Origin of the sequence: Paenimyroides marinum, from assembly GCF_900108395.1 — a bacterium.
In the GTDB taxonomy this organism is placed as follows: Bacteria; Bacteroidota; Bacteroidia; order Flavobacteriales; family Flavobacteriaceae; genus Flavobacterium; species Flavobacterium marinum.
On record NZ_FNXE01000007.1, the window covers coordinates 1 to 57671 of the forward strand.

Consider the following 57671-nt stretch of genomic DNA (forward strand, 5'->3'; position numbering starts at 1 on the left):
AAAAAAAAATCCCGAAAATTTTCGGGATTTTTGCGTTTTGTGACTTTTTAGACAGCCTCTTTCATATTTTATTTTTGTGATAAGTTAGTGTATTCTGCAATTAAAAAACTTAAATGCTCCCATTTAATTGAATTATATGGATATTTCTCCATAAACTCTTCATTGTCTCCGAAAAGAAAATTATATTGTTCTTTGAAATCACTCTTTGTAAGCCACATTACCTGATCGTTTTTCTTTATATAGTACGATTTAGTAACACCGCCACCTATTGCCGGGCTACCTCCAAAACTTACCGAAGTTGACTCTTTAGCTGCCGGATCCGCATAAACTTCTATAATATGACTAAATTCAGGATTGATTAATTGCATTAAGAATTCTTGTTCGTCTTTTTTGTTTTTTAAGGAAGCTTTTACATTTCTCACATAAACTTCATCTGGATTGGTTGTTTTAGTAAGATTTTTTCTACCCCAGTTTTTAGTATTACTAAAATAGCTATTCATTTTAGATGCTTTTGCCATACCCGAAATAGGCAGATACATTTCTGCAATATCATCAGCTTTGTATTCCGTTTTTTTTCCTGAACCATCTTTAATATCAATAGAATAGATTTGTCCTTTTTTGCGATTAATACCAGATGCTGACCCTTGAATTTTTGATCCGTTTTTTAAAACAATAGTTGATGTTTTTTTAGATGAAACGCCTATGAACATTTCATCAAAAAGATCGTCATCCATCATTTTTAGTTGTTCTTTGGTGTATTTTACTTTTTCTTGTGCCTGCATTTGTGCAGTTGATAATGTAATTGCAGCCAAAAAGCTGTACATAATTATTTTTTTCATGTTATAAAATTATTTTGTTAAAAATAGATAATCTGTTTATACTGACCATAACATTTTTTCAAAAAAAAACAATTACTTTTCTAAACGTATTGTTTTATTAAATCTATTCATAAAAAAACCTCAAAGATTTTCTTTGAGGTTTAAATATAGTAAGGATAACTTTTTATAAGTGAATCACTTCATCGTAAGCAGCTGCAACAGCTTCCATAACCGCTTCACTCATAGTAGGGTGTGGGTGAACAGCTTTTAAAATTTCGTGACCTGTAGTTTCTAATTTACGGGCAACAACAGCTTCTGCAATCATATCGGTAACGCCGGCACCAATCATGTGGCAACCTAACCATTCACCATATTTAGCATCGAAAATTACTTTTACGAAACCATCTGGAGTTCCGGCTGCTTTTGCTTTTCCTGATGCAGAGAACGGGAATTTACCCACTTTAATCTCATAACCGGCTTCTTTTGCTTTTTTCTCTGTCATACCAACAGATGCAATTTCCGGGGTTGCATACGTACAACCAGGAATGTTTCCGTAATCTAATGGTTCAACGTGCAAACCTGCGATTTTTTCCACACATAGGATTCCTTCAGCCGAAGCAACGTGTGCCAAAGCTTGTCCCGGAACTACATCGCCAATAGCGTAATAACCCGGAATGTTTGTCTGGTAGAAATCATTTACCAAGATCTTATCGCGATCGGTAGCAATTCCTGTTTCTTCTAATCCAATATTTTCAATGTTTGATTTGATACCAACTGCAGAAAGTAAAATATCAGCCTCTAAAATTTCTTCTCCTTTAGCTGTTTTCACGGTTGCTTTTACGCCTTCACCTGAAGTATCTACTTTTTCAACAGATGAATTCGTCATAATGTTAATTCCTGCTTTTTTCAAAGAACGTTCAAACTGTTTTGACACATCTTCGTCTTCCACCGGAACAATATTCGGCATAAATTCAACAATAGTAACTTCGGTTCCCATTGAATTATAGAAATGAGCAAACTCAACACCAATCGCTCCCGAACCAACAACAATCATTTTTTTAGGTTGTGTAGGTAAGGTCATTGCCTGGCGGTAACCAATTACTTTTTTGCCGTCTTGTGGCAAGTTTGGCAATTCGCGAGAACGAGCACCTGTTGCAATAATGATGTGATCTGCAGAAATTTCGGTTACTTTTCCGTCTTTATCGGTTACATCAACTTTTTTCCCCGGTTTTACTTTCCCAAAACCATCAATTACGTCGATTTTATTTTTCTTCATCAAGAACTGAACACCTTTGCTCATTCCGTCTGCAACACCGCGCGAACGTGCAATAACCGCATTGAAATCTTTATCTACTTCACCATTGATTGTTAAACCATAATCAGAGGCATGTTTTAAATAATCGAAAACCTGAGCAGATTTCAATAAAGCTTTTGTTGGGATACAACCCCAGTTTAAGCAGATGCCACCTAAATTTTCTTTCTCTACAACGGCAACTTTAAAGCCTAATTGCGATGCTCTAATGGCAGTTACATATCCACCCGGACCACTTCCTAAAATAATAATATCGTATTTCATTCTCTTTGTTTTTGGCTTTTAGCTGATTAGCGTTAGCACATTATCGTTATGTTTAGTTTTTGAAACAAATTCAATCAGTTGCGAATTTAAGAATTTATTTTGAAAACCATTTTAAACCTATTTAAAATTATCAATTCACTGAAGCACTTGCGTATTGCGATTCGTACAAGTTTTTGTATGCACCGTTTTCTTTGGCAAGTAATTCTGTGTGGGTTCCGGTTTCAACAATAGTTCCCTGATCCATTACCACAATTAAGTCAGCGTTTACAATGGTTGCCAAACGGTGGGCAATGATGATTGACGTACGGTCTTTTGAAAGAATTTCTACGGCATTTTGCAACAATTCTTCTGAATAGGTATCGATAGATGAAGTGGCTTCATCTAAAATCAAAATACTGGGATTGTTCATATACGCACGTAAAAAAGCAATGAGCTGGCGTTGCCCTGATGAAAGCATTACACCGCGTTCTTTGACATTGTAATCATATCCGCCGGGTAATTTCTCGATAAAATCGTTAATCCCAATTTTTTTTGCCGCTGTAATTACCTCTTCTTTGGTAATGTGTTGATTGTCTAAAATAATATTATTTAAAATAGAGTCGGAAAACAAGAAAACATCCTGTAACACCACAGCAATCTGGTCGCGCAGACTGCTTAACGTAAAATCGTTAATATCCATACCATCAATTAAAATTTTTCCTGACTGAATATCGTAAAAACGACTTAACAAATTGATGATCGTTGTTTTTCCTGCACCCGATGCACCCACAAAAGCTACAGTTTGTCCGGGTTTAATATCTAAATTGATTCCGTTGATTACTTTTTTGTCGTTGTCGTAACCGAATTCTACATTTTTAAATTGTATGTCGCCTTTAAAATCGGGAGCGGTCAATTTGCCTTCGTTTTGAATCAAATCATCGCGGTCTAAAATCTCAAAAACACGGTCGGCAGCTACAATTCCCATTTGCATCACATTGAATTTATCTGCAATTTGACGCAACGGGTTAAACAACATCGAAATCATCATGGTATAACCAAATAAATCCCCGGTTGTGGTTAAATTATCGCCCTGAACAATCGTAAATCCTCCATAAATAATTACACAACCTAAAGTAACCGATGAAACAATATCGGCGATAGGGAAGAAGATAGAGTTGTACAAAATGTTTTTTTGCCAGGCATCGTTGTGTTTTTGGTTGATTTTTTTAAAGTTTTGGTATTCTATTTCTTCACGGTTAAACAACTGTACAATTTTCATTCCGGTTAAGCGTTCCTGAACAAAAGTATTTAAATTGGCAACCTGCAAACGCACTTCTTCAAAGGCAACTTTCATGTGTTTTTGAAAAACACGCGTGGCATATAAAAGCACGGGCATTGCAACCAAAACAATAAGGGTCAGTTTCCAGTTCATCCATATCATGATTCCTAAAACCACCAGCATTTTTAATACGTCGCCCACAATCATAAACAATCCCTGACTAAAAATACTTGCAATGTTTTCTATGTCTGAAACGTTTCTTGTAATAAGTTTTCCCACAGGTTCATTGTCAAAATAACTCAGCCTGAATTTCAGCATCTTGTTAAACAGGTTGCTTCGTATATCTTTAATAATGTTTTGCCCCAACCAACTGGCGGTATAGGTAAACAAAAATTGCGATGACACTTCTAAAATCAATACCAGAGCCATTAGTAAAACGTAGATGTTTAAACCGTTTAAGTCTTTAGTTTCAATATATACATCTACCACGTTTTTAACCATATACGGGCGTAACGCCCCAAAAACAGAAAGCGTTATTACCGTAAGCACCACCCAAAACATTTTGCTTTTGTAGGGTTTTGCAAATTGCATGACTTTTTTTAATGTAGAAGTTTTAGTTTGTTTCATTTATATAAGGATAAACTACTTTTGTTAAATACAATCCGTGTGCCGGCACCGAAAATCCTGCTTTGCCACGATTTTTACTTTTGATGATTTCATGAACATCGTTGATCTGAATTTTTCCCAAGCCAACATTGATAAGTGTTCCCACAATTGCCCGAACCATATTCCGTAAAAAGCGGTTTGCCGAAATGTGAAAAATCAATTGTGAATCTTTTTGTTCCCAATAAGCTTGTGTAATGTTACAGTTAAATGTGAACACATCGGTATGCGTTTTACTGAAACATTCAAAATCTTCATATTGCAGAAGAATTTCTGCCGCTTCGTTCATTTTTTGTACATCTAATTGTTTAAAATGATAATAGCTTAAATCCTTTAAAAAGCTGTTTTTGAACGTGTGAATACGGTATTCATACGAACGGGAAACTGCATCAAAACGGGCGTGTGCTTCTTTATCAACTTCAAAAAAATGGTGTACAGAAATAGCTTCCGGCAAAAATGAATTCAGTTTTTGAACCATTGTTTCTTTGTCAAAAACCGCATCGGTATCAAAATGGGCATACATTTGTTTTGCGTGAACTCCGGCATCTGTACGTCCGGCACCAACTATTTCAAAATCATCCCGAAACAAAGTATTTAATGCTTTAGTTAATACTTCCTGTACACTAATGGCATTGGGTTGCAATTGCCAGCCGTGATAATTTGTTCCGTTATAAGAAAATTGAATAAAGTACCTCAAGTATTAAAATTTTAAACATACAAATATACTTTATTTTGATGGAATGCCGGTATTAACAAAAAACTAAATATTTTTGTAGAAACGATTTTTATGAGAACTTTTTACCTTTTCTTTATTTTTATGTGGAGTGTTGTGGTGCATGCACAGCAATTCGACGATTATTTTATTGATAAAACCCTTAGGTTAGATTATATTTTTGCAGGAAATGCCAACGAACAAAATGCCTATTTAAGCGAAATGATTGCATTAAATAAATGGCACGGACGTGTTGATAATCTTTCGGTTACACCTGTTCAGGGTAACGGACAAATTAAGGTTTTTGACAAATCTACCAATCGGCTTATTTACATTTTACCTTTTGGCAGTTTGTTTCAGGAATGGTTAACGTTAGATGCTGCTGAAAAGCAGTCAAAGAGTTTTGAAAATTCTTTTTTGATTCCGTTTCCTAAAAAAGAAATCAATGTTCAAATTTCGTTTTTCAATTCAAAGAACGAAGAAAAAGTGGTGTTCAACCAATTAATTGATCCCAACGATATTTTAATTAGAAAAAGTTCTGAAATTAAAAATGAATATGAAGTTATTCACAAAGCAACCGTCAAAAATCCAATAAAAATTGCCTTGGTTGCCGAAGGATTTACTGTTGAAGAATTAAACGTTTTTATGGATTTTGCCCACCAAACAGTTCAAAATTTATTTAAGCACCAAATTTTTAAAAAATATGAAAATTCATTTGAAATAATTGCTGTTAAAACCATTTCTAAAGAGTCGGGTATAAGCGTTCCTTCAAGAAATATCTGGTTAGATACAGCTGTACAATCTAATTTTGATACCTTTTATTCTGAAAGGTATTTAACCACTTTACACACCAAATTACTGCATGCTCAATTAGAAAATATTCCGTACCAGCACATTATCATTTTAGCGAATACCAATGTTTACGGCGGTGGCGGGATATTGAATTCATACAGTTTAACAACGACAAAAAACAAAGAATTTGCACCCGTTGTAGTACATGAATTCGGGCATAGTTTTGCCGGATTGGCAGATGAATATTTTTATGAAGAAGACGTTTTTGAAAACAAAGCAAGTTTAAACACCGAACCCTGGGAAAAAAATATAACTTCTCTGGTGGATTTTTCATCAAAATGGAAAAATATGATGAATAAAAGTACGCCGATTCCTACGCCTAAAACAATGAGTAATGAAGTTAAAATAGGTGTTTTTGAAGGTTTAAAAGGCAACGGATTGTACATTCCCACGTTAACTTGTAGAATGAAAATCAATAATACTCCAGATTTTTGTCCTGTTTGCAGCAATGCCATCGAGGAAATGATTTTGTTTTACACTCAAGATTTAACTAAATGAAAAAGATTTTATTGCTTTCAGATACACACAGTTACATTGACGACCGCATTTTGCATTATGCCGATGGCTGTGATGAAATTTGGCATGCCGGTGATATTGGCGATTTAAAGGTTACCGATGCACTGAAACAAAAGAAACCATTGCGGGCAGTTTATGGAAATATTGATGATGATAAAGCCCGAATGGAATTTCCGTTAGATGCCGTTTTTGACTGCGAAGGAATGAAAATCTGGATGACGCATATTGGCGGGTATCCCGTGAAATATTCCTCACGAATCAAAGAAGGATTATTGACCAATCGTCCGGATATTTTTATCTGTGGACACTCGCATATTTTAAAAGTTCAATACGATAAACAGTTCAATTGTTTAACATTAAACCCGGGAGCAGCAGGTATTTATGGGTTTCATCAAACAAGAACAATGCTTCGGTTTGAAATTCACAAAGGAAAAATTCAGAATTTAGAAGTTATAGAATTAGGTAAAAGATAAAACATGCAAGTATATAACGCAAAAGACTGGTTGGCATTTATTTTTAAAACTCATAAATCGGATACCGTTCGTAAATTATGGCCATCAATTCTTTTTATGGGATTGCTGTCTTGGCTGGTAGCTTATTTAGAGCTTGATTATTTTGGTCTGGCACAAAGTTCTGCCTTAAAAAACACATCGATATTACATACGGTAATCGGCTTTGTATTGTCGTTATTATTGGTTTTTAGAACAAATACGGCGTATGATCGTTGGTGGGAAGGCCGCAAAATGTGGGGCAAATTAGTAAACGATTCCAGAAATTTATCTGTAAAACTCCATGCGCTTTTACCCGAAGAAGACAGAGCTTCACGCATTTATTTTACTAATAAAATTAAACTGTTTGCCAAAGTATTGCACACGCATCTTACAAGTGAATCAACAAAATATATGCTTGATGAAGATGAACATCCGGAATACGAAGAATACTTGAAGGCACAGCACCCACCAACAAAAATTGTTGGCAAAATGTATGTTGCCTTGCAGAAATTAGAGCGGGCAAATGTAATAACTAAATACGACAAAATAATTTTAGATGAAAATTTAAACGGTTTGTTAGATGTTGCCGGTGCGTGCGAACGTATTAAAAACACGCCAATTCCTATTGCTTATGCCGTTTTTATCAAAAAATTCATCTTTGTTTATGTACTTACACTGCCCATTGGTTATGTGTTTACAACAGGATATTTTATTGTTCCGTTGGTAATGATCATTTTCTATGTTTTGCTGAGTATTGAGTTAATAGCCGAAGAAATTGAAGATCCTTTTAATGGCGGAACCGATGATTTACCTACAGCAAAAATTGCCGAAAATATAGGCAAATATGTATCCAATGTTTTATTGGGAACCAATTAAATACTATCTTTAAATAAAAAAATAATGCAGAACGTTTTAGATTATATAAAAAAATTGCAGCAAAATAATAATCGAGAGTGGTTTGTCAACAACAAAAAGAGTTTTGAAGAAGCTAAAGAAAGCGCAAACCAATTGTTTAATGCTGTTTATAACGAATTAAATTTAAGTGACAGTTTAGAACCTTTAAAAATATACAGAATTTATCGCGATGTTCGTTTTTCGGCTGATAAAACGCCCTACAAAACACATTTTTCTATGTATATGGGCAGATTAAAGCCCGATTATCGTGGTGGATATTATTTGCATATTGAGCCTGGAAATTCGTTTTTAGGTGTTGGTTTTTTTGATCCGAATAAAGAAGATTTACTAAGAATAAGAAAGGAAATTGAACTGGATAACGAATTAGAAGACATTTTAAATGCTAAAGAAATCAAAAATACTTTTGGACATTTGGTAGGTGATGAAGTGAAAACAGCTCCTAAAGGCTTCGATAAAAATCACGAACGAATTGCATTACTCAAGAAAAAACAATTTTTACTGATTCATAAATTTACAGATAACGAAGTTTTAAAACCTGATTTTTTCAAAGAAGCTGCAAAAGTTTTTAAAAAATCAAGACCTTTTGTAGATTACATGACCGATGTGTTACTGACTAATTTAAACGGTGAAGAAATGTAAAATAAATTGGTAAGATATCCGTTTCTATAAGCATTAAACTTATAAACATGGAAAAACAACCAAGCAAACAATTATTGTCACGAAGTAATTTTTTACAGTTTTTTACAGCGGTATATTTTTTCTTATATATTTTTCCGTTTCCCCTTAATTATATCCCTTTTGTGGGCAAAATTTTTAATTGGTACCATCAAACCATTGAAATATTGACCTTTGGACAGGAAAAACCATTCTGGGTTTAGAATCTTTAGAAAAAATACAATTTACAGGCAGCGGAGATACCACTTTTGATTATGTGAAAATTTTTACATTGCTTATTCTTTCTCTTTGTGTTACACTTTTAGTTTTCTTTTTAAGAATAAGATTAAATACTGGTAAAATCATTGTTTTTGTTAGAACTTATGGTCGGTACTTTTTAGTATTGATGTTGTTGAGCTATGGTTTTTCAAAGTTTTTTGAAGGACAATTTTCTTATCCCAGTCTTGAAAGATTAGATCGAAAAATAGGAGATTCATCACCAATGGGACTTTTGTGGACATTTATGGGATATTCTAAAATATACACTGTTTTTGGTGGATTTTGTCAGGTGTTAGCAGGTTGTCTGCTTATTTTTAGAAGAACAATGATAACAGGCAGTCTGCTGGCACTTATGGTAATGACAAATATTGTTATCTTAAATTTTTCGTATGATGTACCGGTAAAACTGTTTTCAACACACTTGGCTGTGATTGCATTGTTGCTACTTATACCAAATGTGGTAAATCTGTTTCAGCTGTTTTTTATGCAAAAATCTGTTCAGCTTATTCCTGAAAGATCTTTATTTGAAAATAAGAATAAACAATTGGTTGCCTTTCTGTTAAAACTAATGGCTATTTCCGGATTACAGTTGATAGTGATCATAATGACTGTTAGATCATTTTTCGATAAACCTCTTAACGGTCATAATTTAAAAGCAATTTATTATCCGGAGCAATTTACTATTGAAAGTACTTCTGTTAATCGTTGGCAAAAATTCATTATAAACGATCGGTATGCTACTGTTTTTTATGACGAAAAAAGATATGAAGACTTTGATGTTAAAGTTGATACGCTCAAACATTTAATCCAACTAAAATCAAAAAAAGACACATTGAATATTAGTACGTTAAATTATCGATTTTCAGACAAAAACACCAAGATGTCTTTAACGGGATTTTTTCAAAAAGATACGGTTTCCATAACATTTAATATAAAACGAAAAGAAGATTTTGAGCTGGTTAACCGCAAATTCAATTGGATAAACGAATATCCTTATAATAAATAGAAAAATTTACTCCAACAGAGTTTTAAACTCTGTTGGAGTAAATTTAGAAAAAAACTAAAGATTATTTATTTCTATTAGCGGTAATTTCTGCAATTTTAACGATAACTTCTGTAGCTTTAAGGATACTTTCAACCGGAACGTATTCATATTTTCCATGGAAATTATGTCCGCCTGCAAAAATGTTCGGACAAGGAAGCCCCATATATGATAATTGTGAACCATCGGTTCCGCCTCTAATTGGTTTAATAATCGGCTTAATATCCAGTTCTTTCATTGCTTGCTCGGCAATATCAACAATATGCATTACAGGTTCAACCTTTTCTTTCATATTGTAATATTGGTCTTTAATTTCGCATTCAACAATTTTATCGCCAAATTTAGCCGCATATTTTTTATTTATTTTAGAAACCAATTTGCGAATTAACTTTTTACGCTTTTTGAATTTCTTCATACTATGATCACGGATAATTAATTGAACTTCTGTTTCTTCAATCGATCCTGAAATGTCGTGCAAGTGAAAAAATCCTTCGTAACCCGTAGTTTTTTCCGGAACTTCTTTAGATGGTAATTTAGAAATAAACTTGTTTGCCAGAAGCATTGAATTAATCATTTTTCCTTTAGCATATCCGGGGTGAACGCTTTTTCCTTTAAAAATTAATTTAACGCCTGCAGCATTAAAATTTTCGTACTCTAATTCACCAATCTGGCTTCCGTCCATCGTGTAAGCCCAGTCGGCAGCAAATTTTTCTACATCAAATTTATGTGCACCACGACCAATTTCTTCATCAGGTGTAAAGCCGATTCTGATTTTTCCGTGTTTAATTTCAGGATGCTGAACTAAATATTCCATTGCTGAAACAATTTCGCAGATTCCCGCTTTGTCATCAGCACCCAATAACGTGGTTCCGTCTGTAGTAATTAATGTTTGTCCTTTATATTGCAATAAATCGTCAAAGTAACTTGGCGACAAGATTATATTTTGTTCTTCATTTAAAACAATATCTCCACCGTCATAATTTTCAACAAGTTGTGGTTTTACATTCGCACCTGAAAAATCGGGCGATGTGTCAAAGTGTGAAACAAAGCCAATGGTTGGAACTTCAAAATCTACATTGCTTGGCAAAGTTGCCATAATGTAAGCGTTTTCGTCAATGGTAACCTCTGTTAGACCAATTTGTTTTAATTCTTCAACCAGTTTATTGGCTAAATCCCATTGTTTTTTTGTTGATGGAGTGGTGTCAGAGTTTGGATCTGATTCTGTGTCAACAGTTACATAACTGATAAATCTGTCGATAATATGTTGTTTGTTTTCCATTTTTTAATTGTACTTTATCTTACAAAATTATTAAAAACAGCTTACTTTATAAAGTGTTAGGTGTTTTATTTTTGTAAAGTTGCAGAAATAAAAAAAGCTCAACAAATGTTGAGCTTTTTGTGGGAAGAGCAGGATTCGAACCTGCGAAGGTTTCCCAACGGATTTACAGTCCGTCCTCGTTGGCCGCTTGAGTATCTTCCCTACACTAATCATTGTAATAGTTAAATAAATTATTCTCGCTATTACTATTAAATTTTAATCTTATAATTAAGATTAATATAAAATTCTTTTACTTTTTGTTGATTTTTAAGTTGTGGCTTTTCTTATTTTCAACGGTGCAAATATAAGAGGCTTTTTTAATACTGACAAAGTTTTTTTAGTGTTTTTTACACAAAAAAAGATGTTTTTTTTGTGTGTATTTAATAATCAGTTAGTTGGTTCAATAAATTTTTTTAGCAGAATATAAAAATCTATCTTTTTAACAAGCTGTTTTGTTATTGTGCTAAATTTTTCAGGTTTTGAATATTGTTTATTTTAATTCTTTTTCCTTTTAGATCTATAATTCCTGCTTTTTTTAATTCGGAGAGCAAACGGATACAGCTTTCGGTGGCAGTACCTACCATACTGGCTATTTCTTCGCGACTTAACTGTAAGTTTAAATATCCTTCATGATCGGTTCCTGCGGAGTCTAAAATACTTAATAAAGCCAAAGCTAAACGTTCTTTAACAGTTTTGTGGGTGTGGTTTATGGCAAAATCGGTAGCGTAATTAAGGTTTTGGCACACGTCTTTTGTGACTTCTAAAGAAAAATTTCTGTTATTATCAATAAACGATAGAATTTCTGTTTTGGGAATAAAACACACATGCATATCTTCAACGGCAATGGCGCTTAAAGTAGCTTTTTCTTGTGTTAAAATAGATGTTTGTCCTAACAATTCTCCTTTTGTAATTAGTTTTAAAATGGTGTCTTTTCCGTTAGAATTCATTTTAACAAGCTTACAAATTCCTTCTTTTATACAATAAACACCATTTATTACATCGCCTTCATTAAAGATTACTTCACCTTTTTTTATAAGGTGTGTATCCTTACAGTCCGCAAGATGTACTAATTCATTTTTAGACAAAGCCTTTAACGAACTTAATTCTCTAACGATACATTGCTCACATTTGCCCATAATGTAGAATTTTATGCAAAGATACTATTATATATGATAATTATCATTTTTTTTAAATTCTCAACATCAGAATTTTGCATCAGGTATAAAGCAAATAGTGGGTATGTTAAATTGTTATCATTGCGGAAATGAAATCATTGAAAATGAAATGCTTGTTTTTGATGATAAAAAATTTTGTTGCAAAGGTTGTCAAACGGTTTATGAACTTTTTTCAGATAACGGATTGACTAATTATTATGATTTTGAAAAAAATCCGGGGGCAAAACCAAAAGATGCCGATGCAAAGTTTAATTATCTTGAGAATGCCGATATTGTATCGAAACTTTTAGATTTTCAAGAAGGATCAACACAAATTGTCCGACTTTACATTCCGCATATTCACTGTAGTTCGTGTATCTGGATTTTAGAAAATTTAAATACGCTTAATTCAGGCATCAGTCAATCGCAGGTAGTATTTTCGCAAAAAAAGATTACGATTGTTTTTAACAGCGAGACGGTTTCTTTGAAAGAAATCGTGTTATTACTGGCGTCTATCGGGTATGAACCTTACATTAGTTTAGAGAATTTTGACAACAAACCCAAATTGATAGACCGTAATTTACTTTATAAAATTGGTGTGGCTTTCTTTGGTTTTGGAAATATCATGTTGTTGTCTTTTCCCGAATATTTTAATGTAAACGATTATTGGATCCATCAATACAAAGATTTTTTCAGATACCTGAACATATTTCTGGCACTTCCTGTTTTTTTATATTCGGCAACACCTTACTATATTTCGGCCTATCACAGCATAAAAGCAAAAGCATTTAATATCGATATTCCAATGGCTTTAGGAATTATTGTGATGTTTCTTCGCAGTTTGGTTGATATTTTTTTTCAAGACGGAGCCGGATTTTTAGACAGCATGTGTGGCTTGGTCTTTTTTATGCTTTCAGGAAAATTAATCCAGCAAACTACGTATAATTTTTTGTCGTTTGAACGTGATTACAAATCTTATTTCCCCATTGCGGTTACTAAAATTGAGAATAAAGCCGAAGTTCCTATTCAGGTTTATGAAATTGAAAAAGGCACTCATTTAATGATTCGCAATGAAGAATTGATTCCTGTTGATGCTGTTTTATTGTCTGATACGGCTTATATCGATTACAGCTTTGTAACAGGCGAGGCGGTTCCGGTAGAAAAAAAATCGGGCGATAAAATTTTTGCTGGCGGAAAACAAGTAGGAAATGCCATTGTTATTGAAGCAGTAAACAGCGTTTCTCAAAGTTATTTAACACAATTATGGAGTAACGAAGTTTTCCAGAAAAGAACCTCACAAAAACTAAAAACCATTACCGACAGAGCCAGCCGTATTTTTACGCCTGCTTTGTTAAGCATAGCCTTTATTGGGTTTATTGGTTGGAGCTTTGTAAGTTTTAATGATGCGTTTAATGTTTTAACAGCGGTTTTAATTGTTGCATGCCCGTGTGCTTTGGCGTTAACGGCTCCTTATACTTGGGGAAACGTCATTCGGTTAATGGGAAAACGAAAATTATATCTTAAAAATACGGCTGTTATTGAGCAACTTTCTAAGGCGGATGCATTGGTTTTCGATAAAACGGGAACGTTGACATCAAATAAAAATCAACAGATTAAATATGTGGGTGAACATCTGACCAAAGAAGAATTAATGGCAGTAAAAAATATTGTTCGTGGATCAAATCATCCGTTAAGCAGAAGGCTTTATATGTTTTTACCCGAATGTAATATTAAAAAGCCCTTATTGTTTAACGAAATTGCCGGAAAAGGAATTGAAGGTGTTTTTGAAGAATATCACTTGAGAATTGGTTCAGCAAATTGGTTGGAAATTTCTGATCAACTGGTTGTGCACGATACCAAAGTTTATATAGAGATAGATCACAAGGTAAAAGGATATTTTGTTTTTGAAAACGAATATCGAAAAGGTATTAAAAAATTGTTTGAAACGCTTAAAGATAGAAATTACCAGCTTTATGTGCTTTCGGGCGACAATAATGGGGAAGAAAAGACACTACGACAATTGGTATCGGTCGATACGCAATTGGTTTTTAACCAAAAGCCGGAAGATAAGCTCCGTTTTATTGAAAATCTGCAATCTCACGGAAAAAATGTACTGATGATTGGCGATGGTTTAAACGATGCGGGAGCTTTAGCACAGAGTAATATCGGTATTTCTATTTCAGAAAATGTAAATGTTTTTACACCTGCCAGCGATGCAATTTTAGATGCCGGTGCGTTTACAAAAATACCTTATTTTTTAGCGTTTGCCAAAAACGCAATGAAAACCATAAAAATGAGTTATTGCCTTGCCATTAGTTACAATATTGTAGGCTTGTCTTTTGCATTGTCTAATCAGTTATCACCTTTGGTAGCAGCGATCATCATGCCTGTAAGTACAGCAACAATTATAAGTTTTGTTACATTGATGAGTGGTATTTATGCGAAAAAATCAAAAGGATAGTTTTCTTAAAAAAATATTAAAGGAACTGACATTTGTCATGTTTTAAGAAAACTAACAGCACTAATTTTGAGTAAAGATTTAAGGTATGGGCGTAATTTATATTCTAATATGCATAAGCGTATTTGTAGCTGCAGTTTTTTTATATCTCTTTATAAAATCTGTAAAAAGCGGGCAGTTTGACGATCAATACACACCTTCGGTAAGGATGCTGTTTGACGACGAATTAAAAAAGAAAAAAAACAATAAATCACAAAAACAATCAAATTAATTTAGTATGGAAGTACAACAGTTTTACTACGACAACAAAATTGTTAAAAAATTCCTTTATGCTTCTATATTCTTCGGAGTAGTAGGTATGCTGGTAGGTTTGCTTTTAGCAGTAATGTTTATCTTTCCTAATATAACCGATAATATTCCATGGTTAAGTTTTGGGCGGTTGCGTCCGTTACACACAAACGCCGTTATTTTTGCGTTTGTGGTAAATGCTATTTTTGGTGGCGTTTATTATTCTTTGCAACGGTTGTTAAAAACCCGTATGTACAGTGACCTTTTAAGTAACATTAACTTCTGGGGTTGGCAGCTTATCATTGTAGCAGCAGCTATAACGCTTCCGTTAGGTTACACTTCATCAAAAGAATATGCCGAATTAGAATGGCCTATTGATATTGCCATTGCCGTTGTATGGGTGGTATTTGGTATCAATATGATTATGACCATTTTAAACCGAAGAGAACGCCATTTATACGTAGCTATCTGGTTTTATTTGGGAACTTTCGTAACGGTAGCGGTTCTGCATATTTTTAACAATTTGGAACTACCTGTAAGCGCCTGGAAATCATATTCGATCTATGCAGGTGTTCAGGATGCTTTGGTACAATGGTGGTATGGGCACAATGCAGTAGCGTTTGTTTTAACCACACCGTTTTTAGGATTGATGTATTACTATTTGCCTAAAATAGCCAACCGTCCGGTGTATTCTTATCGTTTATCGATTATTCATTTTTGGTCGTTAATCTTTTTATACATCTGGGCAGGACCTCACCATTTATTATATACAGCACTTCCGGAATGGGCTCAAAATTTAGGGGTTGTTTTCTCTGTAATGTTAATTGCCCCGTCTTGGGGTGGTATGATTAATGGTTTGTTAACACTTCGCGGTGCTTGGGATAAAGTAAGAACCGAACCCACATTGAAATTCTTTGTAGTAGCAATTACAGCTTATGGTATGGCTACTTTTGAAGGTCCCATGTTGTCGTTAAAAAACGTAAATGCGATTGCACATTACACCGACTGGATTGTTGCACACGTACACGTTGGTGCATTAGCATGGAACGGATTTATGGTCTTTGCTATTGTGTATTGGTTAATACCGCGTTTAACAAAAACAGTGCTTTATTCTAAAAAACTGGCAAATTTCCACTTCTGGATAGGTACTTTAGGTGTGATTCTTTACACCATTCCATTATATGTTGCAGGCTTTCAGCAACACATGATGTGGAAACAATTTAATCCGGACGGAACGTTAAAATACGGTAACTTTTTAGAAACAGTTACAGCCATTATGCCAATGTATGCCATGCGTGCAATTGGTGGATCGTTATATGTAATTGGGGTTTTTGTATTGGTTTACAATGTTTACAAAACGGTAAAGGCAGGCTCTAAAGTTGAAGACGAACTGGCAGAAGCTCCTGAATTACCTCGTATTGTATCACACCGTATGAAAGGTGAAGGTTTCCACACCTGGTTAGAACGCAAGCCCATCCAGTTAACCATTTTGGCAACAATAGCCATATTAATTGGTGGCATTGTGCAGATCATTCCAACTCTGGTAGTCGATTCAAACATTCCAACCATTGCCAGCGTAAAACCATATACGCCGTTAGAATTAGAAGGTCGCGATTTATATGTGCGTGAAGGTTGTGTGGGATGTCACTCTCAAATGGTCCGTCCGTTCAGGAGTGAGGTTGAGCGTTATGGCGAATATTCAAAATCCGGAGAATACGTGTACGATCATCCTTTCTTATGGGGATCAAAACGTACTGGTCCCGATTTACACAGATTAGGTGCAAAATATTCAGACAACTGGCATTTTAACCACATGTACGATCCGCAAAGTACTTCTCCCGGATCTATTATGCCGGGTTACAAATGGTTGTTTGCAAACAAAGCGTTAGATCTTTCAGACGTAGAAAACAAAATGCGTGCAATGCAGAAATTGGGCGTACCATATACCAATGAAGACATTGCAAATGCAAAAGTCGCCATAAAGGCGCAGGCACAGCAAATAGAAGAGAACTTAAAAAATGATCCCGATTTTGTAAAATCGTACGAAGCAAGTAAAGAAGCAGCTAAAGCAAGCGGAGAAAATTTTGTTCCAATGAGCGAAAGAGAAATTACGGCTTTAATAGCTTACTTACAACGTTTGGGAACCGATGTGAAGGTAAAAGAAGAAAATTAAAAAATTATGCTAAAGTTCATTAAACACAATATGGAAACTATTTCAGGTATTGAAATTTATCCTGTTATAGCCTTACTTATTTTCTTTCTGTTTTTTGTTGGATTGGTTTTATGGGTATTTACCTATAAGAAACAAACATTGAACGAATTAAGTAACCTGCCATTAAACGATGGCAAAAACAATGAAGAAACAAATTCAAATAGGTCGTTATGAAAAGATTTTTTCCTGTATATGTCCGCGTTCCGCTTATATTCTTTCTGTCATTTGGTTTAATAGAATATCTGATAGATTCTGGAGACAAGCCTGCATTTATAGAATATCCTTCGGTATTATTGCTTTTAGGTTTGATATTATTGGTTTTGATTGCTATTGAAATTGTAGTCAATGCATCGAATAACATCTTAAATCAGTTAATGACACCTGAAGAGCGTGCAGAAAAAGAACGATTAGAAAACATGCCTTTTTCGCAACTTCCGGCAATAAAGAAATTGTTGCAAAAACTAACGAAATCTAAATCTATTAAAGAAGAAAAAGAGATAGAATTAGAACACGAATACGACGGAATCAAAGAATTAGATAATGTTTTGCCGCCATGGTGGGTTTACCTGTTTTATTCAACGGTAATTTTCGGCGTGATTTACTTAGGAAAATACCATTTGTTTGGTGGCGAAAATCAATATCAAGAGCTTGATAAAGAATTGGCAATTGCCCAAAAAGAAATCGAAGAATATAAAAAGACCGCACCCGATTTATTAACGGCTGACCAAGTGGTATTGTTAACAGAACCGGCTGATATTGCTGCAGGTAAAGCCTTGTTCGACTCTAACTGCGTGGCGTGTCACCGTGCCGATGGAGGTGGAGGTATCGGTCCCAACCTTACCGATGAATATTGGATTTTGGGTGGCGATGTAAAAGATATTTTCAATACCATTATGGAAGGCGGTAGAGACGGTAAAGGTATGGTAGCGTGGAAACAACAAATTAAACCTACCGATATTCAAAAAATAGCGAGTTTTATTTTAACGCTTCAAGGTACAAACCCTGCCGATGCCAAAGCACCTGAAGGCGATAAAGTTGCTCCTGTTGCAACAAATTAAATTTTAATTATAAAAGATAGTATTTCTGTTAAAAGTAAAGACTGTTTTTTCAATGATTAGTTTTATTTTTTTCCGCAGCCTTTTGTAAAAAGGAAGGCTGTGGTTTTTCAAAAGGAAACTAATAAAATACAAAAAAATGAGTAAGGTAGCCGACGATAGTTTTAGAGACAGTATCGGAACAATTGATAAAGAGGGAAAAAGAGCCTGGGTATATCCTAAAAAGCCCGAAGGTAAATATTACAACAAGCGTAAAATGGTCAGTTATTTACTGTTAATCGTTTTATTTGCTGCACCGTTTATCAAAATAAACAACAATCAATTGTTTTTGTTTAATGTGCTGGAACGAAAGTTTTCTATTCTCGGATTTACGTTTTGGCCGCAAGACTTTTACATTGTTGTAATTGCAATGATTATAGGTATTGTATTTGTTGCATTGTTTACCGTTGCTTTTGGTCGCATTTTTTGCGGATGGATCTGTCCTCAGACTATTTTTATGGAAATGGTTTTCAGAAGGATAGAATATTGGATAGAAGGTGACCGCGGAGCACAAATCAGGTTAAACAAACAACCTTGGAATAAAGAAAAAGTTCGAAAAAAAGGCATTAAATGGTTCTTGTTTTTTATCATTTCATTTCTAATTGCAAATGTGTTTCTTGCTTACGTTATTGGTTCAGACCAAGTGTTGCTGATGATAAAACACGGTCCGCAAAAACATCTTTCTACATTAATAGCATTATTGATATTTACCGGGGTATTTTACTTTGTATTTGCATGGTTTAGAGAACAGGTTTGTATCATTGCTTGTCCGTACGGACGTTTACAAGGTGTTTTGTTAGATGAAAAATCAATCGTTGTGGCGTATGATTATGTACGGGGAGAATCAACAAACGGACGGGCAAAATTCAGAAAAAACGAAGATCGCACCGAAAAAGGAGTAGGAGATTGTATCGATTGTTTCCAATGTGTACATGTTTGCCCCACAGGAATCGATATCAGAAACGGAACGCAGTTAGAATGTGTAAACTGTACTGCTTGTATTGATGCGTGTGATCATATAATGGAATCGGTAAATATGCCAAAAGGATTGATCAGATACGCATCGGAATCTGAAATTTCAAAAAAAGAAAAATTTCAGTTTACCGCCCGCATGAAAGGATACAGTGCCGTATTGCTTATTTTGATAGGTATTTTAACCGGCTTATTGTTTTTACGCAGTAATGTTGAAACCAAAATTCTGCGATTACCCGGACAGCTGTTTGAACACAAAGGCGAAAATATCAGCAATGTTTACACGTATAAAATAGCCAATAAAACCGCCCGTGATTTTGATGAGGTTACCATTAAGCTGATCCAACCCGAAGGAAAAATAATTTTGGTAGGTAACAAAATGATAAAAATACCAAAAGAAGGAATGGTTCAGGGAACGTTGTTTATAGAAATTCCGCAAAAGCTTTTACAAAGTGATAAAACCGAAGTACAGCTCGAAATTTATAACAACGAAGAATTAATAGATCAAACAAAAACCAATTTTTTGGGACCAAGAAGTTTTAATTAAAAATTTATACAAGATGAAATTCAATTGGGGAACCGGTATTGTAATAGGTATTATATCTTTTATGGTATTTATCTTACAATATGTTATTCGTGTACAGGTTGATCCACAATACGATAACGAATTAGTTACTGAAAATTATTATCAGAAAGAACTGGAAGTAAACAGCAACTTTGTTCAAAAACAAAACGCTTTAAGCTTAACCGGTTTAGATATTAAAACCACACAAAAGGGCATTGAAATATATTTCCCTGAAGCTTTTAAGGCACAGGATATAAAAGGAAATATATCCCTATACAGACCATCGAACCAGGCTCTTGACCAGACATTTCCATTAAATTTGTCGTCAAATTATTTGCTTATACCTAAATCCCGCCTGGTCGATGGTCGTTGGGATATCTCATTAAACTTCAGTTATAAAGATACAACATATTTAAAAGAACAAACATTGGTTTTATAATGATTATTCCGTTGCTATTGGGCTTATTCAGCAGTCTGCATTGCGTAGGTATGTGCGGACCCATAGTACTGGCATTGCCTGTACATAACCTAACCATTGAGCAAAGAACACTGCGTATTATTGCTTATCATTTAGGAAGAATAGGTATGTATGCTTTGCTGGGAGCTTTTTTTGGAACCGTAGGTAAAGGGTTGTTCATAGCCGGATTTCAACAAAATATCTCTATTTTATTAGGAGTTTTATTGATTCTTTTTGTACTCTTTTTTAAAGAACGATATTTACAAAACACATTGATTTTTAATTCTAAATGGTACTTTAAATTTAAATCGCTTTTTAATATCGTCATTAAAAAAAGAACCTTAGGTTCATTTGTCGTATTAGGGTTACTCAACGGATTATTACCTTGTGCCATGATTTACACTGCCTTGTTTGGAGCTACTGCTACACAAGGCACATTGCAAGGATCCCTGTTTATGTTTTGGTACGGTTTGGGCACGATACCTTTGTTAACTGTAATAGCCTGGGCAGGTCAATGGGCAACCGCCACACACAAGAAAACCTTTAAAAAGCTAACATCTGTATTTTTAGTATTAACAGGTATCTTGTTAATTATCCGCGGATCAGGAATAGAGATTCCTTACATTGCGCCATCTACCTTGCAATTATTTATCTCAGGCAACCCACAGTGTTTTTAGAGTAATTAGAAATGTTTATTGAGTATTACTGATTTCTATCTTTTCAAATAAAAATTTCCTGGAACCCGCTTGTACATTATTATCTACATCGGTAGTAATATTCTGGAAACTTTCAAAAAGTTTATATCCGTTAAAAGCAAGGAAATTAAGTGCTTCTATTTCAGAGTTAAATCTTTTTTCTTCATTATTTTCCTTTACGACAGCCAGATCTTTTAATTTTTTTCCGAATGTTAAAGCAGGAATCTGACCATAATCAATCAAAAGATATGATGAAGTAAATAGTGTTTTTGGTTGAAATTCAACAACAATATATTTAGCAGGAAGATCCTTTAACGAAATTTGATTAACTTCTTGAGCCTGGATTAATTGAGAAGAGATAAGGAATGTGAGAATGTATATAAAATGTTTCATAAAATTTAATTTTTATGACCTAATACAAACTTCATTCCAAAAAAAATCAACCCAAAAGGTTGATAAAAATGGCAAGCGACCTACATCGCACCGCTACAACCACATACCTTTGCTGCGTTCCCACCCTGGAGGAGTCTGCAGGAGCTGGTCGTGTAGGACTTGCCGTTGCAAATATACAAACAAATTATATTTAAGCAAGCCTTTTGTTAAATAAAAAAAGCGTTGTATTATTGTATTATTAATTAAAAGCAATAATGAAAAAATATAAATACTTAGCATTCTTTGCGTTATCAGTACTTATTGTAGCTTGTGAAAAGGAGAAAAAAAATGTAACTATCGATTCGTCAAAATTAAAGCAAACGTATGCTTTAAGCGAAGATGTTGTTTTACAGTTAGATAGTAATTCTGCAAGCGGGATTGACTCTGTTCAATATTTTGTAAACGATCGTAAAATAGGATCAGTTAAAGAAAATAATGCTTTAACGTATAATTTATCTAATGTAAAATATGGCGTACAAAATATTAAGGCAATTGCTTTCGAGAACGGAAACCCTTATGAAGCATTGATTGAAATCGACGTTTTGTCTCACGTTCAACCTGCCGTATATTCATACACCGTTGTAAATACCTATCCGCACGATATAAAAGCCTATACGCAGGGGTTAGAATTTTATGGAGATATTTTAATTGAAAGTACCGGAAACGGAGAAGGCATAGGAACGCGTACCAAAGGAAAATCGAGTGTGCGTAAGGTAAATCCTAAAACCGGTGAGGTGATTAAGATGAATGAATTAGATGATACAATTTTTGGGGAAGGAGCTACTGTTCTGAATGATAAAATATATCAGCTGACATATAAAAACAATGAAGGATATGTTTACAACATAGAAACTTTAGAGAAAGAAAAAACGTTGCCCTATTTTCAAAAAATGGAAGGTTGGGGATTAACAAACGATGGAACGTATTTATACATGACCGATGGAACGGATAAGGTTTATAAATTAGATCCTGAAACTTTTAAAATGATTGATTATTTTGTGGTTTCAACAAATCGTGGTACTGTACCGGCGGTAAATGAATTAGAATGGGTAAATGGTGAAATTTTTGCAAACTTTTATGGTCAGGATGCGTTAGGAATTTTTAGTCCGGTTGATGGGGCTGTAAGTGCGGTAGTAGATCTAAGCGAATTAAAAAGCAAAGTTACACCACACCCCGATTTAGATGTTTTAAACGGAATTGCCTACAATAAAAAAACCGATACGTTTTTTGTAACAGGAAAAAACTGGGATAAAATGTTCGAAATTAAAATAAACAGATAACAAAAACCGTCCAATTCTGGACGTTTTTTTGTTTTAAGAACACAAAATTTACCTTAAGGAGAAAGATTATGTGTTTAAAATGAAAGTGTAAAAATCAAATAAAATTAATACCCCTTATTACTAATAACTTCGTAATTTTGCATAAACAACAAACAATAGTAATATGCTGAATATTCCAGACTCTAATAACCCCAGAGTTGTAATTATAGGTGGCGGATTTGCCGGTGTTTCATTAGCACGAAAGTTAAAAAATAAAAATTTTCAGGTTGTTTTGTTAGATAAGCATAATTATCACAATTTTCAACCCTTGATGTATCAGGTAGCAACCGGCGGATTAGAATCGGGAACGATTGCTTATCCGATTCGTAAAATTGTTAAAGAGCATAAAGAAGCATTCTTTAGGATGGCTTTGGTTGAAGAAATAGATACGGAAAATAAAAAAGTATTAACCGATATTGGTACGATTTATTACGATTATGTAGTCATAGCAACAGGTTCTACCAATAATTATTTCGGAAATAAAGAAATTGAAAAGAACAGTATGGTAATGAAAACCATACCCGAAGCTTTAAATATACGGAGTTTGATTCTTGAAAATTTTGAACTGGCTTTGCAAACCAATAATATGGAAGAGCGTAAGACCCTGATGAATTTTGTTATTGTTGGAGCTGGACCAACGGGAGTGGAGTTGGCAGGTGCATTGGCAGAAATGAAAAATGCCGTTTTTCCTAAAGATTATCCCGATTTAGATCTTTCAATGATGGAAATCAATCTGATTCAGGGCGGAGAACGGATTTTAGATGCAATGACCAAAAAATCGTCAAAAGCAGCAGAGAAATTTTTGAAAGAATTAGGTGTAAAAATCCATTTAAATACCATTGTTACCAATTATGATGGTGTAACTATTGAGACGAAAGGTGGCTTATCTATTAAAACACAGGCTGTTATTTGGTCGGCAGGGGTAAAAGGAGCACCGGTTGACGGTATTTCGCAGACTTTAGATCGTGCTACCCGAATCAAAGTAAATGAATTTAATCAGGTAGAAGGTTTTACAGATATTTTCGCATTGGGCGATGTAGCGGCAATGTACGGAGAAAAATATCAGTACGGACATCCAATGATGGCACAACCTGCTATTCAGCAAGGAGCATTGTTGGCAGAAAATTTAGAACGTTTAGAGAAAAAGCAATCGCTTAAAAAATTTGTATATAACGATAAAGGTTCCATGGCAACAATCGGTAGAAACAAAGCTGTTGTAGATTTGCCTAAACTGCATTTTAACGGAGTTTTTGCATGGTTTGTATGGATGTTTGTCCACTTATTCTCATTAATCGGATTTAAAAATAAAGCATTGGTATTCTGGAGCTGGGTGTACAATTATTTTGTTTTTGATCGCGAATCGCGTGTAATCATTCGTCCGTATCGTAAAAACAGAGATATTAAAACAGATGACAATTAATGGTGTGGATATTTTTTATTGTAATTAATCAACAATCCCACAAATTTATTATATGACTGAATGCCGTCTTTTTGGTTGTTAATCTTTAAAAACCGACCGTAAAGATGTTTAAAAAAATACGAAGAAATGTTTCGCTTACTTTGCCAAAATAGTTCGCTTTCCAAAATATTTTGTTGAACGCCTACATTTAAACGGTTAAAAAGTAACTGATACGTTTCTTCGTTTTCATTTCGGTACTGTTTCAAACAATATTTTAAAGCATATAAATTAGCGGCATATTTAAATTTTACGTTTTCGCTTTGCAGCAGTACCTGATAACCAAAGAAATTAGCTTCGGTTTCACTCGATATTCCCAATTGATGTGCCATTTCGTGGGCCACTGTTACCGGCATTCCTATTGTCGGAATTTGAATATTTACCTGATTTTCGTGTGTAAACGGATTAAAATATCCGCTAAATCCGGTATATGATTGTAAAGCCGAATAAAACGATGGCTTTACATTGTTAATTTTATTAGTTGTAAGAATCTTTTTTAAATGATCGGGCAGTTTGGCGTAATTTAATTTTGCATTTTTATTGAACAATTCCAAATCTTTTTCAATCACCACTTTTTGAAGAGAACCTCCGGTAATTAACAAATGTTGATGGTTTACGATCATAGTCAGCTTGTTGGTCAGCGTTTTTAAATCTTCCATGTCGTAATCGCGATCTAATTCTAATTGATAGGCAATCGAGTATTTATAGTTGTTAAAACCCCAAAACAACTGAAAAATTCCGAAAAATGATGCAATCGCAATCATTAAAAAAAAAGACAATTTCCGAAATAATCCCTTTTTAATCAGCATAACGATTTTATAAATAACAAAAACAATAATTACGGCATAAAACACGTCGCCTAAAGAAAAAGAAAACAGATTTGTTACTGTGTGCAACAATTGATCTAAAAATGTATAAAATCGCTGATTGTAATATGTTGTGAAAAATTCCGGAAAACCGGGAGCTAATAAATAAGCTATACACACAACAATAATCAATCCGATTAAAAAAAAATATTTTTTTTTCATTTAGGGCATTTATTTAGAATAAATAAAAATTAATAATTATATTTGTACTCGTTAAAGATAAGAATAATGAGTAAATGTAAATCTTTTGATGAAGTAATTTATTTTTGCGATGGAAAGAAATGCTGCAGATACAATGAAGAAGCAAAATCATGTTTAAAAGAATTACTAAATGACACAGGTTTAAACAAAAATGTTTTGTTAGAAAAAATGAAATGCCAGGGAATGTGTAAAAGCGCACCGGTTTTTTACATTAATTCAGAAAAAAAATATAAGAAAGAAGTTACCAAGAAAAAAGCAAAAAAATTATTTGATAAATATATAGTTGCTTAACTTAAAATTAATTATTGTTTTATTTTGTATGTAGCCATTTTAAACTTGTTTTAAAGTGGCTTTTTTGTTTGATAATAACTAACTTTGATTAAAATTTAAAAGATATGAGTCAAGATATTCGCAATTTAGAGCCACTGCCACTGTGGAATCACTTTGCAGATTTAAACGCAGTTCCGCGTCCGTCTAAAAAAGAAGAACGTGTCATTGCCTTTATGAAACAATTTGGAGAAAATTTAGGATTACAGACCTTGGTAGATGAAGTAGGTAACGTGATCATTAAAAAACCGGCTACTCTGGGTATGGAAAACCGTAAACCAATCGTTTTGCAATCGCATTTGGATATGGTTCACCAAAAAAACAACGATACCGTTTTTGATTTCGACACCCAAGGAATCGAAATGTATGTAGATGGAGATTGGGTACGTGCTAACGGAACCACATTAGGTGCCGATAACGGAATTGGTGTTGCAACCATTATGGCAATTTTGGCATCGAATGAAATTCAACACCCTGCCATTGAAGCATTGTTTACCATTGATGAAGAAACCGGAATGACGGGTGCTATGGGCTTAAAAGGCGGATTGTTAGAAGGTGAAATCCTATTGAATTTAGACACTGAGGAAGATGATGAAATTGATATAGGTTGTGCCGGAGGGGTAGATGTTACCGCTCATGCTGAATACGATGAAGAAGACACGCCTGATGGATCTGTTGCTTACAACATAACCGTAAAAGGGTTAAAAGGCGGGCATTCAGGAATGGATATCCACAAAGGTTTGGGCAATGCCAACAAAATTATGAATCGCTTGTTATTTAATGGTTTTGACAGTTTTGGCTTACAAATTTCAACTATTAACGGCGGAAGTTTACGCAATGCCATTCCACGCGAAAGTGTAGCAGAAGTAATCATTGCCAAAGTGTATGACGAAGCTTTTGTATTTGATATGCAGCAGATTGTCAATGAAATAAAAACCGAATTGGCAACAATGGAACCTAATCTGGAAATTATTTTTGAGAAAAAAGACAGTTTACCAGCAAAAGTAATGCCTCCGGTGGCACAGTATTATTTGGTTCGGGCTTTATATACAGCACATAACGGTGTATATAGAATGAGTGCTGATTTTGAAGATTTGGTAGAAACATCTAATAATATCGCAAAAGTAACGGTAGGAAACGGCAAATTGCAAGTACAATGTTTAACAAGATCATCAGTAGAATCATCAAAATTTGATTTAGCGAATGCCTTGCGTTCTGCTTTTGAATTAATGGGTTGCGAAGTAGAATTCTCAGGTTCTTATCCGGGATGGACACCAAATCCTAACTCCTCAATTCTTAAAGTTTTAGATGAATTATATGAAAAACAAAACGGAAAAAAAGCAAATGTCGTTGCTTGTCACGCCGGATTAGAATGCGGAATTTTAGGAACTAATTATCCTGATATGGAAATGATTTCGTTTGGACCAACCATTCGCGGAGCGCATTCACCAGAAGAACGGGTTTCTATTTCATCAGTTCAAAAATACTGGAATTTTGTGTTGGAAATTCTTAAAAATATTCCGGTTAAATAATAAAGTACTTTAATTAAACATCCCCAAAAACACCCATATTTGGGGATGTTTTATATATTGAAAATTTTATATATTAAACTCAATTAAAACGTATGAAGTTTTTGAGTCATTTGTTTGGGTAGTGTGATAAACTTCGGCGATAACGGCATTGTTTGAAATCCAATAGACAGATTCTTTTTTTACTTTAAAATTGGTAAAGTTTACTAGGAATTGCTCTGTAAAATCAAAATCGTTATTTAAGCTTTGTACGATAAATAAGCTTCCCACATCATTATCGTTATAGAGTTGGACAAAATGCCGATTGTTTTTGTTGTAAACAGGCAAACTTTTTGTGTATAACGGAATAATGTTTGATCGACGCTTGCTATAATATGCATAATACGTATCTCCTTCTTCTTGTACTTCAAAAACGTATCGTTGTAAAGCGGCGCTGAATCCTTTTAATAGATTAAATGCCGTACCTTCTTCAGTATCATTTTGCTGTGGAATTTCTATTTGTTCCCCACTGTTTGTTTGAAAAGAATACGTTTTGGTTTCATTATTAAAAGAGATATCATTGGCATGTGTTATAAAATTTGATACCAATTTGTTCTTTTGTTTTTTGTAGAAATCGTATGATACCAATTTGATTGTTCCGTATTTTGAAAAAGATTTGTCTTGATCGTTATAAACACCTTTTAAATTACTATATCTGATTTCATCTAAATTTACAAGATCTAACGAGTAAGGATCTTTCTTCTCGAAAAACTCTTTTTTAACATACCCCTGATAGCTTACCGGATTATTTCCGTATTGAAAGTAGTTTACTTCGTAAAAATCATCATCTTCAGCAACTACAAACAACCTTTGATCAGGAGATTTTTCTATGCGTTTAATCTGGCTGTTTACCGTGTCTTTAGAAGCAAACATAACAACCGTTTGGTTTGTAGCAAACAGCAATTCTTTTTCTAAAGAATCAAGCTCAAAAGGAATTTTTTTAAAAGGAGTCAGGGTTTCGATGGTATTTTGTGGCGTTTGCTCTTTCTTACAAGCAATGAAACTGCCTAAAACCGAACATAATAATAAAAGAAATCCTACTTTTTTCATAACATAGTTTTTAAAAGTTAAAAGCACCCGTTAAGGTGCTTCTACTTATTTTTTATTTTCTTCGCACCATTTACGGGCATTTACAAAAGCTTCCACCCACGGAGAAACTTCGTCTTTTCTTCCTGCTGGGTAATTTGCCCAGTTCCAAGGGAAAACAGAACGTTCTATGTGTGGCATCGTAACCAAATGTCTTCCTGTTTTATCGCACATCATTGCGGTGTTGTAAGCGGAGCCATTTGGATTGGCAGGATATGCACTGTAAGCATATTTAGCCACAATATTGTATTGATCTTCGTTGTTTGGCAATACAAATTTTCCTTCTCCGTGCGAAATCCAAACACCTAACGTACTTCCGGCTAAAGAAGACAACATAACAGAGCTATTAGGCTGTACTTTTACCGAAATAAAGTTTGATTCGTGTTTTTGTGAAGTATTGTATGTCATTTTTCCATGAACTTCGTGTTCCGGATTGATCAATTCCAATTCCATAAATAACTGACAGCCGTTACAAATTCCTACAGATAAAGTATCAGGACGTGCAAAGAAGTTTTTCAATGCGGTATTGGCTTTTTCATTGTACATAAATGCACCCGCCCAACCTTTGGCAGAACCTAAAACGTCAGAATTTGAAAATCCGCCCACAGCACCAATAAACTGGATATCTTCTAAGGTTTCACGACCCGAAATTAAATCGGTCATGTGAACATCTTTTACGTCAAAACCAGCCAAGAACATGGCGTTTGCCATTTCGCGTTCAGAATTTGAACCTTTTTCACGGATAATTGCTGCTTTAGGTTTTGGTTTTGAACTATCAATTGTAGGTTTGCTTCCGTTGAAATGGAACGGAAAACTAAACTGCAAAGGTTGTTTTTTGTAGTTCATTAAACGCTCGCGCGCCATTCCGTTTTTAGACTGTTTTTTGTCTAAATAATACGAAGTTATAAACCAGGTGTCGCGCAATTCGTTAATGTTGAAATTGTATAAATCGCCATTAAAGAACAATTTTAATTCGTGTCCTTCAGATGGAACGCCAATTTTTACGAATTCAACTCCGTTTGCAGATAGTTTATTTTCAAAAGTACTATCGTTTTGTGCTTGTAAAACCACTGCGATGTTTTCGTTGAACAATGCTTTAATGATGTCCGGTTCGTTTAATCCTGTTAAATCAATATCTGCATCTAAATTATAACCTGCAAAACACATTTCAAGCAATGTCGTAATCAATCCACCAGAACCCACATCGTGTCCGGCTGCAATTTGATGATCATTTATTAATTCCTGAATGGTATTGAACGCCTTTTTGAAATAAGCGGCATCAGTTATGGTAGGAACTTCGTTTCCAACTTTATTTAAAATCTGTGCAAAAGACGAACCACCAAGTTTAAGTTTGTCTTTAGATAAATTGATGTAATAAATTGATCCTGCGCTTTTTGATAAAACTGGTTCAACGACTTTGGTAATATCTGTACAGTTACCGGCAGCAGAAATAATTACCGTTCCCGGAGCAATCACATCGCCTTCAGGATATTTTTGTTTCATTGATAAGGAATCTTTTCCTGTAGGAATATTAATTCCTAATTCAATCGCAAAATCAGAACATCCTTTAACAGCTTGATACAAACGGGCATCTTCTCCTTTGTTGTTACAAGCCCACATCCAGTTGGCAGATAATGATACACCGCTTAAACCGTTTTTCAATGGAGCAAAAATAATATTAGATAAGGCTTCACCAATAGCATTTCGACTTCCTGCAACCGGATCAACCAAAGCAGTTACAGGCGAATGCCCTACGGTGGTTGCAATACCCTCTTTTCCTTTGTAATCTAACGCCATTACCCCCACGTTGTTTAAAGGTAACTGTAACGGTCCCACACATTGTTGTTTAGCCACACGACCACCCACACAACGATCTACTTTATTGGTTAACCAGTCTTTACAGGCAACAGCTTCTAACTGCAATACCTGATTTAAATAGTTGTAAACTTCTTCTTTTTCGTATGTTAGTTCAGCATAATTGTATGTTACGGTTTTATCGTTCATTATGGTTTTAGGCGATGAACCAAACATATCTTCTAAAGCAAAATCCATAGGTTTTTCGCCAGTTGTAGAAGATTCAAAAGTGAAACGGTTATTGCTTTTCACTTCGCCCACGTTGTACATAGGTGAACGTTCACGATCGGCAACTCGCTGTAATGTTTCCAGATCATTTTTACCGATAACCAACCCCATACGTTCTTGTGATTCGTTACCGATAATTTCTTTGGCAGACAACGTAGGATCGCCCACAGGCAATTTGTCTAAATCAATCAAACCACCCGTATTTTCGACCAATTCAGATAAGCAGTTCAAGTGTCCTCCGGCACCGTGATCGTGGATAGAAACAATAGGATTGTGGTCTGATTCTACCATTCCGCGTACCGCATTTGCTGCACGTTTTTGCATTTCAGGGTTAGAACGTTGAATGGCGTTTAATTCGATACCTGAACCAAAAGCACCTGTATCAGCAGAAGAAACTGCCGCACCACCCATACCGATACGGTAGTTTTCACCACCTAAGATCACTATTTGGTCGCCCTCTTTAGGATCTTGTTTTTTAGCTTGATCTAATTTTCCGTATCCAATACCACCGGCCTGCATAATTACCTTATCGTAACCAATTTTGCGATCGTTTTCTTCGTGTTCAAACGTTAAAACCGATCCGGTAATTAAAGGTTGTCCAAATTTATTTCCAAAATCAGAAGCTCCGTTTGAGGCTTTAATTAAGATATCCATTGGCGTTTGATACAACCAGTTGCGTTCTTTCATTCCGTTCTCCCAATCACGGTCGTCAACCAATCGAGAGTAAGAAGTCATATAAATTGCAGTTCCCGCCAATGGCAATGAACCTTGACCACCTGCTAAACGGTCACGGATTTCTCCGCCTGAACCGGTTGCAGCACCACTGAAAGGTTCTACCGTGGTAGGAAAGTTGTGCGTTTCTGCTTTTAACGAAATAACCGAATCAAATTCTTTTTCAGAATAAAAATCAGGTTTATCGGCAGCATTTGGTGCAAACTGTGTAACACGCGGACCTTTTACAAAAGCTACATTGTCTTTATAGGCTGAAACAATATCGTTTGGATTTGTTTCAGATGTTTTCTTGATTAATTTAAATAACGATGTAGGTTGTTCTTCGCCATCGATTACAAAAGTTCCGTTGAAAATTTTGTGACGGCAGTGTTCTGAATTTACTTGCGAAAAACCAAATACTTCAGAATCGGTCAATTTTCTGCCTATTTTTTCAGAAACGTTGTTTAAATAGGCAACTTCTTCATCACTTAACGATAAACCTTCCTGTTGATTGTAAACAGCAATGTCGTCAATCTCTAAAACAGGTTGTGGTTCAATGTCAATGGTAAACATTTCTTGCGTTAACGCAGCGAATTTCTGAGAAATCATGGGGTCGAAATCTGTAAAATTTTCGTCAACTTTCTGGAATTCTTCAATACGAATGATCCCGTTGATTCCCATGTTTTGTGTTATTTCTACGGCATTGGTACTCCACGGAGTAATCATTGCGGCACGTGGACCAACAAAATCTTGATTGATTGAAGGTGTTTCTATTTGTGTTGCATTGCCAAAAAGCCATTTTAGCTTTGCTACATCTTCAGTATTTAAAGGAATTGATGTTTGTACAGCGTAAACCGTACCAGACGCGTTTTCAAAAAATTGAATCATCGTTAAATGTTTGTTGTGTTGTTTGAAATAAAGAACAAATTTACTACTAAAAATTTATATTGGCAATATTAATCTGCTGATGAATTTACGTGTTGATAAGCACCTAAATCGGCAGAAGTTAATCTGCTTTTTCCTAATAAATCCTGAGGAACCTGCTGGGCATACGCAGCATTTCCAAAGTTAATTAACGACGTTGCCTTATCGGTAATCATTAGTTCATTTTTACTGGTATTGAAAAAATAAGGTTGGTGTTCATTAAAAGTTTTAGCAATTAAACTATTGGTGTAATACGTGTTGTTGGTAAACTGGTAAGGAAAACTTTCGGTGTTGAATCTGTTGGCTGAATTTAAAAATTTGATTAAGCTGTATTCAAATGTAAAGCTGAAATTGGTTTCTTTGTTCGCTGGCACTAATAAAAGCGATTCGCTGGCATTGCCGTAAATAATACTGTTTTTAAACCGGGCTTGTAAGGCAAATTCGTTTGTTCCGTCGCCATTATTTATGATTACAGCTGTTTGGTTTAACCGGCTCCAGTAATTGGCAAAGGTACAATGTATGAAATCATATGTTCCTCCGTAATTGATGTTTAAAGCCGCTACGCCACAATTATTTGTCACAATATTTGTACCGGTCACGTGAGCCACCTGTAACAGCAATCCGTTTTTTTCGCAGTTGTAAACCTGAAGGTTGTTTAAATTAACAGGAAGTTTATTTTTGTTGATGAATAACCCATCAATGGCGTTTTTGATGATGACATTGCTAAAAGAAGCATCGCTGTCTTGACTGATCCAGATACCGTCCCATTGTCCGGGAGTGTCTTCAAAGCTTGGTTCTAAACGATCACCCTGAAAAACAATTGGATTTTCAATAGAACCATTGGCATTGATTGCTGCATCTGAAAAGGTAACCAAGCCTGAATTTCTGTGAAAATGCACTTCGGCACCTTCGGTAATGGTCAGAATTTTATTGGGAGGCACCGCTGCATAACCATAAATAACATAAGGTTTATCGTTTGTCCATTCCAGTTCATTGCCATTTACGGCATCGTTTTCATCTAAAAAGAAACCGTAAATTTGTACATCGCCAAAGTTCAGACTTTCATAAGAACCATCCTGAAATTTTTGCGGGTACAGAAAAACAGCATCTTTAACCAAAGTAACCAGGTTTACTTTTTGTTGCTGGCTACCGCTTTGAAACAAAATTTCGTCGGTATATAAAAATTCCTTCCCGTTGGTTTGTTGTTTGATATCAACTGTGGTTTCTACAAAAATAAACATACTGTCATTAGCCAGCAATTCCACATTTTCAAAACTTTTGCCTGCCATTCCGTCAACCATTAAACGAAAATTTGAACTTTCGCCTTTACTTAAACGAATCGAAGGAATTTTAATGTCTTTATTGCTTTTATTGTATACTTTTAAATTATACGTACTTGAGCCGATGTTTGAAAAAATGGTATCCAAATAAACGGTGTCTTTAGAAAACGCTAATTCGGAACCAGATGAAGGTTCAAAATTAAAATCGTCACGGCAGGAAACGAAGCCGATGATGAAGAATAAGATGATGATGTTGTAAAAAATTCTCATTGTAAAATATTTTCTAACCAATTTTTTATATGGTATTTGTTGTAAACTTCCTGCGGTAGCTTTTCAAACGGAGTATTTAAAAAAGAGTCAGGAATATTCAGATTATCGAAATCGGTTATTATAAAGATATTCTTTTCATTGTAAAAATCATAATTCTTTATGTTAGAATTATTTGTTATTAATTTTCGCTTCAAACCTAACGCTTCGTAAGGACGCATAGATAAGCCTTTTTGATTGCTATGTGCAATATCAATAACTATTTTAGTGTTTTCGGAATATTGGTAAATTTGTGAAAAAGGCGTACTAGTTTCAGTTATTGTAACCCCGTTGACGTTTACAGGTTTTGATTTTGATTTTGTTTTTTTTGCAACAATCAATGCTTGGGCATTCCATTTTTTTTCTTTTAAATAGGTTATTACTTTTATTATATTGTTTAACCTTGCATCTTTTGAGCCAAAAAAGAACGCGTCGTATGTTGGAAGTTTATCTGTTTTTTTATGAATATAAAAATTAGATATTTTCTTAAAATTATAATTGTTACAATCTTTTTCTTCAAAACTATAAAAGTCGTTAAAGTATGGTAAGGTGCTTTTTAATTTAGGTATTTTATCAAAGCTATCCCAATAAACTACTTTACGTGATTTGACGTTATCTTGAATGAAATTTAGAACTTTTGGGTGCAGTAAATCGGGTCTGAAAATTAAACAAACATCATATTTTTTTTGTTGATTTATATGGTTTAATTGTTGTTTTGCTTTCCAATCTTTTTTTAATGTTTTGTTAAAAAATATTTTTCCTAAAAGATTAAAAATACGTTCAAAACTGTTTTTATATTGATAACTTTCAGGATCGATTTTGACAATCTGATATTGCTCCATTTTTTCTAACTGATTTAATATAGCTAAATCAATATCAAAATGGTTTGGTGCAAAAAACAACAAATTCTGTTTCATAGTTAAATTTATTAAAAACTAAAAGCGGTTCGTATCCAATTATCTAAAGTGTATTTTTGATAGAGTTCTTCAGACAAAGGTTGGTATTCTGAATTTAAAAAGGTTTCTGGAATTGTAATATTCTCATTATCAATTACTAATATGTTGTTTTCGTTGTAAAAATCGTAGTCTTTAATTGTTGTATTATTTGTAATAATTTTTTTGTGTAATGCCATTGCTTCAAAAATTCTGAAACTTAAACCGGTTTGATTTTGCCGAACTAAATCGATTAATATTTCGGCCTCTTTCATTTTTTCAATAACAGTATCTAACTTAATATGTTGCTCTGTTAAATGAATTTTTTTATTTACTTTTTTTGTTGCAGGGTTAGCTACTATAAATTCGTAATTTAAATTATTTGCGTCTAAAATATCTGCAATTTTACTTAGTATAATTTCGCGTTCGTGGGACTTAGATAAAATCATAAAAGCCTTGTTTTTTGGTATTGTATTTATATGTTTATCTAAGTAAATATAATTAGTCAGTAAAGATAGATAACTATGTTTTTTTACATCATTAATATCAAATGAGAAAATCTTATTAAATAATGTATTATGATTTTCAGGTAACGGGATTCTTGCTAAAGAATCATAGTTATAAGCAATAAGTTGATTGGTTTTAGCACGAAATAATGCTAAAATATCTTTTCTAAATAAACCCGGATTAACCATTAACACATAATCTTGTTTTGGCAATTCGTTAATCATTTTAATTAAAGTTCTGTTGCGGTAATCTTTTTTAATGTTTTTACCCAAAAATACTTTGTTTAAAAAATTACCGGCACGATGCCATTTGCTTTTATAAATATATTTAATAGCATTAAGATCTAAAAAAGTTACCTCTATGTCTTTTTGAATTAGAGAATCGGCAATTTTTTTATTAAATCCCCACAAATCAAAGGCTAAGATAGTTATCTTCATAAATTAAATTTCTGTTATTTTTTGTTGTGTTTTTAAAGATTTTGATAAAGGTGCGCCTTGTAAGTACAATAGTAAAAACGACCATTTGCGTGGTTTTATTATGCTTGCAAAAAAAGTTGTAAAAATTAAATAGATTAAAAGTAGATGTTTGCTTAAACAGCCAAAGTGTTTTTGAACCAGATAAACCAGCGATATTTTTAATTCTTTCTTTATGCGGTCACTGTGTTCAGTACTGATTCCATGGTAATGAAGATATTTTGCCGAAGGTACAAAATAGCAATTTTTTCCAATGTTTTTTAAGCGTAAACACACATCTGTTTCTTCATAATACAGAAAAAGATTTTCGTCAAAGCCGCCAATTTCATTAAAACTGTTTCGATCAACCAGCATAAAACTACCTGAAACAGTATTGACTTTCATGGATTGGTTATATGATTTTTTTCGTCTGGGATATTTTTTTGAATCAATCAATTCAAGGAATTTCCTGCCAAAAATTTGTCGGGTGGTAGTGGCATAATGATCAAACGAAATAATTTCTTTTTCATGCTCGTTATAACTTTGCCCACCAACAATTCCAGCTGTTTTATTGTGTGTTATAAAATGGTAAAGTTCTGAAAGACAATCGTTAATAAACAAGGTGTCATTGTTTATAAAAGCAACATATTCTGAAGGCTCGGCATACTGAATTCCCAACATGTTTCCACCACCAAAACCTTTATTGATTTTACTTCTGTGTACCGATACTTTTGAGTGTGATTTTTGGTCAAAATAATTTTTTAAATAATAATAATCTTCTTTAGCAGAATTGTTGTCAACCACATAAATTTTAAAGTTAAATGTATCGGGAGTTTTTGCTAAAATACTCTCGATACACGCTACGGTATATTTGCTGGTGTTGTAATTTATTATGATAACTGCTACTTTTAACATAGATTATTTTTGGGTAAAAATAAATAAAATTCCAAGTTATACCTACATTAAAGTCTTATAATCTATATTTGTACCATTATTTAAAATGAATGAAAACAGCGTTACTCATATCAACCTATAACTGGCCGCAGGCATTAGAACTGATTTTTAAAAGCATACACGAACAAACTGAAATGCCCGATGAAGTACTAATTGCCGATGACGGTTCTACTGAAGAAACTAAAAAGCTTATCGATGATTTTATTGGTAAAAGTACGTTTAAAGTGCTTCATGTGTGGCACGAAGATTTAGGTTTTAGAAAAGCAATTGCTTTAAACAAAGCAGTTGCCAAAAGCAGTTGCGAATACATCATTCAGATCGATGGAGATTGCATCATTCACCCAAAATTTATTGCCGATCATAAAAAGAATGCACAAACAGGATTGTATTTATACGGAACCAGAGCTACCATCACAAAAGATGCTTTACCAGGAATTTTTAAGGGTAAACAAACAAAATTCAACTTTTTTTCAAAAAATTTAAAAAAGCGTTCGCGAACCATTCACAGTACGTTGCTTTCTAAAATGTATCAACCACATCAGCATTTTTCGGGTAATTTCCGTGGATGCAATGTATCGTTTTGGCGGGAAGATTTTATAAAGATAAACGGATATAACGAAGCGTTTGAAGGGTGGGGCAGAGAAGACAGTGATTTGGTCATCCGTCTGGGAAACATGGGGGTTTGGGCAAAGCGTTTGCGTTATGCAGGAATTGTTTATCATATTTACCATCCCGAAAATTCAAGAAACAGGTTAGATGCAAATGATGCCATTCAACAGCAATCTATCCATCAAAAAATAATTCAAATAGAAAAAGGAGTTTCTCAATATTTATAATTTATAAAATGAAATTAACTATAAATCCGGAATTCAAATCAATTGAAAATGAACTTATTGACGCGATTGAAAATTTTGATAAAAGAGGGCAACTTTTAGTCAAAGGCAGTCGGAATACCATTAAAATTTTTCAATCTTCTTTAGGCGAATTAAATATAAAATCGTTTAAAAAGCCCAATTTCATCAATACCATTGTGTATCGTTTTTTGAGAGATTCTAAGGCAAAGCGTTCGTATGATTTTGGTTTAAGATTGCTAAAAAAAGGAATCGGAACGCCCATGCCAATAGCTTTTGTTGAATTTTCACAAGGAGTAGGGTTAGGAAAAAGTTTTTATGTGTGTCAGCAAATTGATGCGGAATATACGTACCGGGATCTGGTTGAAAATCCTGAATTGAATCATCACGATGAAGTATTACGTGCCTTTACCCGGTTTTGTTACCAATTACATGAAAACGGAGTAGAGTTTAAAGATCATTCGCCCGGAAATACGCTTATAAAAATAAATGAAGATCAATCCTATTCGTTCTACCTGGTGGATTTAAACCGAATGAACTTCCATAACCAACTATCGTTTGAGCAACGAATGTACAATTTACGCAGATTAACTCCCAAAAAAGAAATGATTGCTGTAATGGCAAACGAATATGCTAAAGTTTATACCGAAAAATCTGAAGCCGATATTTTTCAGCTTTTATGGCAATATACTACTGATTTTCAGGAAAAATTCCACAGGAAACAACGCATAAAAAAGCAGGTTAAATTTTGGAAGAAGTAGCTTGTTCTTTCATCAATTTAAACATTTCTTTATAGCGTTCGCTGATTGCCTGTGCATAAATCTTGGAGATAATGTATCCTTTTTTACCATCTAAAATTCCCAAACGGAAAAAATAACGGTTTAAAAAAGTATAAACAGGATGAAAAGCAGCCATAAAAACAGAAGGCTTTACATTTTTTTTAATTTTTTCTATAGCTTTAAGCTTGTTGTAATAAATTGCTTTATCTCTAAAATGTTCGTAACTGCTGTAAGAATAGTGCGTTAAGTAATTTTGTAACGTTCCGGTATGGGTAATATTTAGTTTTTCATGAACCAAACCACGGTATTCCGCACCTTCTTTCTGGAAAAGCCTTAAGTTTTTATCGGTTCTTAATCCGGAAAAGCCAATGGGCTTATCTAAAAAGTAAAATTTTCTTTTAAAATAGTATCCTTTTTTGGGATTGTTCAGTTGAACAGTGGTTAAAATTTCTTCTTTTAAAGATTCAGAAATTCTTTCATCGGCATCTATAAAAAGAATCCATTTGTGACTGGCATATTGCAAGGCAATATTTCTCTGGCTGGAAAAATCCGTAAAAGTATGCTGATAAACTTTTACGTGGGTAAATTCTTTTAAAATAGCCAAAGTTTCATCGGTACTATAAGAATCTACAATAATAATTTCGTCGGCAAAATCCAGATTATTTACTAAATCCCGTATATTTTTTGCTTCGTTAAGAGTAATTACCAATGCAGAAATCTTTGTACTCAAAAGGTGTTGTTTTTAATGAATGTTTTAATATGGCAAAACTATCTATTTTAAATGCAAATTAAGAAATTTTCTTAACTTTTCTTTAAATAAATTAAATTCTAAAAGTGCGTAAAATCTATCGGCCTGTTTTTTTATTTTTTTGTTGGATAACCCTTTCAGTTCTTCGGGGAAATAATCTTTTAAATGAACACTTGTATGATTAATGCCGTCTTCAAAAGTGGCCCAGACATTTTTGTCGATCCAAGGCGAAAAAACAATAAATGTTTTTTTTCCTAAAGCTTTAGACATATTGATTGCACCACCGTCGTTACCGATAATCAAGTCGCATTCGTTTGCCAAAGCTATAAACGAACGTAAATCGCCGCCCAATAGATCAAAATAAATTTTAGATTGTGTTTCGGCTGATAATTGATCGTAAACTTCTTTTGCTTGATTTTTTTGCGATGGAAAGTAATTGAACAAAATATTAATATCGTAATTCAGACCTAAAAAATCAACCATTTGTGCCATTTTATCCAACGGATAGGTTTTACTTTCGTCGGATCCCAACAAACTAATCATCACCGTTTTTCTGTTCAAGTTAACCAGATGTTCTTTTAAGCTGTTTTTAGCTTTTTCAATTTCTTTATCAGTCAGATACAATTTGGGTTCGGTTGCTAAAGGTTTTTCAATTCCCAAAGGTTTTAACAAAGCCAAACGATGTTCAATTGCCAAACCTAAATGTGATTCTGGCTGGGTGTGTTTTATAACATTATCGGTATATAGAAACGTTCTTCCCGACTTTTTATACGAAATTTTTTTAGTTGCCTGATTGATGAAAACATTTACCCAGCTTTGAATTTTTGAATACGCATCAATAACAATATAGTATTGGTTTTTATTGACTTCTTTGCTAAAACGGATTAATTTTAGCAAACCTTTGTTTTTCTTTTCGTTAAAAACAATTAATTCATCAATAAACGGATTGTTTTCTAAAACCGGCAACGTATTACTGTTGACCAGATAGTGAACAGTAGCGGTTGGAAAAGCTTTTTTAAGATTTTTGCACAACAAAGAGGAAATAAGTACATCTCCAATCATTTTGTGCTGAATTACTAAAATCTTCATATCATCGTGTTGTCGGACAAATCTAAGAAAATTATATATGTAATTTTACAATATACAATTATACTTTCTTTATAAATTCTCAGTAGCAGCATTTTCTTCTTCTATATTTTGCCCTGATTTAAGCATATTTAATGCTGTTTTAGCAAGATTACTATCAGGAAATTCATTCAAAATTTCTTGATAATAATACTTTGCTTTGTTCCCGTTTCCCATTTGAGCATAACTAAAAGCTATATTATTTAAGCCCATTTCTATATAGCTTATTTTTGAGTCAGATAAAAGTGTTAAAAATCTATATTTATCAATCCATTTGTTTTCTCGAAAATAGGCAACACTTTTTTCGAAAGATTTGATTGCACCAGAATAATCATTTAATTTTATAAGATTAATCCCTTTCTTATGATCTTTAGCAAAATACGAGCGTGATCCATATGACAATATCAGATAGGTTAATGCTCCTAAAAGAACTGGTTCATCAATATCTAATAAGTAATAGATGATTATGAGAACTGCCATAAAAACTACTTGAGTGATTACAGTAATCCAATTTGTTTGTTTTATCGTTGGAATATTATTTTTTGACATATCTTGTAATATTAAGATTAATTTTATGTTTAAAATTTAGTTTATAATAAAACCTTACTTAATTATTCTGTATTTTACAATAGTACAAATTAATATTTATTTATCGAACGGTCAATTGATTTTTTGAAACTCTGTGATTAAAAGATTGTATATAGGCTTTTATAAAACGCTCCATTTTTTCTTTTGTTTCAGGTTCTTTTTCAATTATATTTTCTTTTAAAAGCGGATCTTTTTTCCAATTGTAAAGTCCTATAGTCTTGGTTCCGTCGAACGCCAGGTAATAATCGCCCATTTCCAGATTATAGATATTATCCAGATAATTGACAACAAAATCTTGATTTGACTTATACGATTTTCCGTACGAAACTAATTTGGTATTTAACTGAAGATAATCAACCAAGCTTGGCAAAATATCTATTTGCTGAAAATTTTTTTCATTAGTGGCGATCATTGTTTCATCGCAGGGAACAAAAAACATAATAGGAATACGAAATTTTCCTACATTGTTTTTATACTTTGGTTCTTCACCAGTTGAAGAAGTGTGATCTGACGTAATAACAAAAATGGTATTGTTAAACCACGGTTTTTTTTCTGCCGATTCAAAGAATCTTTTTAAAGCATAATCGGCATAAGCGATTGATTCGTGAATTTCGGTTGATCCTTTTGGAAATTTTCCTTTATATTTTTCGGGAATTGTAAAAGGTGCGTGTGATGAAATGGTAAATAAAGTGGTGAAAAACGGTTGTTTAAAAGTGGTTAATTCTTTAGCGAAAAATTGTAAAAAATCTTCATCGAAAACGCCCCATTTTCCATCGAAAGATTCGGGACCTTTATATTCGTTTTTCCCGTAATAACGATCGAATCCTGCAACATCTGCATATTGATCAAAGTTTTGACTTCCGTTAAAAGCACCGTGGAAAAACGAAGTGTTGTACCCGTTGTCTTTTAATATTTTGGGTAATCCATAGACATTATTTACAGCATAACAAGATGAAATAAAGCTTTTGTTCATTAAACTTGGAACGCTTGAAAGAGTAGAGGGAACTGCATCAATTGATAACTTTCCGTTAGCAAAACCATTTTCAAAAAAATAACTTTTCTGAATTAATGAATCTAAAAACGACGTTTGTCCACGTTGTATATTTTCTCTTCCAAAGCTTTCTAAAATCAATAAAACAACATTTTTTTTATTTGAATTTTCGTATGAAAACGATTGGATTGGATTAAAAATACGTTCCGCTTGCTTATCATCAAAAAAATGTACTTCTTTAAGATTGTTCTTTTTACTGAGTGTTTTCATTACTGTAAATGGTGTATTGAGAACCAAAGCAGAAGTTCCGATAGGTCCATATTCAGAAGCGTCAACAATTCTAAGAGGTTTACGATCAATACCCCGACCGGCTGTAAAGAGTAAAATTACCGTGAATAATAAACTTGTGGTTGAAACGAAATTCGAAGATGTTTTTACATTTCGATACTTTATTTGCTTTAAACCAAGCCAGAATATAATAAAAGTTAAAGTAATAAAAAGTGGAATTTTCCAATAATCGACAAAATAAGATGCGATCAGTCCACCTATTTCATTAGTCATTCCTTCAGCTGTAATCATCGAGAACGAGCTTCTTCTTCCCACAAATCTAAAATATTCATAATCAATGAAATTCAGACAAATAAAAATTCCGTTAACTAAAAAGAAACTTATAAAAAGGCTATTTTGATACATTTTGTTAGTCTGAAATTTTCCGGGAATTAAATGAAAAACAGCAAATAATATATTAATATAGCCTAATACCGATAGATCAAATATAAGTCCGCCAATAAATACGTTGCTACTTATTTCAGGGAAAAAAGATTGGTTATAAAGATAAAATCCTACTCTGATAAGTTGATAAATAACTACTAGTAAAAGAAATCTCTGGATAAATAAAGTAAGCGTATTTTTAGTTTTGTTCATGATTTTTACCAAATTGAGCGGCAAAAATCCGATTTTATAAAAACTTAACCAAAAAATAATATTAGAAATGTTTTATTAATAAAAATAATTAAATAAGTTATAAGCTTTTATTTTTCTATAACAAAAAAGGAACTTTTTTAAAGTTCCTTTTTTTGACATTATATTTTAATATAATTTACTTCGTTTTCGTATGATCGAACAGCACCACCTTTTAATACCACGATTAATCTGCCTTCATCGCTCCATCGTGCAGTTTCCACTTCTTCTCCTACAAAAAGTTCCAATTCTTTTCCGTTTTCGTCAATAACGTATAAAAACTGACCGTTTATTCTAAAATTATTTGACTTTTTAAAATTTTCTGTAAATTCCATATCTATATATTTTAATCGTAAAAATACAAAATGCTTTTTAATTGCAAGCAGATTAATTTATTTTATTAAACCAATTTTAAGTGGTATTTTTGAAATTCATATAACATTTGTTAAAAATATTATGTCAGACGATAAAAAAGTAATTTTTTCTATGTCGAAAGTAAGTAAAACCTACTCATCGACAAACAAAACAGTGCTTAAAGATATTTATTTAAGCTTTTTTTATGGAGCTAAAATCGGAATTTTAGGTTTAAACGGTTCTGGTAAATCATCCTTGTTAAAAATTATTGCGGGCGTTGATAAAAACTATCAGGGCGATGTGGTTTTTGCACCGGGTTACACTGTGGGCTATTTAGAGCAGGAGCCTCAGTTAGATGAAAGTAAAACCGTAATTGAAGTGGTTCGTGAAGGAATGGCTGAAATTGTTGCAGTTTTAGACGAGTTCAACCAGATTAATGATATGTTTGGTTTGCCTGAAGTGTATGAAGATGCCGATAAAATGCAGAAATTAATGGATCGTCAGGCTGATTTACAAGATAAAATTGATGCTGTAGGCGGTTGGGAATTAGACAATAAATTAGAAGTGGCCATGGACGCGCTTCGCTGTCCGGAACCCGGCACCCCAATTTCAGTACTTTCAGGCGGTGAACGTCGTCGTGTGGCATTATGCCGTTTGTTGTTACAAGAACCTGATGTGTTGTTGCTCGATGAGCCTACCAACCACTTAGATGCAGAATCGGTTCACTGGTTAGAACAACATTTACAGCAATATAAAGGAACCATTATTGCCGTAACCCACGACCGTTATTTCTTGGATAATGTTGCCGGATGGATTTTGGAATTAGACAGAGGAGAAGGAATTCCGTGGAAAGGAAATTATTCTTCGTGGCTGGATCAAAAAGCAAAACGCTTGGAACAGGAAGAAAAAACCGCATCGAAACGCAGAAAAACGTTGGAACGTGAGTTAGATTGGGTGCGACAGGGAGCCAAAGGCCGTCAAACCAAACAAAAGGCACGTTTACAAAATTATGATCGTTTGTTGAATGAAGATCAAAAACAGTTAGAAGAAAAGCTGGAAATCTATATTCCAAATGGTCCGCGTTTAGGAACAAATGTCATCGAAGCAAAGAATGTAGCAAAAGCATTTGGCGATAAAATTTTGTATGATAATCTGAATTTCACACTGCCTCAAGCAGGTATCGTTGGAATCATTGGTCCTAACGGAGCGGGTAAATCGACTATTTTCAGAATGATTATGGATGAAGAAACACCCGATGCCGGTGAATTTGTAGTGGGTGATACAGTGAAAATTGCCTATGTAGATCAATCGCATAAAAACATCGATCCTGAAAAGTCTATTTATGAAAATTTCTCCGAAGGTCAGGAATTAATCATGATGGGTGGTCGTCAGGTAAATGCACGTGCGTATTTATCTCGATTTAATTTTGGCGGATCGGATCAAAACAAAAAAGTTTCAGCATTATCTGGCGGAGAAAGAAACCGCTTGCATTTAGCAATGACTTTGAAAGAAGAAGGAAATGTTTTGTTGTTAGATGAGCCTACAAATGATTTGGATATTAATACGCTTCGTGCCTTAGAAGAAGGTTTGGAGAATTTTGCAGGTTGTGCCGTAATTATTTCCCATGACCGTTGGTTTTTAGACCGTGTGTGTACACACATTCTAGCATTTGAAGGCGATTCTGAAGTTTATTTCTTTGAAGGATCTTTCTCTGAATACGAAGAAAACCGTAGAAAACGTTTAGGTGATGTAGCACCAACCAGAATCAAATATAAAAAACTGGTACGATAATATAAAATCCGGTCGTTAGATCGGATTTTTTGTTTCAATACGATCAACTTATTCTTAATAAAAACTTTGTAACTTTAAACCCTAAAACGAAATAAAATGAACTATATATTATACGATGGAAGTGTACGCAATGCTTTGCTTCCATTTACGTTTACCCGCCCGGTTGCCGATATACGTGTTGGAATTTTAACGATTCGTGAAAAATGGGAAAAATATTTGGGAACCACAACAACTACGGTAACCGAAGAATATTTATCAGACAAATACCCAATGGTTGAAATGCCTGAAAACATAATGATAAACGCATCGTTTTGTCCGAATGAGATTTTAGTGGAAATGATTCAGTTTTTACAACCCAATCAGGCAATTGTTAAAAACGACGAAATCATTGCTTTTTTTACAACCGATGAACAGGAAGAAGTAAATTTTGAAAACTATGAATTGATTGAATTGGAAGAAGATTGTCTTCAAATTGAACACACATGGGATATTTTTCAAAAAAATGATCAGGCAATCCGCGATGATTTTGAGTTACTTACCCAAGATCGTAAATCTCAGCCCATTCCTGCAACTGTGAATGTTTTAGGAGCTGAAAATATTTTTATTGAAAAAGGATCGGTTCTGAACTTTTGTACGTTAAATGCTACTACCGGACCAATATATATAGGTGCTTATACAGAAATTATGGAAGGATCTGTAATTCGCGGTCCGTTTGCTTTATGCGATCATGCACAGGTAAAACTGGCAACAAAGATTTATGGAGCAACCACCGTGGGACCTCATTGCAGAGTAGGAGGTGAGGTAAACAATTCAGTTTTTTTTGCATATTCAAACAAAGGACACGATGGATTTTTAGGAAATGCTGTTTTGGGTGAATGGTGTAATATTGGGGCAGACAGTAATAATTCTAATCTTAAAAATAATTACGAACCGGTAAAATTATGGAACTATGAAACCGAATGTTTTGAAAATACCGGGTTGCAGTTTTGTGGCTTAATGATGGGAGATCACAGCAAATGTGGAATCAATACCATGTTTAATACAGGAACGGTTGTTGGCGTTGCAGCTAATATTTTCGGAGCTGGTTTTCCGCGCAATTATATTCCAAATTTTACTTGGGGTGGTGCTCAGGGAACGCAGGCTTATTTACCCAATAAAGCTTTTGAAACTGCCAAAATTGTTATGAGTCGCAGAAATGTTGATTTTACAGCTTTGGATGAAGATATTTTAACGCATATTTTTAACGAAACAAAAGAATGGCAGAAATAAAATAAAGCAGTGAATTTTCACTGCTTTTATTGTTTTAAGCTTTGTTTTATTGATGGAAATTCAGGCTCATCAGTAAAATATTCTTGACCAAAATACTCAACATCTAAAACATAATCTTCATTAACAGGATAAATGCTATTCATTTTAGCAAACGAATAATAGTAATAGTCAACCCACAACATTTTTTTAGTTTCAGGTGTTTCAATGAAATGTTCTGGTTTAAAATACTTTTTTACGTTTTCTATTTCATCGGAACTCATATTTGAAATATCATATATAGAATAGCGTTCTACAGATTCTATTTTATTATCTTTATTTAAATAATAGATTGATTTATACCACATTTCACAATCTGTTGCAACAGGAAATTCATTAGATTGATAAAGGGGTTCTACAATTTTATTGTCGTAGTATTCAAAAGTTACTTTGTTTGCTAAATAACATACATAATCTTCAAAAAGTTTGTTGTCTTTTAAAAACTCTAATGCTGTAACCCTTCCTTTGTCATCAACATATTCCTTTAATATAAAATCTTTTTCTGGGTTTTTCTTTGTATTCCACTCAATAATGTCCCAATCTGATGCTGTGGGTAAATATTCGTGATACAATATTTTTTGTCCGTAAGAATTATTGATTGCAAATGCTAGAAAGAAAAGGTAACGTATGTTGAAAAACTTCATGATGAGTGTGATTTTTAATTATAAGGCACTACTTCAGGTTTGCCGTAATCAAATTGTTGCAGGTTAAAATTGGTATTTCGTAGGTTATTGGTTTTGAATATGTTGTGTCCGTTGCCCGGAATACTTGGATAAAAGGCCAATGAAAGCTGAAAGTTGTTAAAAACCAGGTAATCGTTACTAATTACAACACCCAAACCAATTTTACTGTACATATCTTTGGTAACAAAAGTGTTGTCGTTATCGCCCATAAATCCTAACGAAGTACTGAAAAACGGACTAAATCTAAATCCTAAAAGTTCATACGGAGCGTATGATTGTATCTGGAAGTTCAGTAAAACTTTCTTCGTACCACGCAATTCATAACTGTCAAATCCATCAATACCATAAGAACCGTTCAAAGTGATTTTATCCATTGCATAATCCCAACGGTTTAGTCCGATAACGATTTCAGGATTGAAAAAATGTCTGAAACGCCATTTACCTAAATGATATAATTTAGAAAAATACAAGCCTTCTATCCTAAAAACACCTTCTTCAAAACGTTTGTTGTTGCTGTTAATGAACGTTCCGTATTGAATTTCGCCACCAAAATACCCGTGCCTAGTATATTTTCCCAGGGCAAACTGTGCACCAATGTATGGTCTGTTTACGTTGTTTTTTTGTTGAAAACCACCGGTTAACATAAATGTTTTACCCACAGCAATATCTTCTATCAAATCATAATAAAAAATATAACGGTCTTGAACATAATTAATTGATGCCAGTCCCACAGTTGCCAGGTATGTTTTTTGATCGGTATAGTAATTATAAGGATCGTATTCACCTAACGGATGTTCCAGATAATTTTTTGAATAATACCGTAACGATGTGATCAGATTTGTTTGAACCTTATGCAGATTGTTGTATCGGTAATACAAAGGCTTTGAATGACCAATCCACATATCAAAATCATTCGATTTAAAATTTTCCAGTTTGCGGATTCCTTCAAAATCGGGAACAGAGTCACGGACAGATGTCTGATACATGGTAAAACCACCCGCCCAGCGCGTCATTGGAGTGTAAAACCTACGGTTTATGTATAGCTGTTTAATGTAATTTTCGGCTAAATCAATATTGTAATAAACACCGGCATCAATAAAGGTTTGGGCAATATTATTTACTTGATATTGTGCACGGTAAGCATGCTGCCCTTCTCTAAACCGGGTACGGTACTGATTGTTGAAATAGTGACCTAAACCGGCAAAATTGCGGTTGGTTAAACTTAATCGGGCACTTGATGTTGATAATGATCCGGTGGGATACCAGCTCCAGGCATCTAAAACTTTTATACTGATATCGACTGAATCTGAGGTATCTGAAATGGCAACGGGGCGTACCGAAACCCGGCGAATGTATCGCTGTGTACGCAGTAAACGTTCAGATTCCTGCATTTTTATGGAATCTAAAAGTTGGTTTCGTTTAAATAACAAAAGGCTGCGAACAGTAAATTGTTTGGTTTTTAAATGCAGCCGGTTTCCTAATTTTTCTACCTGCTTTTTAGGAACACGCGTTGAATCATAAATAGAAAAGCCAAAGGGATCAAAAGTTTCTATGTGAATGTTTCGAATGATTTTTCCCTGAAATTTTTCAAAATCATAATCAATATCCGATTGTTTAACCGCTTGTATGTTTGTATTAACATCTGATACTTTTTTCCGGAACAGTAGCTTATGTAACTGTTGGGTTAAGTTGCTTTTTTTTGATAAATCTTCAATTTTTTCCATTTGCTTATGGGTAGCATTAATACTGTCATTCGTTTGGGCAAACGTATCACAACAGCATAAGCAATTAAAGAAAACTAAAAACAGAAGATATTTTTTCAAGGCTTTATTTTAAAGCATTAAAGTACTAAAAGTTTTTAAATATGAAAATAATCAGGTATTAATTTCTAAATCTCTGATATAATCTTCGTATTCATAGAAAAACAATTCGAACTGAGTCATTTTATCGGCAAAAAAATCATAAATTTCCTGCCATGAAGTTTTATTGTTCACGCTTACTTTTTTATCGATATCAATCCAGATCCGACTGATTAGTTTTCCGTTGGGCAGGTAATAATTGCGTTCAAAGATGGCATCACTTAAAAATTCTTCCAACAAAATACTTTTTAACGATTCTATTTTTTCGTAATAAATCTTGCGTTTTTCTTCGTCTTTTGGTTCAATTTCCAGGGCAACCTGTGCGGTTTTGTTATCCACATAAAACTTAAAGGCAACATCTTTAATTCTGGTATTATGCAACAACCATTTTCGCGGATAAGTATTGGCAAAACCCGTCCAGAAATCTTTTTTTATTTGCAGTGCTTCTTCTTTGCTAAACATTGTTTATCTTTAAATATATTTTAAGGGTTATGTATTTTGAACAGTTTTTAAATAAAATAGATGTAGTAGCTAAACAGTCTCTATTTGCATTAGATGCTCATTTAAAAATGGCACCGCTTGAACGTGTTCAATACCTTCAAAATTACGATTATTCTGTACATAAACCTAAAGCATCGGCAGTTTTAAGCTTGTTTTATCCAAAAAATAACAAGGTTCATTTGTTATTAATTGTCCGGGCGTCTTATCCGGGTGTGCATTCTTCGCAAATTGCTTTTCCGGGAGGGAAAAAAGAGATAACCGATAAAAATTTACAGGAAACCGCCCTGAGAGAAACCAATGAAGAAGTAGGGATAAACAGTGCCACGATTGAAATTGTTAAACAATGGAGCGATATTTACATACCGCCAAGTAATTTTATGGTTTCCTCTTTTATGGGAATTGCCACCCGTACTCCCGAATTTATTTTACAACCAAGTGAAGTCAGCGCAGTCATTGAACTACCTGTTACCGATCTGCTAAACGATGCTTTGGTACAAAATGTAAAAATGTCAACTTCTTACGCCACAGATATTTTAGTGCCGGCGTTCGTTATTGAAGACCATATCGTTTGGGGTGCAACGGCAATGATTTTAAGTGAAATTAAAGAAACATTAAAAAGTGTTTATTGATTTCTTTTTATAATTTTACCGCAGATAAGAGAAATATGAGTTTATTTAGAAAAGACCCTTTTGGATATATAATTTTTATAAAAAAATGGTTGATACGTTTGTTTGGTTTTCTAACTCATAGACGCTATCGCGGCTTTAATGAATTGGTTATAGAAGGATCTGAAATAATAAAGGATCTGCCCGATACAAATGTACTTTTTATATCAAATCATCAAACATATTTTGCAGATGTCGTGGCGATGTTTCACGTATTTAATGCCAGTTTAAAAGGTAGGGTTGATAGCATAAAAAATGTGTTTTACATCTGGAATCCCAAATTGAATATCTATTATGTAAGTGCTAAAGAAACCATGAAATCAGGGATATTACCAAGAATAATGGGCTATACCGGTGCAATAGCCGTGGAACGGACCTGGAGGGAAAAAGGCAAAGACATTACCGAGAAAAAAGCGGTTAACCCAAACGATACCCAAAATATAAAACGTGCGTTACAAGATGGTTGGGTCATTACTTTTCCGCAAGGAACCACTAAATCATTCAAGCCAGTACGCAAAGGTACAGCACATATTATAAAAGATTATAAACCCATTGTTGTACCCATTGTTATTGATGGTTTTCGTCGGTCGTTTGATAAAAAAGGACTTTGGTTAAAAAAGAAAGGTATTTTACAAACGTTTACCATTAAAGAACCCTTACAAATTGATTATGAAAACGAAAGTATAGACGAAATTGTAGAAAAAATAGAATATGCCATTGAACAACATATATCATTCTTAAAAGTTATTCCTACCGATATTATAGAAAGTGATAAAAAATTGAATAAAGAACGTCAATTTCCGTTTGATTATTGATAAAAAAGCTGTTATTACTAACAGCTTAATTTTTTTTGTCGTTTTTTGGTAGATATTCATTGGTTCTTTTTGCTGAGGTTAGTTTTTTATAACCAAATAAGACCAAAACAATAGCTGCCATTGCCAAATATACATACTGCATAATAAATGAATTTGATAAGCAAATGTAATTATAATTTAAAAACAGTCTTTTCTTAATTTTTATTTTTTTGTAAGTTCATTAAAGCAGGGGTTAAAAAAGAACAAATTCCTGTTACTATTATTAAAAGACCTAAAATGATGAATGTACGATTAATACCAATAAAATCAGCAATAATACCTGTAAACAGCAACCCGATAATTGATGGAAGGACAGAAAAGCTGTAATATAACGAAAACACTCTTCCTAACATATTTGATTTTATTTCTTCCTGAATAATTGTTGTAAAACTGGCATTGTATAAAGAGGCTGAAATTCCGCCAATTGCTGTTAAAACAACAAAAAACGTAAAGTGATTGTATGAAAGCCATCCCGACCACGCAAAAGTCAATCCAATAACAATATGCATTAAATTAATAATGATTACTTTATTGATTTTGGTTTTCCAAATGCCTAATAAACCACCACCAATCAACATTCCAACGCCCCAAATAATTTCAATGACACTGATTTCAAATTTATCGCCTTTAAAATGATTGATCGTTAATAGCGGGAAAAGAACCGCTACGGGCATTATGCAGAATAATCCGATAATTGAATATAAAAATAGAAAAGACAATCCTTTATTAAAAGAAATTTCTCTAAATGCGGTTCTCATATCGTTCCATATATGTGAAAAACCGGATGCTTTTTCTTCTGGTTTAGGATTGGGAATATGAATAAATAAAAGCGAAATAATCGCAAAAAGTGCTCCCAGAATATCTAACAGCAAAACATTTCCTATGGATAACATTCCAATTGCAAAAGCCCCTAATGCAGGTCCGGCTATTCCGGAAACCGATTGAATAATCTGATTGATACCGGCTATTCGCAATAATTCTGATTGTGGTGCCAAAAGCGGAATGGAAGCCTGCATTGCCGGCATGTGGAAAGCAGAACCTACTGATCTTAATCCCAACATTACATATATTAATAGCAAACTTTCATAACCAAAATAAAAACTTAAAGACATACATAAGGTGCAAACAGCAACAAAGCCATCAGCAAAAATCATTGTTCTTTTTCGGTTCCATCTATCAATATAAACGCCGGCAAATGGCCCGATTAAAGCTTGTGGTAAAAGTGCGGCTATTGCAGAAAAAGCCAGAACTTCTGTCGATCCCGTTTTTAAGCTTAACCAGATAATTATGGCAAAATTTACTGCTGAACTACTGATTAAAGATATAAATTGCCCCGTCCATAAAATGGTAAACTTCCTTTTCCAGTTATTGTCCATAAAGTATAAGTGTTTTGTATTTGTTGCAAAAGTAGTAATTACTTATGTAATTATTTTCTGTATTTCTTGGACGATTGCAGGCGTTCTATCAGCTATTAAATCAATAACTTGTTCTATTTTGGTTGTTGGAAGTGTTTCAACGTTTTGTTCTAAAAGCACTAATTTTTCTACTATTTCTATGATTTGTAACTGGCGGAACATGGGCAGCATTTTGTGTGCTGTTTGTTTTATTTGCTCAATATTATTGTTTTTTAAAGCATTTTGTAATTGATCTACATCGGTTCTGGCACTTGTAAAAAAGGTGTCTAAAATTTGTTTTATGGCTTCGTTATCGTTTTCTAATAGATTAAATAAATCAGTTAAATCAAAATTGGCGTGTTTTAATTCTAACGAAGTATTTTTTTTGGGTAATGCCACAGATTTATCAGGATTTTTAATGCGTAAAAGTTTATAAATATTATTGTACAAAGTGTTAATATTTATTGGTTTACTCATATAAAAATTAAAACCTAAATTTTTGTATTCGTACTCGTCAAAGTCAATTTTTCCGGTTAAGGCAATGACAGGAATGTCTTTATAATTTTCTAACGACCGAATGTCTTTTATCACTTTAATACCGCTATAGAAAGGCATTTGCATATCTGTAATGACTAAATTATATTGTTCTTGCTGCAAAATTTCTTTTACGTTATTTCCGTTTTCAACTGTGGTTAACTTTTTTACTTTATTGCCTAAAATTTCTTCAATTAATTTTAATTGTAAAAGATCATCGTCTATAACTAAAATCTTTTTGTTCTGTAATTTTCGGGCATTGTCATAAGCATAACCGGCAACTTGTTCATCAATGGATTTTTCTTCAAAAGGAGCTAAAGGTATGGTAATGTAAAAAATGGTTCCTTTACCAAATTCACTTTCAAACGAAATATTTCCTTTTAAGAGATTAATTAATCGTTTGGTGATGTTCAAGCCTAATCCTGAACCACCATAATTTCCTTCTTTATCATCGTGTACCTGAACAAATTCTGCAAACAGCGTGTCTTTATCTTCTACTTTAATTCCAATTCCGGTATCAATCACTGTGATTTTTGCTTGATTGTTTTCTAATTTGGCATCGATTGTAACACTACCTTTATGCGTAAATTTTATGGCATTTGAAATTACGTTCGTCAAAATCTGTTGAATTCTGTACGCGTCGGAATTAAAATTTGAATTTAATTTGGGATCTATCGTAAAAGTTAAATCAACATTTTTTCTTTCAGCACTATTTTTTAGATTGATAAGGATATTTTCGAGTAATTCACTAAAGTTAAACTTTCCTTTTTTGATTTTTATCTTATTATATTCAAGGTTTGAAAAAAGCGATAAATCATCAACCATTTTTTTGATGTATTGGGTTGAATGTATAATGTGTTTTAAAAATTCTTTTTGTTTTGCTGTTTTAAGCAAATTTTGCAGTAATGAAGAAAAACCCATCAATGAATTAATCGGCGAAACCATATCGTGCGAAATAGTTGCCATAAAAAAGCTTTTTTGCTTGATTAAATCTTGCATGTCTTTGTTTAGCTTTTCTAATTTTTGTTTATTTCGCACTGATTTATTCAAATCTCGTAAGATTATAAAACCAAAAATCAAAGCAATAATTGATATAACAATGCCAATATTGGCGATGTTTTGACTTACATCATCTATTTTTCCTTTTGACTCTTCATATTTTAAAGCAGCGTTTTTAAGAATGATTTTTTCAACCTCTATTAAAATCTCGCGTAGTTCATTAGTAAGTGTTTGGTTGCGTTTTATAAGTAATTTTTCTTTTACATAAGAATCTCTTAATAATTTGCTTTGGGTGTTACGTGCGTTTAATAAAACCGTTTCAGTAGCTTTGTTTAAGCTGTCTAAATATTTTTTTTGCTGGGCTACAACTTTTTCATTTTCTCTTTGCAAACGTTTCTGCTGTTGTTTGGTACGGTTGGTTGTTAGTTTTCCCCACCAATCTAATTTATCAGCTACTGTATCAATCTCTACTGTGTTTTCTTTAATGGTAGATTGTATTTCATTAATTTCAGATTTTGCATTTTCATATACGTTAAACCGGGCGTATTTTGACTGTACATCTAAAACCTGATCAAACGTCAATGTTTTTAAATTAATTAAGTCAATAATTGTGTCTAATTTATTTTTTAAATAATCATCTTGCTCTAATTCATTTTCTTTGAATGATTCAATCTTTTTAATTAAAGAATCTGACTGGCTGTGGTATTCCTTTGCATCAGATTTGTTGTAAGAAAGCAATGCCAATCTGCCAATATTTTCAGTAGCGTATAAATCACTTATAATACCGCTTAACTGAATAACTTTTGTGTTTTCGGTTGAAATATCTTCTTTAGAAACATTTAAGCTTTTGACTTCTTGCAGGATATAAAAAATTGATAGCGAAAAGATGGCAATTAACAATATATAGCCTAAGGTTAGTTTTATTCTGAGGTTTTGATCGGTCTTCATGTTCAATTTTTTAATAAAAATAAAAAAGACTATCTAAAAAGACAGTCTTTTTTTACAGATATTTTAAAATTACATTTATTTTGCAATTCCTCGTGAAATTACAATTTTTTGAATTTCAGATGTACCTTCATAAATTTGAGTAATTTTTGCATCACGCATCATACGTTCTACATGGTATTCGCTCACATAACCATTACCACCGTGAATTTGAACCGCTTCAATTGTGGTATCCATTGCTGTTTTTGATGCAAACAATTTAGCCATTGCACCAGAAATAGAAATGTCTTCTCCGTTATCTTTTTCGGCAGCGGCTTTAAAACACAACATACGTGCAGCAGTAATGTTCACAGCCATATCTGCTAATTTAAAAGCAACAGCCTGGTGGTTAATAATTTCGGTTTTAAACGCTTTGCGTTCTTTAGCATATTTTAGTGCCAATTCGTAAGCTCCTTGTGCAATTCCTAATGCCTGAGAGGCAATACCGATGCGTCCGCCGTTTAAAACATTCATTGCAAATGCAAAACCAAATCCGTCTTCGCCAATTCTATTTTCTTTAGGAACTTTAACATCAGTGAACATTAAAGAATGTGTATCACTTCCGCGGATTCCCATTTTTTTCTCTTTTGGACCAATTTCAAATCCTGCCCATCCTTTTTCAACAATAAAAGCATTGATGCCTTTGTGTCCTTTTTCAACATCGGTCTGTGCAATTACTAAATAAGTAGATGCCGTGCTACCGTTTGTGATCCAGTTTTTTGTACCGTTCAATAAATAGTAGTCGCCCATATCAATCGCTGTGGTTTTTTGCGATGTAGCGTCAGAACCTGCTTCTGGCTCCGATAAACAAAAAGCACCAATTACTTCTCCTTTTGCCAAAGGAACTAAATATTTTTGTTTTTGCTCTTCTGAACAATATTTTTCCATTCCCGCACAAACCAACGAGTTGTTAACAGACATAACAACCGCAGCCGATGCATCAACTTTAGCAATTTCTTCCATTGCCAAAACATACGAAACGCTGTCTAAACCAGCACCACCATATTTTGGGTCAACCATCATTCCTAAAAATCCAAGCTCACCCATTTTTTTCACTGCATCGGCAGGAAATTTAGAGTGCTCATCACGTTCAATAACTCCGGGTAACAATTCAGTTTGAGCGAAATCGCGAGCCGCTTGTTGAATCATCAATTGCTCTTCAGTTAATTTAAAATCCATTCTATGTAATATAATTTAAAAATCATTAATTTTAAAGCCCAAATATAGTTGAATATTGCTAAATTTTCAAAAATATATTTATTTTTAATTTTATACGATGAAAAAATTTAAGGTACTTGGCATAATGTCTGGCACTTCGCTTGACGGAATTGACTGTGCAGTGGTAGAATTTTCTTTGGAAAATAATGTGTGGAATTTTAGTTTCGTTTCAGGAAAAACCGTTCCTTACACCAATCAATGGTACGCTAAATTACAAAATGCCATTTATCTATCAGAATCTGATTTACATCTTTTAAATATCGAATATACTTATTTCTTGGGCGAATTACTCAATAATTTTGTAGTTGAAAATCATTTAACTGATTTAGATTTTATTGCTTCGCACGGACACACGGTTTTACATCAACCCGAAAAAGGAATTACGTTGCAAATAGGTAATTTACCCATAATTTCTGATATGTTGTCACTACCTTTTGTGTGCGATTTTCGTGTGCAGGACGTTGCTCTGGGCGGACAAGGAGCGCCGTTGGTCCCCATTGGCGACCGTTTACTTTTTTCAGAGTTTGATTATTGCCTGAATTTAGGCGGATTTTCGAATATATCTTTTGAAGAAAACAATGAACGAATCGCTTTTGATATTTGTCCGGTAAACACCTTGTTAAATCATTTTGCTAAACAATTGGGTAAAGATTTTGATGAAGGCGGAAATTTCGCCCAGTCAGGAACCGTTCATCAACAGTTGTTTAATACATTGAACAAACTTTCGTTTTACAATCAGCAAGGTCCAAAATCATTGGGAATAGAACAAGTAAACACTGTTTATCTGCCATTAATTGAAAAATTTCAATTATCTGCACAAGATCATTTAACAACTGTAACAGAACATATTGCTTATCAAATTGCATCGGTTTTAAAAATTAAAGATTCAAAATTATTGGTTACCGGTGGCGGTGCTTTTAATGAATATCTTATTAATAGATTGAGATTTCACGCACCAAACACAACAGTTGTCTTGACAACTAAAGAACTTATAGAATTTAAAGAAGCAATTATTTTTGCTTTTCTGGGCGTATTGCGTGTTACAAACACCAACAATGTGCTAAGCACCGTTACGGGAGCATCAAAAGATCATTGTTCGGGTAATATTTTTAACGAGGAATTATTAAAGAAGTAATTGCTAAATTGATTAGTAATGAATTATATTTGTGGGGAAAATAAAAAGTAATCAATATAATGAAAGATTTATTAAAAAAGTTCGAAGATAAAAAACCTGAAGTTGTTTTTCATTGGTCTGATTCTGAAACAGAAGCAGAAGGATGGACAGTAATTAATTCATTACGTGGCGGTGCTGCCGGTGGTGGTACACGTATGCGTAAAGGATTGGATATGAATGAGGTTTTGTCTTTGGCTAAAACAATGGAAGTGAAATTTACGGTTGCCGGTCCGGCTATTGGCGGAGCAAAATCGGGAATTAACTTCGATCCTGCAGACCCGCGTAAAGAAGGTGTTTTACGTCGTTGGTACAAAGCAGTTTTTCCTTTATTAAAAAATTATTACGGAACAGGTGGCGATTTAAATGTTGATGAAATTCACGAAGTAATCCCAATGACTGAAGACTGCGGTTTATGGCATCCGCAAGAGGGAGTTTTCAACGGACATTTTAAACCAACCGAAGCTGAAAAAATTAACCGCGTAGGTCAGCTGCGTCAAGGAGTATTAATGGAAGTTGTTGATACCAACTATACACCCGATGTTTCTAAAAAAATAAAAGTAGCCGATTTAATTACAGGTTACGGCGTTGCCGAAGCCGTACGTCATTTCTATGATATTTACGGTGGAAATGTTGCCGGTAAAAAAGTAATTGTTCAAGGATTTGGAAACGTAGGTGCAGCAGCAGCTTACTATTTTGCCCAAATGGGTGCTAAAGTAGTTGGTATTATTGACCGCGATGGAGGTATTATGAATTCTGAAGGATATTCGTTTGAAGAAATCAAAGAGTTGTTCTTAAACAAAAACGGAAACACTTTAGTAGCAGATAACATGATTCCTTTTGCAGAAATCAACGAGAAAATCTGGTCAATGGGTGCCGAGGTTTTTGCGCCGTGTGCTGCTTCTCGTTTAATTCAAAAAGATCA

The 57671-nt window shown here is 33.7% G+C and carries 50 protein-coding genes, 1 tRNA gene and 1 other RNA gene (1 of these 52 running past the window's edge); 25 read left to right on the forward strand and 27 right to left on the reverse strand.

The window, feature by feature from the left end; all coding sequences use genetic code 11:
• Positions 1 to 68: 68 nt before the first annotated feature.
• The 4 genes from BLW20_RS03730 to truA all read right to left on the reverse strand — a co-directional run bounded on the left by BLW20_RS03730 (position 69) and on the right by truA (position 5012).
• Entirely contained in the window at positions 69 to 839 is a 771-nt protein-coding gene (locus BLW20_RS03730; RefSeq protein ID WP_091096497.1) for a hypothetical protein, read from the reverse strand.
• Between the two features lie 163 nt (positions 840 to 1002).
• On the reverse strand, positions 1003 to 2394 hold the full coding sequence (gene lpdA / locus BLW20_RS03735) for a dihydrolipoyl dehydrogenase (protein WP_091096499.1): 1392 nt from the start codon (positions 2392 to 2394) through the stop codon (positions 1003 to 1005).
• Positions 2395 to 2524: 130 nt separating this feature from the next.
• Positions 2525 to 4279, reverse strand: a complete 1755-nt coding sequence (locus tag BLW20_RS03740; protein ID WP_091096501.1) for an ABC transporter ATP-binding protein — start codon at positions 4277 to 4279, stop codon at positions 2525 to 2527.
• Positions 4266 to 5012, reverse strand: coding sequence for a tRNA pseudouridine(38-40) synthase TruA (truA, locus tag BLW20_RS03745; protein ID WP_091096503.1), 747 nt, complete (start codon positions 5010 to 5012; stop codon positions 4266 to 4268). The genes BLW20_RS03740 and truA overlap by 14 nt, the downstream gene beginning before the upstream one ends.
• Positions 5013 to 5102: 90 nt before the next feature.
• On the opposite strand from truA, the gene BLW20_RS03750 reads away from it, so the two are divergent.
• From BLW20_RS03750 to BLW20_RS03775, 5 genes are all read left to right on the forward strand, one after another.
• Positions 5103 to 6377: a M64 family metallopeptidase gene (locus BLW20_RS03750; RefSeq protein ID WP_091096506.1), complete on the forward strand. Its 1275-nt coding sequence runs from the start codon at positions 5103 to 5105 to the stop codon at positions 6375 to 6377.
• Positions 6374 to 6868, forward strand: coding sequence for a metallophosphoesterase family protein (locus BLW20_RS03755; protein WP_091096509.1), 495 nt, complete (start codon positions 6374 to 6376; stop codon positions 6866 to 6868). Before BLW20_RS03750 ends, BLW20_RS03755 begins: the two co-directional genes overlap by 4 nt.
• Positions 6869 to 6871: 3 nt before the next feature.
• Positions 6872 to 7762 (forward strand): bestrophin family protein, encoded by an 891-nt coding sequence (locus BLW20_RS03760; RefSeq protein ID WP_091096511.1) that lies wholly within the window; start codon positions 6872 to 6874, stop codon positions 7760 to 7762.
• Positions 7763 to 7786: 24 nt separating this feature from the next.
• Positions 7787 to 8440: a DUF2461 domain-containing protein gene (locus tag BLW20_RS03765; RefSeq protein WP_091096513.1), complete on the forward strand. Its 654-nt coding sequence runs from the start codon at positions 7787 to 7789 to the stop codon at positions 8438 to 8440.
• Positions 8441 to 8732: 292 nt separating this feature from the next.
• Positions 8733 to 9740 carry a hypothetical protein gene (locus BLW20_RS03775; RefSeq protein WP_143037731.1) on the forward strand — a complete coding sequence of 336 codons (1008 nt, stop codon included), beginning with the start codon at positions 8733 to 8735 and terminating at the stop codon, positions 9738 to 9740.
• A gap of 61 nt (positions 9741 to 9801) precedes the next feature.
• On the opposite strand, the gene pepT is transcribed toward BLW20_RS03775, so the two are convergent.
• The 3 genes from pepT to BLW20_RS03790 all read right to left on the reverse strand — a co-directional run bounded on the left by pepT (position 9802) and on the right by BLW20_RS03790 (position 12230).
• Positions 9802 to 11055, reverse strand: coding sequence for a peptidase T (gene pepT, locus BLW20_RS03780; RefSeq protein WP_091096518.1), 1254 nt, complete (start codon positions 11053 to 11055; stop codon positions 9802 to 9804).
• A gap of 120 nt (positions 11056 to 11175) precedes the next feature.
• A tRNA-Tyr gene (locus BLW20_RS03785) sits at positions 11176 to 11256 on the reverse strand.
• 293 nt (positions 11257 to 11549) lie between these two features.
• The gene (locus tag BLW20_RS03790) at positions 11550 to 12230 is read right to left on the reverse strand and encodes a Crp/Fnr family transcriptional regulator (protein ID WP_091096520.1); all 681 of its coding nucleotides are present in this window, start codon (positions 12228 to 12230) and stop codon (positions 11550 to 11552) included.
• Positions 12231 to 12333: 103 nt separating this feature from the next.
• On the opposite strand from BLW20_RS03790, the gene BLW20_RS03795 reads away from it, so the two are divergent.
• The 8 genes from BLW20_RS03795 (at position 12334) to BLW20_RS03830 (ending at position 20971) form a co-directional block, all read left to right on the forward strand.
• A complete protein-coding gene (locus BLW20_RS03795) occupies positions 12334 to 14709 on the forward strand; it encodes a heavy metal translocating P-type ATPase (protein ID WP_177165024.1) in 2376 nt (791 codons plus the stop codon).
• Between the two features lie 85 nt (positions 14710 to 14794).
• Positions 14795 to 14977 carry a cbb3-type cytochrome oxidase assembly protein CcoS gene (ccoS, locus tag BLW20_RS03800; protein WP_091096524.1) on the forward strand — a complete coding sequence of 61 codons (183 nt, stop codon included), beginning with the start codon at positions 14795 to 14797 and terminating at the stop codon, positions 14975 to 14977.
• A 6-nt stretch (positions 14978 to 14983) separates the two neighbouring features.
• Complete coding sequence (gene ccoN, locus BLW20_RS03805; protein ID WP_091096526.1) at positions 14984 to 17167, forward strand: cytochrome-c oxidase, cbb3-type subunit I; 2184 nt, start codon at positions 14984 to 14986, stop codon at positions 17165 to 17167.
• Positions 17168 to 17173: 6 nt separating this feature from the next.
• A complete protein-coding gene (locus BLW20_RS03810) occupies positions 17174 to 17380 on the forward strand; it encodes a cbb3-type cytochrome oxidase subunit 3 (protein WP_091096527.1) in 207 nt (68 codons plus the stop codon).
• A complete protein-coding gene (locus BLW20_RS03815; protein ID WP_091096529.1) occupies positions 17377 to 18264 on the forward strand; it encodes a cbb3-type cytochrome c oxidase N-terminal domain-containing protein in 888 nt (295 codons plus the stop codon). The genes BLW20_RS03810 and BLW20_RS03815 overlap by 4 nt, the downstream gene beginning before the upstream one ends.
• Positions 18265 to 18400: 136 nt before the next feature.
• Positions 18401 to 19819 (forward strand): cytochrome c oxidase accessory protein CcoG, encoded by a 1419-nt coding sequence (ccoG, locus tag BLW20_RS03820; RefSeq protein ID WP_091096530.1) that lies wholly within the window; start codon positions 18401 to 18403, stop codon positions 19817 to 19819.
• A 13-nt stretch (positions 19820 to 19832) separates the two neighbouring features.
• Entirely contained in the window at positions 19833 to 20276 is a 444-nt protein-coding gene (locus tag BLW20_RS03825; protein ID WP_091096532.1) for a FixH family protein, read from the forward strand.
• Complete coding sequence (locus BLW20_RS03830) at positions 20276 to 20971, forward strand: sulfite exporter TauE/SafE family protein (protein ID WP_091096534.1); 696 nt, start codon at positions 20276 to 20278, stop codon at positions 20969 to 20971. Before BLW20_RS03825 ends, BLW20_RS03830 begins: the two co-directional genes overlap by 1 nt.
• A gap of 15 nt (positions 20972 to 20986) precedes the next feature.
• On the opposite strand, the gene BLW20_RS03835 is transcribed toward BLW20_RS03830, so the two are convergent.
• Together BLW20_RS03835 and ffs are read right to left on the reverse strand one after the other, a co-directional pair.
• On the reverse strand, positions 20987 to 21382 hold the full coding sequence (locus BLW20_RS03835; protein ID WP_091096536.1) for a hypothetical protein: 396 nt from the start codon (positions 21380 to 21382) through the stop codon (positions 20987 to 20989).
• A gap of 67 nt (positions 21383 to 21449) precedes the next feature.
• Positions 21450 to 21547: signal recognition particle sRNA small type (ffs, locus tag BLW20_RS03840), an RNA gene on the reverse strand.
• An 89-nt stretch (positions 21548 to 21636) separates the two neighbouring features.
• On the opposite strand from ffs, the gene BLW20_RS03845 reads away from it, so the two are divergent.
• Positions 21637 to 22701 (forward strand): glutaminyl-peptide cyclotransferase, encoded by a 1065-nt coding sequence (locus tag BLW20_RS03845; RefSeq protein WP_091096538.1) that lies wholly within the window; start codon positions 21637 to 21639, stop codon positions 22699 to 22701.
• Positions 22702 to 22864: 163 nt separating this feature from the next.
• Complete coding sequence (locus BLW20_RS03850; protein WP_091096540.1) at positions 22865 to 24160, forward strand: NAD(P)/FAD-dependent oxidoreductase; 1296 nt, start codon at positions 22865 to 22867, stop codon at positions 24158 to 24160.
• On the opposite strand, the gene BLW20_RS03855 is transcribed toward BLW20_RS03850, so the two are convergent.
• On the reverse strand, positions 24157 to 25224 hold the full coding sequence (locus BLW20_RS03855; protein WP_091096542.1) for a DUF3810 domain-containing protein: 1068 nt from the start codon (positions 25222 to 25224) through the stop codon (positions 24157 to 24159). The two genes, BLW20_RS03850 and BLW20_RS03855, sit on opposite strands and share 4 nt — an antisense overlap.
• Positions 25225 to 25290: 66 nt before the next feature.
• On the opposite strand from BLW20_RS03855, the gene BLW20_RS03860 reads away from it, so the two are divergent.
• Together BLW20_RS03860 and BLW20_RS03865 are read left to right on the forward strand one after the other, a co-directional pair.
• Positions 25291 to 25554: a (2Fe-2S) ferredoxin domain-containing protein gene (locus tag BLW20_RS03860; RefSeq protein ID WP_091096544.1), complete on the forward strand. Its 264-nt coding sequence runs from the start codon at positions 25291 to 25293 to the stop codon at positions 25552 to 25554.
• 104 nt (positions 25555 to 25658) lie between these two features.
• A complete protein-coding gene (locus BLW20_RS03865; protein WP_091096546.1) occupies positions 25659 to 27122 on the forward strand; it encodes an aminoacyl-histidine dipeptidase in 1464 nt (487 codons plus the stop codon).
• A 66-nt stretch (positions 27123 to 27188) separates the two neighbouring features.
• Here BLW20_RS03865 and BLW20_RS03870 read toward each other — a convergent pair whose 3' ends face one another.
• From BLW20_RS03870 to BLW20_RS03895, 6 genes are all read right to left on the reverse strand, one after another.
• Positions 27189 to 28208 (reverse strand): hypothetical protein, encoded by a 1020-nt coding sequence (locus BLW20_RS03870; protein WP_091096548.1) that lies wholly within the window; start codon positions 28206 to 28208, stop codon positions 27189 to 27191.
• Positions 28209 to 28253: 45 nt separating this feature from the next.
• Positions 28254 to 31925 (reverse strand): phosphoribosylformylglycinamidine synthase, encoded by a 3672-nt coding sequence (gene purL / locus BLW20_RS03875; RefSeq protein WP_091096550.1) that lies wholly within the window; start codon positions 31923 to 31925, stop codon positions 28254 to 28256.
• A 68-nt stretch (positions 31926 to 31993) separates the two neighbouring features.
• On the reverse strand, positions 31994 to 33511 hold the full coding sequence (locus tag BLW20_RS03880; protein ID WP_091096552.1) for a hypothetical protein: 1518 nt from the start codon (positions 33509 to 33511) through the stop codon (positions 31994 to 31996).
• Entirely contained in the window at positions 33508 to 34464 is a 957-nt protein-coding gene (locus BLW20_RS03885; protein WP_091096554.1) for a WaaS/CpsH family glycosyltransferase, read from the reverse strand. The genes BLW20_RS03880 and BLW20_RS03885 overlap by 4 nt, the downstream gene beginning before the upstream one ends.
• A gap of 11 nt (positions 34465 to 34475) precedes the next feature.
• Positions 34476 to 35423 (reverse strand): WaaS/CpsH family glycosyltransferase, encoded by a 948-nt coding sequence (locus BLW20_RS03890; RefSeq protein ID WP_091096556.1) that lies wholly within the window; start codon positions 35421 to 35423, stop codon positions 34476 to 34478.
• Between the two features lie 3 nt (positions 35424 to 35426).
• Positions 35427 to 36353 (reverse strand): glycosyltransferase family 2 protein, encoded by a 927-nt coding sequence (locus BLW20_RS03895; protein WP_091096558.1) that lies wholly within the window; start codon positions 36351 to 36353, stop codon positions 35427 to 35429.
• A gap of 89 nt (positions 36354 to 36442) precedes the next feature.
• Between BLW20_RS03895 and BLW20_RS03900 the strand changes: the two genes are divergently transcribed.
• Both BLW20_RS03900 and BLW20_RS03905 read left to right on the forward strand, forming a co-directional pair.
• Positions 36443 to 37228 (forward strand): glycosyltransferase family 2 protein, encoded by a 786-nt coding sequence (locus BLW20_RS03900; RefSeq protein ID WP_091096560.1) that lies wholly within the window; start codon positions 36443 to 36445, stop codon positions 37226 to 37228.
• 8 nt (positions 37229 to 37236) lie between these two features.
• Positions 37237 to 38004 carry a lipopolysaccharide kinase InaA family protein gene (locus BLW20_RS03905; RefSeq protein ID WP_091096562.1) on the forward strand — a complete coding sequence of 256 codons (768 nt, stop codon included), beginning with the start codon at positions 37237 to 37239 and terminating at the stop codon, positions 38002 to 38004.
• Here BLW20_RS03905 and BLW20_RS03910 read toward each other — a convergent pair.
• The 5 genes from BLW20_RS03910 to BLW20_RS03930 all read right to left on the reverse strand — a co-directional run bounded on the left by BLW20_RS03910 (position 37985) and on the right by BLW20_RS03930 (position 42769).
• The gene (locus BLW20_RS03910) at positions 37985 to 38752 is read right to left on the reverse strand and encodes a glycosyltransferase family 2 protein (RefSeq protein WP_091096564.1); all 768 of its coding nucleotides are present in this window, start codon (positions 38750 to 38752) and stop codon (positions 37985 to 37987) included. The genes BLW20_RS03905 and BLW20_RS03910 overlap by 20 nt on opposite strands.
• A gap of 42 nt (positions 38753 to 38794) precedes the next feature.
• Positions 38795 to 39859 carry a glycosyltransferase family 9 protein gene (locus tag BLW20_RS03915; protein ID WP_091096567.1) on the reverse strand — a complete coding sequence of 355 codons (1065 nt, stop codon included), beginning with the start codon at positions 39857 to 39859 and terminating at the stop codon, positions 38795 to 38797.
• A 69-nt stretch (positions 39860 to 39928) separates the two neighbouring features.
• Positions 39929 to 40444 carry a tetratricopeptide repeat protein gene (locus BLW20_RS03920; protein ID WP_091096568.1) on the reverse strand — a complete coding sequence of 172 codons (516 nt, stop codon included), beginning with the start codon at positions 40442 to 40444 and terminating at the stop codon, positions 39929 to 39931.
• Positions 40445 to 40544: 100 nt separating this feature from the next.
• Complete coding sequence (locus tag BLW20_RS03925) at positions 40545 to 42398, reverse strand: LTA synthase family protein (RefSeq protein WP_091096570.1); 1854 nt, start codon at positions 42396 to 42398, stop codon at positions 40545 to 40547.
• A 158-nt stretch (positions 42399 to 42556) separates the two neighbouring features.
• The gene (locus BLW20_RS03930; RefSeq protein ID WP_091096573.1) at positions 42557 to 42769 is read right to left on the reverse strand and encodes a hypothetical protein; all 213 of its coding nucleotides are present in this window, start codon (positions 42767 to 42769) and stop codon (positions 42557 to 42559) included.
• A 121-nt stretch (positions 42770 to 42890) separates the two neighbouring features.
• On the opposite strand from BLW20_RS03930, the gene ettA reads away from it, so the two are divergent.
• Both ettA and BLW20_RS03940 read left to right on the forward strand, forming a co-directional pair.
• Entirely contained in the window at positions 42891 to 44579 is a 1689-nt protein-coding gene (gene ettA, locus BLW20_RS03935) for an energy-dependent translational throttle protein EttA (protein WP_091096575.1), read from the forward strand.
• Between the two features lie 96 nt (positions 44580 to 44675).
• Positions 44676 to 45848, forward strand: a complete 1173-nt coding sequence (locus tag BLW20_RS03940) for a GlmU family protein (protein ID WP_091096577.1) — start codon at positions 44676 to 44678, stop codon at positions 45846 to 45848.
• Positions 45849 to 45874: 26 nt separating this feature from the next.
• Here BLW20_RS03940 and BLW20_RS03945 read toward each other — a convergent pair whose 3' ends face one another.
• The 3 genes from BLW20_RS03945 to BLW20_RS03955 all read right to left on the reverse strand — a co-directional run bounded on the left by BLW20_RS03945 (position 45875) and on the right by BLW20_RS03955 (position 48888).
• Positions 45875 to 46528, reverse strand: a complete 654-nt coding sequence (locus BLW20_RS03945; protein WP_091096579.1) for a hypothetical protein — start codon at positions 46526 to 46528, stop codon at positions 45875 to 45877.
• A gap of 14 nt (positions 46529 to 46542) precedes the next feature.
• Positions 46543 to 48291, reverse strand: coding sequence for a BamA/TamA family outer membrane protein (locus BLW20_RS03950; protein ID WP_091096581.1), 1749 nt, complete (start codon positions 48289 to 48291; stop codon positions 46543 to 46545).
• Positions 48292 to 48441: 150 nt separating this feature from the next.
• Entirely contained in the window at positions 48442 to 48888 is a 447-nt protein-coding gene (locus BLW20_RS03955) for a DUF4268 domain-containing protein (RefSeq protein WP_091096583.1), read from the reverse strand.
• A gap of 29 nt (positions 48889 to 48917) precedes the next feature.
• Between BLW20_RS03955 and BLW20_RS03960 the strand changes: the two genes are divergently transcribed.
• Both BLW20_RS03960 and BLW20_RS03965 read left to right on the forward strand, forming a co-directional pair.
• Positions 48918 to 49556, forward strand: a complete 639-nt coding sequence (locus BLW20_RS03960; RefSeq protein WP_091096642.1) for an NUDIX hydrolase — start codon at positions 48918 to 48920, stop codon at positions 49554 to 49556.
• A gap of 35 nt (positions 49557 to 49591) precedes the next feature.
• Positions 49592 to 50407, forward strand: coding sequence for a lysophospholipid acyltransferase family protein (locus BLW20_RS03965; RefSeq protein ID WP_091096585.1), 816 nt, complete (start codon positions 49592 to 49594; stop codon positions 50405 to 50407).
• A gap of 194 nt (positions 50408 to 50601) precedes the next feature.
• Here BLW20_RS03965 and BLW20_RS03970 read toward each other — a convergent pair whose 3' ends face one another.
• The 3 genes from BLW20_RS03970 to BLW20_RS03980 form a co-directional block, all read right to left on the reverse strand.
• Positions 50602 to 51822: an MFS transporter gene (locus BLW20_RS03970; protein WP_091096587.1), complete on the reverse strand. Its 1221-nt coding sequence runs from the start codon at positions 51820 to 51822 to the stop codon at positions 50602 to 50604.
• A gap of 42 nt (positions 51823 to 51864) precedes the next feature.
• A complete protein-coding gene (locus BLW20_RS03975) occupies positions 51865 to 54321 on the reverse strand; it encodes an ATP-binding response regulator (protein ID WP_091096589.1) in 2457 nt (818 codons plus the stop codon).
• A 75-nt stretch (positions 54322 to 54396) separates the two neighbouring features.
• Entirely contained in the window at positions 54397 to 55536 is a 1140-nt protein-coding gene (locus tag BLW20_RS03980) for an acyl-CoA dehydrogenase family protein (RefSeq protein WP_091096591.1), read from the reverse strand.
• A gap of 97 nt (positions 55537 to 55633) precedes the next feature.
• Between BLW20_RS03980 and BLW20_RS03985 the strand changes: the two genes are divergently transcribed.
• The gene (locus BLW20_RS03985) at positions 55634 to 56710 is read left to right on the forward strand and encodes an anhydro-N-acetylmuramic acid kinase (protein WP_091096593.1); all 1077 of its coding nucleotides are present in this window, start codon (positions 55634 to 55636) and stop codon (positions 56708 to 56710) included.
• A 59-nt stretch (positions 56711 to 56769) separates the two neighbouring features.
• Positions 56770 to 57671: the 5' portion of a Glu/Leu/Phe/Val dehydrogenase dimerization domain-containing protein gene (locus BLW20_RS03990; RefSeq protein WP_091096595.1), read on the forward strand. The gene runs 325 nt beyond the window's last position; 902 of the gene's 1227 nt are visible here — the first part of the coding sequence; its start codon is at positions 56770 to 56772; its stop codon lies off the right edge, out of view.

Bases quoted from the DNA above. Each gene is read 5' to 3' on its own strand.
- BLW20_RS03760 (WP_091096511.1), top strand. From the start codon at position 6,872: ATGCAAGTATATAACGCAAAAGACTGGTTGGCATTTATTTTTAAAACT.
- BLW20_RS03740 (WP_091096501.1), bottom strand. From the start codon at position 4,279: ATGAAACAAACTAAAACTTCTACATTAAAAAAAGTCATGCAATTTGCA.
- BLW20_RS03810 (WP_091096527.1), top strand. From the start codon at position 17,174: ATGCTAAAGTTCATTAAACACAATATGGAAACTATTTCAGGTATTGAA.
- BLW20_RS03870 (WP_091096548.1), bottom strand. From the start codon at position 28,208: ATGAAAAAAGTAGGATTTCTTTTATTATTATGTTCGGTTTTAGGCAGT.
- BLW20_RS03850 (WP_091096540.1), top strand. From the start codon at position 22,865: ATGCTGAATATTCCAGACTCTAATAACCCCAGAGTTGTAATTATAGGT.
- BLW20_RS03825 (WP_091096532.1), top strand. From the start codon at position 19,833: ATGAAATTCAATTGGGGAACCGGTATTGTAATAGGTATTATATCTTTT.
- BLW20_RS03755 (WP_091096509.1), top strand. From the start codon at position 6,374: ATGAAAAAGATTTTATTGCTTTCAGATACACACAGTTACATTGACGAC.
- BLW20_RS03920 (WP_091096568.1), bottom strand. From the start codon at position 40,444: ATGTCAAAAAATAATATTCCAACGATAAAACAAACAAATTGGATTACT.
- BLW20_RS03890 (WP_091096556.1), bottom strand. From the start codon at position 35,423: ATGAAGATAACTATCTTAGCCTTTGATTTGTGGGGATTTAATAAAAAA.
- lpdA (WP_091096499.1), bottom strand. From the start codon at position 2,394: ATGAAATACGATATTATTATTTTAGGAAGTGGTCCGGGTGGATATGTA.
- BLW20_RS03790 (WP_091096520.1), bottom strand. From the start codon at position 12,230: ATGGGCAAATGTGAGCAATGTATCGTTAGAGAATTAAGTTCGTTAAAG.
- BLW20_RS03795 (WP_177165024.1), top strand. From the start codon at position 12,334: ATGTTAAATTGTTATCATTGCGGAAATGAAATCATTGAAAATGAAATG.
- BLW20_RS03730 (WP_091096497.1), bottom strand. From the start codon at position 839: ATGAAAAAAATAATTATGTACAGCTTTTTGGCTGCAATTACATTATCA.
- BLW20_RS03750 (WP_091096506.1), top strand. From the start codon at position 5,103: ATGAGAACTTTTTACCTTTTCTTTATTTTTATGTGGAGTGTTGTGGTG.
- BLW20_RS03845 (WP_091096538.1), top strand. From the start codon at position 21,637: ATGAAAAAATATAAATACTTAGCATTCTTTGCGTTATCAGTACTTATT.
- ccoG (WP_091096530.1), top strand. From the start codon at position 18,401: ATGAGTAAGGTAGCCGACGATAGTTTTAGAGACAGTATCGGAACAATT.
- ccoS (WP_091096524.1), top strand. From the start codon at position 14,795: ATGGGCGTAATTTATATTCTAATATGCATAAGCGTATTTGTAGCTGCA.
- BLW20_RS03900 (WP_091096560.1), top strand. From the start codon at position 36,443: ATGAAAACAGCGTTACTCATATCAACCTATAACTGGCCGCAGGCATTA.
- BLW20_RS03940 (WP_091096577.1), top strand. From the start codon at position 44,676: ATGAACTATATATTATACGATGGAAGTGTACGCAATGCTTTGCTTCCA.
- ccoN (WP_091096526.1), top strand. From the start codon at position 14,984: ATGGAAGTACAACAGTTTTACTACGACAACAAAATTGTTAAAAAATTC.
- purL (WP_091096550.1), bottom strand. From the start codon at position 31,925: ATGATTCAATTTTTTGAAAACGCGTCTGGTACGGTTTACGCTGTACAA.
- BLW20_RS03980 (WP_091096591.1), bottom strand. From the start codon at position 55,536: ATGGATTTTAAATTAACTGAAGAGCAATTGATGATTCAACAAGCGGCT.
- BLW20_RS03955 (WP_091096583.1), bottom strand. From the start codon at position 48,888: ATGTTTAGCAAAGAAGAAGCACTGCAAATAAAAAAAGATTTCTGGACG.
- BLW20_RS03985 (WP_091096593.1), top strand. From the start codon at position 55,634: ATGAAAAAATTTAAGGTACTTGGCATAATGTCTGGCACTTCGCTTGAC.
- BLW20_RS03830 (WP_091096534.1), top strand. From the start codon at position 20,276: ATGATTATTCCGTTGCTATTGGGCTTATTCAGCAGTCTGCATTGCGTA.
- BLW20_RS03970 (WP_091096587.1), bottom strand. From the start codon at position 51,822: ATGGACAATAACTGGAAAAGGAAGTTTACCATTTTATGGACGGGGCAA.
- BLW20_RS03905 (WP_091096562.1), top strand. From the start codon at position 37,237: ATGAAATTAACTATAAATCCGGAATTCAAATCAATTGAAAATGAACTT.
- BLW20_RS03880 (WP_091096552.1), bottom strand. From the start codon at position 33,511: ATGAGAATTTTTTACAACATCATCATCTTATTCTTCATCATCGGCTTC.
- BLW20_RS03965 (WP_091096585.1), top strand. From the start codon at position 49,592: ATGAGTTTATTTAGAAAAGACCCTTTTGGATATATAATTTTTATAAAA.
- BLW20_RS03835 (WP_091096536.1), bottom strand. From the start codon at position 21,382: ATGAAACATTTTATATACATTCTCACATTCCTTATCTCTTCTCAATTA.
- BLW20_RS03945 (WP_091096579.1), bottom strand. From the start codon at position 46,528: ATGAAGTTTTTCAACATACGTTACCTTTTCTTTCTAGCATTTGCAATC.
- BLW20_RS03815 (WP_091096529.1), top strand. From the start codon at position 17,377: ATGAAAAGATTTTTTCCTGTATATGTCCGCGTTCCGCTTATATTCTTT.
- BLW20_RS03885 (WP_091096554.1), bottom strand. From the start codon at position 34,464: ATGAAACAGAATTTGTTGTTTTTTGCACCAAACCATTTTGATATTGAT.
- BLW20_RS03860 (WP_091096544.1), top strand. From the start codon at position 25,291: ATGAGTAAATGTAAATCTTTTGATGAAGTAATTTATTTTTGCGATGGA.
- BLW20_RS03855 (WP_091096542.1), bottom strand. From the start codon at position 25,224: ATGAAAAAAAAATATTTTTTTTTAATCGGATTGATTATTGTTGTGTGT.
- BLW20_RS03950 (WP_091096581.1), bottom strand. From the start codon at position 48,291: ATGGAAAAAATTGAAGATTTATCAAAAAAAAGCAACTTAACCCAACAG.
- BLW20_RS03960 (WP_091096642.1), top strand. From the start codon at position 48,918: ATGTATTTTGAACAGTTTTTAAATAAAATAGATGTAGTAGCTAAACAG.
- BLW20_RS03865 (WP_091096546.1), top strand. From the start codon at position 25,659: ATGAGTCAAGATATTCGCAATTTAGAGCCACTGCCACTGTGGAATCAC.
- BLW20_RS03925 (WP_091096570.1), bottom strand. From the start codon at position 42,398: ATGAACAAAACTAAAAATACGCTTACTTTATTTATCCAGAGATTTCTT.
- BLW20_RS03930 (WP_091096573.1), bottom strand. From the start codon at position 42,769: ATGGAATTTACAGAAAATTTTAAAAAGTCAAATAATTTTAGAATAAAC.
- ettA (WP_091096575.1), top strand. From the start codon at position 42,891: ATGTCAGACGATAAAAAAGTAATTTTTTCTATGTCGAAAGTAAGTAAA.
- BLW20_RS03765 (WP_091096513.1), top strand. From the start codon at position 7,787: ATGCAGAACGTTTTAGATTATATAAAAAAATTGCAGCAAAATAATAAT.
- BLW20_RS03915 (WP_091096567.1), bottom strand. From the start codon at position 39,859: ATGAAGATTTTAGTAATTCAGCACAAAATGATTGGAGATGTACTTATT.
- BLW20_RS03975 (WP_091096589.1), bottom strand. From the start codon at position 54,321: ATGAAGACCGATCAAAACCTCAGAATAAAACTAACCTTAGGCTATATA.
- BLW20_RS03895 (WP_091096558.1), bottom strand. From the start codon at position 36,353: ATGTTAAAAGTAGCAGTTATCATAATAAATTACAACACCAGCAAATAT.
- pepT (WP_091096518.1), bottom strand. From the start codon at position 11,055: ATGGAAAACAAACAACATATTATCGACAGATTTATCAGTTATGTAACT.